General features: G+C 69.4%; 69 protein-coding genes and 1 pseudogene (1 of these 70 cut by a window edge). 23 read left to right on the top strand and 47 right to left on the bottom strand.

Going from position 1 to position 52399, the window contains the following annotated elements:
- Together KTR66_RS12875 and KTR66_RS12870 are read right to left on the bottom strand one after the other, a co-directional pair.
- On the bottom strand, positions 1–544 hold the 5' portion of the coding sequence (locus tag KTR66_RS12875) for a MaoC family dehydratase N-terminal domain-containing protein (RefSeq protein ID WP_213613014.1). It extends 323 nt beyond the left edge of the window; the window shows 544 of its 867 coding nt (coding positions 1–544); it begins with the start codon at positions 542–544; its stop codon lies beyond the left edge, outside the window.
- 8 nt (positions 545–552) lie between these two features.
- Positions 553–1521, bottom strand: a complete 969-nt coding sequence (locus tag KTR66_RS12870) for a tripartite tricarboxylate transporter substrate binding protein (protein WP_213613013.1) — start codon at positions 1519–1521, stop codon at positions 553–555.
- Between the two features lie 85 nt (positions 1522–1606).
- Between KTR66_RS12870 and KTR66_RS12865 the strand changes: the two genes are divergently transcribed.
- On the top strand, positions 1607–2152 hold the full coding sequence (locus KTR66_RS12865) for a carboxymuconolactone decarboxylase family protein (protein WP_213613012.1): 546 nt from the start codon (positions 1607–1609) through the stop codon (positions 2150–2152).
- Positions 2153–2205: 53 nt separating this feature from the next.
- Here KTR66_RS12865 and KTR66_RS12860 read toward each other — a convergent pair whose 3' ends face one another.
- From KTR66_RS12860 to rutB, 4 genes are all read right to left on the bottom strand, one after another.
- Positions 2206–3702 carry an amidohydrolase family protein gene (locus tag KTR66_RS12860; protein WP_213613011.1) on the bottom strand — a complete coding sequence of 499 codons (1497 nt, stop codon included), beginning with the start codon at positions 3700–3702 and terminating at the stop codon, positions 2206–2208.
- An 86-nt stretch (positions 3703–3788) separates the two neighbouring features.
- The gene (gene rutD / locus KTR66_RS12855; protein WP_213613010.1) at positions 3789–4553 is read right to left on the bottom strand and encodes a pyrimidine utilization protein D; all 765 of its coding nucleotides are present in this window, start codon (positions 4551–4553) and stop codon (positions 3789–3791) included.
- Positions 4550–4936: a pyrimidine utilization protein C gene (gene rutC, locus KTR66_RS12850; RefSeq protein WP_213613009.1), complete on the bottom strand. Its 387-nt coding sequence runs from the start codon at positions 4934–4936 to the stop codon at positions 4550–4552. Before rutC ends, rutD begins: the two co-directional genes overlap by 4 nt.
- A 9-nt stretch (positions 4937–4945) precedes the next feature.
- The gene (gene rutB / locus KTR66_RS12845) at positions 4946–5668 is read right to left on the bottom strand and encodes a pyrimidine utilization protein B (RefSeq protein WP_213613008.1); all 723 of its coding nucleotides are present in this window, start codon (positions 5666–5668) and stop codon (positions 4946–4948) included.
- 259 nt (positions 5669–5927) lie between these two features.
- Here rutB and KTR66_RS12840 point away from each other — a divergent pair, with 259 nt between their 5' ends.
- Complete coding sequence (locus KTR66_RS12840; protein ID WP_213613007.1) at positions 5928–6956, top strand: ABC transporter substrate-binding protein; 1029 nt, start codon at positions 5928–5930, stop codon at positions 6954–6956.
- A 122-nt stretch (positions 6957–7078) separates the two neighbouring features.
- On the opposite strand, the gene KTR66_RS12835 is transcribed toward KTR66_RS12840, so the two are convergent.
- Positions 7079–8038, bottom strand: a complete 960-nt coding sequence (locus KTR66_RS12835; RefSeq protein ID WP_213613006.1) for a tripartite tricarboxylate transporter substrate binding protein — start codon at positions 8036–8038, stop codon at positions 7079–7081.
- Here KTR66_RS12835 and KTR66_RS12830 point away from each other — a divergent pair.
- Positions 8025–8792, top strand: a complete 768-nt coding sequence (locus tag KTR66_RS12830; protein WP_213613005.1) for a serine protease — start codon at positions 8025–8027, stop codon at positions 8790–8792. The genes KTR66_RS12835 and KTR66_RS12830 overlap by 14 nt on opposite strands.
- On the opposite strand, the gene KTR66_RS12825 is transcribed toward KTR66_RS12830, so the two are convergent.
- Together KTR66_RS12825 and KTR66_RS12820 are read right to left on the bottom strand one after the other, a co-directional pair.
- Positions 8789–9970, bottom strand: a complete 1182-nt coding sequence (locus KTR66_RS12825; RefSeq protein WP_213613004.1) for a M20 family metallopeptidase — start codon at positions 9968–9970, stop codon at positions 8789–8791. The genes KTR66_RS12830 and KTR66_RS12825 overlap by 4 nt on opposite strands.
- A 67-nt stretch (positions 9971–10037) precedes the next feature.
- On the bottom strand, positions 10038–11000 hold the full coding sequence (locus KTR66_RS12820) for a tripartite tricarboxylate transporter substrate binding protein (protein ID WP_213613003.1): 963 nt from the start codon (positions 10998–11000) through the stop codon (positions 10038–10040).
- 89 nt (positions 11001–11089) lie between these two features.
- On the opposite strand from KTR66_RS12820, the gene KTR66_RS12815 reads away from it, so the two are divergent.
- From KTR66_RS12815 to KTR66_RS12790, 6 genes are read left to right on the top strand one after another with little or no spacing between them, the layout of a single operon-like run.
- A complete protein-coding gene (locus tag KTR66_RS12815) occupies positions 11090–12301 on the top strand; it encodes a CaiB/BaiF CoA-transferase family protein (RefSeq protein WP_213613002.1) in 1212 nt (403 codons plus the stop codon).
- Positions 12302–12982 (top strand): GntR family transcriptional regulator, encoded by a 681-nt coding sequence (locus tag KTR66_RS12810; RefSeq protein WP_213613001.1) that lies wholly within the window; start codon positions 12302–12304, stop codon positions 12980–12982.
- Complete coding sequence (locus KTR66_RS12805; RefSeq protein WP_213613000.1) at positions 12979–13833, top strand: CoA ester lyase; 855 nt, start codon at positions 12979–12981, stop codon at positions 13831–13833. Before KTR66_RS12810 ends, KTR66_RS12805 begins: the two co-directional genes overlap by 4 nt.
- Complete coding sequence (locus KTR66_RS12800; RefSeq protein WP_213612999.1) at positions 13830–14744, top strand: ROK family protein; 915 nt, start codon at positions 13830–13832, stop codon at positions 14742–14744. Before KTR66_RS12805 ends, KTR66_RS12800 begins: the two co-directional genes overlap by 4 nt.
- 45 nt (positions 14745–14789) lie before the next feature.
- Positions 14790–15041 (top strand): FitA-like ribbon-helix-helix domain-containing protein, encoded by a 252-nt coding sequence (locus KTR66_RS12795; protein ID WP_213612998.1) that lies wholly within the window; start codon positions 14790–14792, stop codon positions 15039–15041.
- A complete protein-coding gene (locus KTR66_RS12790; RefSeq protein ID WP_249732090.1) occupies positions 15028–15405 on the top strand; it encodes a type II toxin-antitoxin system VapC family toxin in 378 nt (125 codons plus the stop codon). Before KTR66_RS12795 ends, KTR66_RS12790 begins: the two co-directional genes overlap by 14 nt.
- On the opposite strand, the gene KTR66_RS12785 is transcribed toward KTR66_RS12790, so the two are convergent.
- The gene (locus tag KTR66_RS12785; RefSeq protein ID WP_213612997.1) at positions 15380–17248 is read right to left on the bottom strand and encodes an ABC-F family ATP-binding cassette domain-containing protein; all 1869 of its coding nucleotides are present in this window, start codon (positions 17246–17248) and stop codon (positions 15380–15382) included. The genes KTR66_RS12790 and KTR66_RS12785 overlap by 26 nt on opposite strands.
- Before the next feature lie 138 nt (positions 17249–17386).
- Between KTR66_RS12785 and ndk the strand changes: the two genes are divergently transcribed.
- A complete protein-coding gene (gene ndk / locus KTR66_RS12780) occupies positions 17387–17809 on the top strand; it encodes a nucleoside-diphosphate kinase (protein ID WP_213612996.1) in 423 nt (140 codons plus the stop codon).
- A gap of 52 nt (positions 17810–17861) precedes the next feature.
- Here the strand turns inward: ndk and KTR66_RS25290 are convergent, their stop codons facing one another.
- From KTR66_RS25290 to purM, 4 genes are read right to left on the bottom strand one after another with little or no spacing between them, the layout of a single operon-like run.
- Complete coding sequence (locus tag KTR66_RS25290) at positions 17862–18572, bottom strand: potassium channel family protein (RefSeq protein ID WP_213612995.1); 711 nt, start codon at positions 18570–18572, stop codon at positions 17862–17864.
- 15 nt (positions 18573–18587) lie between these two features.
- Positions 18588–18746 carry an aa3-type cytochrome c oxidase subunit IV gene (locus KTR66_RS12770; RefSeq protein WP_213612994.1) on the bottom strand — a complete coding sequence of 53 codons (159 nt, stop codon included), beginning with the start codon at positions 18744–18746 and terminating at the stop codon, positions 18588–18590.
- 11 nt (positions 18747–18757) lie between these two features.
- On the bottom strand, positions 18758–19438 hold the full coding sequence (gene purN, locus KTR66_RS12765) for a phosphoribosylglycinamide formyltransferase (RefSeq protein WP_371819116.1): 681 nt from the start codon (positions 19436–19438) through the stop codon (positions 18758–18760).
- Positions 19435–20514 (bottom strand): phosphoribosylformylglycinamidine cyclo-ligase, encoded by a 1080-nt coding sequence (gene purM / locus KTR66_RS12760; protein WP_249732100.1) that lies wholly within the window; start codon positions 20512–20514, stop codon positions 19435–19437. Before purM ends, purN begins: the two co-directional genes overlap by 4 nt.
- A gap of 82 nt (positions 20515–20596) precedes the next feature.
- Between purM and KTR66_RS24805 the strand changes: the two genes are divergently transcribed.
- From KTR66_RS24805 to KTR66_RS12720, 8 genes are all read left to right on the top strand, one after another.
- Positions 20597–21244: a hypothetical protein gene (locus tag KTR66_RS24805; RefSeq protein WP_249732089.1), complete on the top strand. Its 648-nt coding sequence runs from the start codon at positions 20597–20599 to the stop codon at positions 21242–21244.
- Positions 21245–21257: 13 nt separating this feature from the next.
- Positions 21258–21818, top strand: coding sequence for a CDP-alcohol phosphatidyltransferase family protein (locus KTR66_RS12750; protein WP_213612991.1), 561 nt, complete (start codon positions 21258–21260; stop codon positions 21816–21818).
- Entirely contained in the window at positions 21815–22939 is a 1125-nt protein-coding gene (locus tag KTR66_RS12745; protein WP_249732088.1) for an AI-2E family transporter, read from the top strand. The genes KTR66_RS12750 and KTR66_RS12745 overlap by 4 nt, the downstream gene beginning before the upstream one ends.
- 136 nt (positions 22940–23075) lie before the next feature.
- Positions 23076–23783, top strand: coding sequence for a chromosomal replication initiator DnaA (locus tag KTR66_RS12740; RefSeq protein ID WP_213612990.1), 708 nt, complete (start codon positions 23076–23078; stop codon positions 23781–23783).
- 9 nt (positions 23784–23792) lie between these two features.
- Complete coding sequence (locus KTR66_RS12735) at positions 23793–25961, top strand: RNA degradosome polyphosphate kinase (RefSeq protein ID WP_213612989.1); 2169 nt, start codon at positions 23793–23795, stop codon at positions 25959–25961.
- A gap of 4 nt (positions 25962–25965) precedes the next feature.
- Entirely contained in the window at positions 25966–27450 is a 1485-nt protein-coding gene (locus KTR66_RS12730) for a Ppx/GppA family phosphatase (protein ID WP_213612988.1), read from the top strand.
- Between the two features lie 138 nt (positions 27451–27588).
- A complete protein-coding gene (locus tag KTR66_RS12725; RefSeq protein ID WP_213612987.1) occupies positions 27589–28266 on the top strand; it encodes a cysteine hydrolase family protein in 678 nt (225 codons plus the stop codon).
- Positions 28263–29888, top strand: coding sequence for a hypothetical protein (locus KTR66_RS12720; RefSeq protein WP_213612986.1), 1626 nt, complete (start codon positions 28263–28265; stop codon positions 29886–29888). Before KTR66_RS12725 ends, KTR66_RS12720 begins: the two co-directional genes overlap by 4 nt.
- Here the strand turns inward: KTR66_RS12720 and KTR66_RS12715 are convergent.
- The 4 genes from KTR66_RS12715 to KTR66_RS12700 are packed head-to-tail and all read right to left on the bottom strand — an operon-like array spanning position 29851 to position 33278.
- Positions 29851–30783 (bottom strand): AEC family transporter, encoded by a 933-nt coding sequence (locus KTR66_RS12715; RefSeq protein WP_213612985.1) that lies wholly within the window; start codon positions 30781–30783, stop codon positions 29851–29853. The genes KTR66_RS12720 and KTR66_RS12715 overlap by 38 nt on opposite strands.
- Entirely contained in the window at positions 30780–31412 is a 633-nt protein-coding gene (gene gmk / locus KTR66_RS12710; RefSeq protein WP_213612984.1) for a guanylate kinase, read from the bottom strand. Before gmk ends, KTR66_RS12715 begins: the two co-directional genes overlap by 4 nt.
- Positions 31402–32301 (bottom strand): YicC/YloC family endoribonuclease, encoded by a 900-nt coding sequence (locus KTR66_RS12705; protein WP_213612983.1) that lies wholly within the window; start codon positions 32299–32301, stop codon positions 31402–31404. Before KTR66_RS12705 ends, gmk begins: the two co-directional genes overlap by 11 nt.
- A 41-nt stretch (positions 32302–32342) precedes the next feature.
- The gene (locus KTR66_RS12700) at positions 32343–33278 is read right to left on the bottom strand and encodes an arginase family protein (protein WP_213612982.1); all 936 of its coding nucleotides are present in this window, start codon (positions 33276–33278) and stop codon (positions 32343–32345) included.
- Between the two features lie 87 nt (positions 33279–33365).
- On the opposite strand from KTR66_RS12700, the gene KTR66_RS12695 reads away from it, so the two are divergent.
- Genes KTR66_RS12695 through KTR66_RS12675 form a run of 5 tightly spaced genes read left to right on the top strand, consistent with a single transcriptional unit; the run spans position 33366 to position 37133 of the window.
- Entirely contained in the window at positions 33366–34163 is a 798-nt protein-coding gene (locus KTR66_RS12695) for an ABC transporter substrate-binding protein (protein WP_213612981.1), read from the top strand.
- 4 nt (positions 34164–34167) lie between these two features.
- Entirely contained in the window at positions 34168–34914 is a 747-nt protein-coding gene (locus KTR66_RS12690) for an amino acid ABC transporter permease (RefSeq protein ID WP_213612980.1), read from the top strand.
- Between the two features lie 18 nt (positions 34915–34932).
- Positions 34933–35694, top strand: a complete 762-nt coding sequence (locus KTR66_RS12685; protein WP_213612979.1) for an SDR family oxidoreductase — start codon at positions 34933–34935, stop codon at positions 35692–35694.
- 52 nt (positions 35695–35746) lie between these two features.
- Positions 35747–36706, top strand: a complete 960-nt coding sequence (locus tag KTR66_RS12680; protein ID WP_213612978.1) for a tripartite tricarboxylate transporter substrate binding protein — start codon at positions 35747–35749, stop codon at positions 36704–36706.
- Positions 36699–37133: a hypothetical protein gene (locus KTR66_RS12675; protein ID WP_213612977.1), complete on the top strand. Its 435-nt coding sequence runs from the start codon at positions 36699–36701 to the stop codon at positions 37131–37133. Before KTR66_RS12680 ends, KTR66_RS12675 begins: the two co-directional genes overlap by 8 nt.
- On the opposite strand, the gene KTR66_RS12670 is transcribed toward KTR66_RS12675, so the two are convergent.
- From KTR66_RS12670 to tuf, 29 genes and pseudogenes are all read right to left on the bottom strand, one after another.
- Positions 37108–37803 (bottom strand): YciI family protein, encoded by a 696-nt coding sequence (locus KTR66_RS12670; protein ID WP_213612976.1) that lies wholly within the window; start codon positions 37801–37803, stop codon positions 37108–37110. The two genes, KTR66_RS12675 and KTR66_RS12670, sit on opposite strands and share 26 nt — an antisense overlap.
- A gap of 144 nt (positions 37804–37947) precedes the next feature.
- Positions 37948–38370, bottom strand: coding sequence for a 50S ribosomal protein L17 (gene rplQ, locus KTR66_RS12665; protein WP_213612975.1), 423 nt, complete (start codon positions 38368–38370; stop codon positions 37948–37950).
- A gap of 185 nt (positions 38371–38555) precedes the next feature.
- Positions 38556–39572, bottom strand: a complete 1017-nt coding sequence (locus tag KTR66_RS12660; RefSeq protein ID WP_213612974.1) for a DNA-directed RNA polymerase subunit alpha — start codon at positions 39570–39572, stop codon at positions 38556–38558.
- A 116-nt stretch (positions 39573–39688) separates the two neighbouring features.
- A complete protein-coding gene (gene rpsK / locus KTR66_RS12655) occupies positions 39689–40084 on the bottom strand; it encodes a 30S ribosomal protein S11 (protein WP_213612973.1) in 396 nt (131 codons plus the stop codon).
- Positions 40084–40461: a 30S ribosomal protein S13 gene (gene rpsM, locus KTR66_RS12650; RefSeq protein WP_213612972.1), complete on the bottom strand. Its 378-nt coding sequence runs from the start codon at positions 40459–40461 to the stop codon at positions 40084–40086. Before rpsM ends, rpsK begins: the two co-directional genes overlap by 1 nt.
- Before the next feature lie 212 nt (positions 40462–40673).
- A complete protein-coding gene (locus KTR66_RS12645; protein ID WP_213612971.1) occupies positions 40674–41327 on the bottom strand; it encodes an adenylate kinase in 654 nt (217 codons plus the stop codon).
- Between the two features lie 10 nt (positions 41328–41337).
- On the bottom strand, positions 41338–42693 hold the full coding sequence (gene secY / locus KTR66_RS12640; RefSeq protein WP_213612970.1) for a preprotein translocase subunit SecY: 1356 nt from the start codon (positions 42691–42693) through the stop codon (positions 41338–41340).
- A 50-nt stretch (positions 42694–42743) separates the two neighbouring features.
- Positions 42744–43238 (bottom strand): 50S ribosomal protein L15, encoded by a 495-nt coding sequence (gene rplO, locus KTR66_RS12635; protein WP_213612969.1) that lies wholly within the window; start codon positions 43236–43238, stop codon positions 42744–42746.
- A gap of 37 nt (positions 43239–43275) precedes the next feature.
- The gene (gene rpmD / locus KTR66_RS12630) at positions 43276–43461 is read right to left on the bottom strand and encodes a 50S ribosomal protein L30 (RefSeq protein ID WP_213612968.1); all 186 of its coding nucleotides are present in this window, start codon (positions 43459–43461) and stop codon (positions 43276–43278) included.
- The gene (gene rpsE / locus KTR66_RS12625) at positions 43454–44086 is read right to left on the bottom strand and encodes a 30S ribosomal protein S5 (protein WP_213612967.1); all 633 of its coding nucleotides are present in this window, start codon (positions 44084–44086) and stop codon (positions 43454–43456) included. Before rpsE ends, rpmD begins: the two co-directional genes overlap by 8 nt.
- Before the next feature lie 18 nt (positions 44087–44104).
- The gene (gene rplR, locus KTR66_RS12620; RefSeq protein ID WP_213612966.1) at positions 44105–44467 is read right to left on the bottom strand and encodes a 50S ribosomal protein L18; all 363 of its coding nucleotides are present in this window, start codon (positions 44465–44467) and stop codon (positions 44105–44107) included.
- Positions 44467–45000 (bottom strand): 50S ribosomal protein L6, encoded by a 534-nt coding sequence (rplF, locus tag KTR66_RS12615; protein ID WP_213612965.1) that lies wholly within the window; start codon positions 44998–45000, stop codon positions 44467–44469. The genes rplR and rplF overlap by 1 nt, the downstream gene beginning before the upstream one ends.
- Positions 45001–45012: 12 nt before the next feature.
- Positions 45013–45411, bottom strand: coding sequence for a 30S ribosomal protein S8 (gene rpsH / locus KTR66_RS12610; protein ID WP_213612964.1), 399 nt, complete (start codon positions 45409–45411; stop codon positions 45013–45015).
- Positions 45412–45423: 12 nt separating this feature from the next.
- Positions 45424–45729: a 30S ribosomal protein S14 gene (rpsN, locus tag KTR66_RS12605; RefSeq protein WP_213612963.1), complete on the bottom strand. Its 306-nt coding sequence runs from the start codon at positions 45727–45729 to the stop codon at positions 45424–45426.
- 55 nt (positions 45730–45784) lie between these two features.
- Positions 45785–46468, bottom strand: coding sequence for a 50S ribosomal protein L5 (rplE, locus tag KTR66_RS12600; protein WP_213612962.1), 684 nt, complete (start codon positions 46466–46468; stop codon positions 45785–45787).
- A complete protein-coding gene (gene rplX / locus KTR66_RS12595) occupies positions 46465–46785 on the bottom strand; it encodes a 50S ribosomal protein L24 (RefSeq protein ID WP_213612961.1) in 321 nt (106 codons plus the stop codon). The genes rplE and rplX overlap by 4 nt, the downstream gene beginning before the upstream one ends.
- Positions 46786–46787: 2 nt before the next feature.
- Positions 46788–47156: a 50S ribosomal protein L14 gene (rplN, locus tag KTR66_RS12590; RefSeq protein WP_213612960.1), complete on the bottom strand. Its 369-nt coding sequence runs from the start codon at positions 47154–47156 to the stop codon at positions 46788–46790.
- Positions 47153–47416 carry a 30S ribosomal protein S17 gene (rpsQ, locus tag KTR66_RS12585; RefSeq protein ID WP_213612959.1) on the bottom strand — a complete coding sequence of 88 codons (264 nt, stop codon included), beginning with the start codon at positions 47414–47416 and terminating at the stop codon, positions 47153–47155. The genes rplN and rpsQ overlap by 4 nt, the downstream gene beginning before the upstream one ends.
- Positions 47417–47432: 16 nt before the next feature.
- The gene (rpmC, locus tag KTR66_RS12580; RefSeq protein ID WP_213612958.1) at positions 47433–47639 is read right to left on the bottom strand and encodes a 50S ribosomal protein L29; all 207 of its coding nucleotides are present in this window, start codon (positions 47637–47639) and stop codon (positions 47433–47435) included.
- 4 nt (positions 47640–47643) lie between these two features.
- Positions 47644–48066, bottom strand: coding sequence for a 50S ribosomal protein L16 (gene rplP / locus KTR66_RS12575; RefSeq protein ID WP_213612957.1), 423 nt, complete (start codon positions 48064–48066; stop codon positions 47644–47646).
- A 15-nt stretch (positions 48067–48081) separates the two neighbouring features.
- Positions 48082–48759 carry a 30S ribosomal protein S3 gene (rpsC, locus tag KTR66_RS12570; protein WP_213612956.1) on the bottom strand — a complete coding sequence of 226 codons (678 nt, stop codon included), beginning with the start codon at positions 48757–48759 and terminating at the stop codon, positions 48082–48084.
- Position 48760: 1 nt separating this feature from the next.
- Positions 48761–49165, bottom strand: coding sequence for a 50S ribosomal protein L22 (gene rplV / locus KTR66_RS12565; protein WP_213612955.1), 405 nt, complete (start codon positions 49163–49165; stop codon positions 48761–48763).
- Positions 49166–49168: 3 nt separating this feature from the next.
- Positions 49169–49447, bottom strand: a complete 279-nt coding sequence (rpsS, locus tag KTR66_RS12560; protein ID WP_213612954.1) for a 30S ribosomal protein S19 — start codon at positions 49445–49447, stop codon at positions 49169–49171.
- Positions 49448–49452: 5 nt separating this feature from the next.
- Positions 49453–50289, bottom strand: coding sequence for a 50S ribosomal protein L2 (rplB, locus tag KTR66_RS12555; RefSeq protein WP_213612953.1), 837 nt, complete (start codon positions 50287–50289; stop codon positions 49453–49455).
- Positions 50290–50292: 3 nt separating this feature from the next.
- The gene (locus KTR66_RS12550; protein WP_213613154.1) at positions 50293–50589 is read right to left on the bottom strand and encodes a 50S ribosomal protein L23; all 297 of its coding nucleotides are present in this window, start codon (positions 50587–50589) and stop codon (positions 50293–50295) included.
- A gap of 35 nt (positions 50590–50624) precedes the next feature.
- Positions 50625–51245: a 50S ribosomal protein L4 gene (rplD, locus tag KTR66_RS12545; RefSeq protein ID WP_213612952.1), complete on the bottom strand. Its 621-nt coding sequence runs from the start codon at positions 51243–51245 to the stop codon at positions 50625–50627.
- A 10-nt stretch (positions 51246–51255) separates the two neighbouring features.
- Positions 51256–51939 carry a 50S ribosomal protein L3 gene (rplC, locus tag KTR66_RS12540; protein WP_213612951.1) on the bottom strand — a complete coding sequence of 228 codons (684 nt, stop codon included), beginning with the start codon at positions 51937–51939 and terminating at the stop codon, positions 51256–51258.
- Positions 51940–51949: 10 nt separating this feature from the next.
- Positions 51950–52258, bottom strand: coding sequence for a 30S ribosomal protein S10 (gene rpsJ, locus KTR66_RS12535; RefSeq protein WP_131550998.1), 309 nt, complete (start codon positions 52256–52258; stop codon positions 51950–51952).
- Positions 52259–52272: 14 nt separating this feature from the next.
- A pseudogene (gene tuf / locus KTR66_RS12530) lies at positions 52273–52399 on the bottom strand (elongation factor Tu); the annotation flags it as partial.

Raw genomic sequence — 52399 nt, 5'->3', positions numbered from 1 at the left:
AGACCTGCGCCTCGCGCGTCCAGGCGGCATCGGTCGGCGCCGGCGTGCCCGGATTGACCGGCGAGGGCGTGCCCGGCGGCACCGCCTCGCGATAGATCGCGTCGAACTCATCCACCGCGATCACCTCGCCACCCACCAGGTAGCTGTGCCGCATGGTCAGCACGCAGATCGTGCCCGTCCGCGCCTTCTTGGGCTCGATCGCCGCCACCTCCGCACGCTTGGTGAGCGCATCCCCCACGCGCAGCTGCCCCGGCAGCGTCACGCGCCGCCCGGCCCCCATGCGGCGCGGCAGCGGGATGGGCGGCAGCGTCACGCCCGGCTCGGGGTGCCCATCCACGCCGATATCCCCCTGCCGCGCGCTTTCCTGCGCAAAGAGCGAAACCCAATGCGGCGGCAGCACCGTGCCGCGCGGATAGGCGTCAGGGTCCAGGTCGAGCATGGCGGCGATCCGCCGCAGCATGCTGGGCGAGACGTCATCCTCGATGATGCGCACGCGCCCCAGCCAATCCTGGCGCACCTTCTCGATGGCGATCACGAAATCCATGGCAAACCCTATTCGGCGACGAGGTTGAGGCGGCGGATCAGCGGCGCCCATTGGTCATGCGCGGCGCGGATGGTCCGCTGGAAATCGGCAGGCGAATTCTGCGGCGCGGGATCGGCGCCGACACGCTCATAGGCGCCACGCACGCGCGGGTCGCGCAGCGCATCGTTCAGCGCCTCGGAAATGCGGGCGATCGCCTCCGGCGGCGTGCCCGCCCGCGCCGTCAGCCCGAAATAGGAGGAGCCGGTGAAGCCCGGCACCGTCTCGCCCATGGTCGGCACGCCCGGCCAATTCTCCCGCCGCGTCGCGCTCGTCACGGCTACCGCGCGGATGCTGTTCTGCCCGCGCACCGTCTCGCCCTCCGGCAGGCCGAGGCAGCGCGCATGCACGCGGCCCGAGAGCAGGTCCGTCATCGCCTGGGTGCTTTGCCGGTAGGGCACATGCACCATGTCGAGGCCGAGCCGCGCGCCCAGATCCTCCATGATGAGATGCGTGATGGCACCCACGCCCGCCGAGGCATAGGTGAAGCGCCCCGGATTGGCGCGGATCCAGGCGATCAGCGCGGGGAAATCCGGCGCGGGGATGGAGTTGTGCACCAGCAGCACATTGCTGGTGGAGCAGAAATGCCCGATCGGCGCGAAGTCCCGCTCCCAGTCATAGCCCAGCGCGCGATACATCAGCGCATTCACGCCGCTGTTGGTGCCCATGGTCGCGACCATGATGGTGTAGCCATCGGCCGGCCCCCGGGCCAGCGTCTCGGCTGCCAGGTTGCCCGCGCCGCCCGGGCGGTTATCCGCCAGCACCACCTGCCCCAGACGCTGCGACAGCGCCTCGGCCGTGACGCGCGAGACGATGTCCGTCTGCCCGCCACCGCCATAGGGCACGAGCAGCCGGATGCTGCGCTCGGGGAAGGCGGCGCGGGCGATGCCGGGTGCCGCGAGCGCGCCGATCAGCGCGGCGCGGCGGGTGGTGATGGGCAAGGGGCTTCCTCGTGCTTCTTTTGCCCCATTCTTTCCACGAACGGCGCTTGGGTCCACCCTCCCGCCACAACCCAGGAGGAAACGCATGGCCCGCCTGCCCTATCTCAGCCCCGAGGATCTCGCCGAGGAGGACCGCCCGCTGCTCAAGCGGATGATCACGCTGCATCGCTGCCTGGTGAACAGCCCCGGCGCCGCCCGCGCCTTCGGCGGATTGGGCCAATACATCCGCTATGACGCGAAGCTCGACCCGCGCCTGCGCGAACTCGCCATCCTCCAGGTCGGCTGGCTCGCGCGCTCGCCCTATGAATGGTCGCACCATGTGAAGATCGGCCACGACTTCGGCGTGACGGATGCCGATATCGAAGCCCTGATCGCCGAGACGGCGGGCCAACCCAACAGCCTGGAGCCGCTGGCGAAGCTCGTGCTGAAGGGCGCGCGAGAGGTCTATGCCGGCGCGATGAGCGAGGCGACCTTCCGCGAACTCCAGGCCCATCTGACCAATGAGCAGATGGTGGACCTGACGGTCACCGCCTCCTTCTACTGCGCCGTCGTCCGCACGCTGGCGAGCCTCGCGATCGACGTGGAGCCGGAATACCAGCCCTATCTCGACCGCTTCCCGCTCCCGGCGTGACGTTGCCGAGAGGCTGATTCACGCCTTTGGCATGCGCCAAAGGCGATCAGACTCTAACCCGCAGCCACATACCCATAGGCGAGGTTGCTCCGCCCCGGCCCGTTCATCGCGTATTCGGCCTTCACCCGCGCCACGCCGTCATTCTCCAGGGCGGCGCGGCGCGTGTAGTTGTACATCCTGGCCGAGGTCTCGCCGAAGATCGCATTCTTCACCGGCCCATCGGGTGCGCCGAGCGGCGCGAAGCCATAGCGCCGCTGCATCTCCTCCGGGATTTCGAGGCGCCGCAGGGATTCGATCTGCCATTGCGGGCTGCCGGTCCAGATCGCATCCGTGCCCCAGACCACGTGATCGGCACCCAGCCCCTTGATGAGGATGCCCATCATCGCCGCGCACAACTGCGGCTCCACCACCGTGCTCTGCGCGAAGATCTGCCCGAGATCGCCATAGACATTGTTCACGCCATACTTCGCCGGAATCTCGGCGAGATCACTCACCCAATCCACGCGCCCGGTCTGCTGGAACTGCGCCCAGCCCTGCTCGGCCCGCCCGCCGCCGGCGAAGCGATAGGCCGAGTGGTAGATGACGAAGTTGATCTGCGGCCAGTCCCGCGCCGCCTTCCCCACATCATCCACGCGGGCAAAGGGCGTGAGGTGCGGAAACTGCTGCTCCACCTGCGGCGGAAACAGCCCCTTATGGACGCAGACGATGTTGTTCCCCGCGCGCAGGATGCGCTCATAGAAGGGATACATCACCCGCTCGTCATCCATCCGCCAGGGATGGATCGCGAGATGCTTGTTGGTGTTGTCGCCGATCGTATAGCCCTTCCAGCTGTCGGGCTTGAGCTGCTCGATGCAGCGCTCCACCTCGTCCATCCAGCCGGGCTTGCCGGGGGTGAAGATCGCATGGCTCAGCACGCGCTTGTTGCCCGCCGCGTCGTTCACGCGCTTGCGGGCATCGAACTTCATGTCATTGGTGAGGAACCAGTCCTGCAGCTCCTCGGACGGCGCGCCCGAGATCAGCGCCACCTTGGTGTCGCTGTCGAGGAAGACCTCCTTGAACCAATTGGCCTCCATCAGGTCCTGGATGGTCTGCTCGCGCCCCACCAGATCCGGGTTCCAGCCGGCCTGGCCGACCGCGCGGCGCTGGTTCACGAAGGTCATGATGCGCGTGTCGGGCCGCAGGAAATGCGTGTGCACATCCATCACGAACTGGTTGCGAAGTGCGGCCGTGCGCATGTCGGCCGCCCCCGCCGTCTGCGCCTCGGCGCGGCTCACGGCATAGAGCGGGCCATAGACCTCGTTCATCGCGAGGAAGGCCGCCGCCATGCCCGCATTGGTCTGCAGGAAGCGGCGCCGATCCATGCCCTGCTTCGGGCCGATCGTATCCGCCATGTCCTTGATCCGCGCCTCGACCTGCTTCTGCCGCTCGGTCTGCGGGATGGGCCAGAATTCGTCGGAGCTCACCACCTGGGTCGGGATGGGCGAGGCGAACATCGCCTCTTCCGCAGGGCGCAGCGCCGCGATGTCGTCATCGGTCAGGAAACCGCCCATGAGTGCCTCCTCTGGGGTCTTGTTCCCGGCGGGGGCATCCTCGCGCCAAAATCCCGGCGCGCGCAAGGACCGTTACATGGGCGGGGTCAGGCGGTGAGGAATTCCATCAGCTTCGGATTGAAGACCTCCGGCTGCTCCACGCTGAAGGCATGCCCGCCCTCCGGCGTCACCCAGAGCTCCGCATGGGGCAGCCCGGCCGCCAGCGCCTCGGACGCCGTCCAGGGCACCAGCAGGTCATCGCGCGAGGCCGCCACCAGCGTCGGCGCCGTGATCTGCGCCAGATCCGCGCGCGCGTCGAAGGCCCGCAGCGCGCCGATGCGCTTCAGCAGGTTCTCGGCGCCCTGGAAATGCGCCGTCCCATGCGCGACCTCGGCGCTGATCTTTTCGTGGTTGGCGGACATGTACGGCGCCGTGTGCAGGAACAACGGCTGCGCCGCCACGTAAGCCGCCGGCCCCTGGCTGTGCAGGATGCCGATGCGGATGTCGAAGCACCGCTCAGAATGCCGGTCCACCTTCGCCCAGGCATTCACCAGCACCAGCTTGCCGACGCGATCGGGAAACCGCCGCGCGAGATCGAGGCCCACCAGACCGCCCAGCGCATGGCCCAGGACATGCACGCGCGACACGCCCGCCGCATCCATCACGGCGATCACGTCATCGGCCATATGCCCGATCGTGTAGCCGTCCGGCAGCGGCTCCGCATTGCGTCCCGTCCCGCGTTGGTCGAAGCCCAGCACGCGGAACTTCGCCTCCAGCGCCGCGCGCTGCGGCGCCCAGAAGGCCGCAGCGCCACCCAGCCCCGCGGAGAGGAGAACCACCTCCTCACCCGCGCCCGTCAGATCGAACTTCACTTGCCGATATGCGCCACGGTCGCGATCTCGACCAGCGCGCCCGGCTTCACCAGGCCGCACTGGATGCAATAGCGCGCCGGCTTGTCGCCCGGGAAATACTCGGCATAGACGGCGTTCAGCGCGGCGTAGTTCGCCCAGTCGGTCAGGAAGATGTGGTTCATCACCACATCCGCCATCGTCCCGCCCGCCGCCTCGATCACGCCCTTGATCGTCTCCAGCACGAGCCGCGTCTGCGCCGCCGCATCGCCCAGATGCATCACATTGTTGTCGCGGTCGAAGGGCAGCGTGCCCGAGACATAGAGCACGCCATCCGCCAGCGCGCCGGGCGAATAGGGTGCCAACGGCTTGCCGGAACCGGCGGGGATCACGGGGCTGAAGGGCATGGCTTTCTCCTATTCAGGCGATTGACCGATCGCGCCGCAGAAATCCGCGACGGTGGAGACCCATCCGAAGAAGGTCTCGATGTTGTAGAGTGCCGCCTTCTGCGCGAAATCCGGCCCCGCCGCATGCGTCGCATCCTCCAGCACGATGCCGAAATACTCGAGATGGAACGCATCGCGCAGCGAGCTCTCGACGCAGACATTCGTCGCGACACCGGTGAAGACGATGTTGCGGATGCCCCGCGCGCGCAAAAGGCTATCGATGTTCGTGTTGAAGAAGCCGGAATAGCGCGGCTTGGGCACCACCAGGTCGCCCGGCTTGGGCGCCAGCGCCTCCACCAGCGCATAATCCCAGCCGCCCTTGGCGAGCAGCGTCCCCGCCAGCTCCGGCCGCTTGCGCATGGTCTTCAGCGCATTGGACTTGTGCCAATTGGGGGAAGCGGGCGTGCCTGCCTCCTTGTAGTCGGGGTCCCAGCCATTCTGGAAATAGATCACCTGGATGCCCGCGCGCCGCGCCGCCTCCGCCGCCACCGCCGCGCGCTGGATCACGGCCTCACACCCCGCGATGTCGAAGCCCGCAATGTCGAGATAGCCGCCCGGCGAGGCATAGGCGTTCTGCATGTCCACGATGATCATGGCCGTCTCGGCCGGGTTCAGCCGGATCGGCTCGGGCCGCGCCGGCAGCGTGACCGCCTCGCGCGTGATCACGGGCACAAATCCGGCAGGCTCTGACATCGGGCAAACTCCTCGGCTGGCGCGCATCATGCAAAAGCGCGCCCCGGCGAGCCAGCCCGGCCAACCCACACACGCCAAATCGTTCCGCCCGCGCTGCCTTACGAAAAGGCAATCCAAGACGCAGTTGCCAGCGCCACAGGCGGAACCCGTCCAGCCCCTCCCCGCCGCGCGCCCTTCGCGCTGGACGCGCCCCCCGCGCATGCGGAGATTTCATGCATCCGGGCGGGCCGCTTCGCCCCCCGCGCAAAGGAGCCTCCGCATGGCGTTTCACCCCTCCCGCCGCCTCCTGCTCGGCGCCTCCGCGCTGCTCGCGGCACCCCATGTCGCCAACGCCCAGGCGCGCCCCACCGTGCGCTTCGCCTTCGACTGGATCCTGAACGGCCCCTACGCCTTCGGCATCGCGGGCGAGCGCCAGGGCTTCTTCCGCGAGGCCGGCGTGGACATCACCATCAGCCGCGGCTTCGGCTCCGCCCGCATCCCGCTCGACATGGCGGCCGGCACCTTCGACATCGCGATGTGCGACCCCACGCCCACGCTGCGCTTCATGTCGCAGAACCCGAACAATGACCTGATCGCCGTCGGCCTGCTGTGGGACCAGGCGCCCACCGCCGTCACCGTGCGCGCCGATGGCCCCATCACCAACATCTCCATGCTCGCCGGCAAGACACTGGCCGCCCCCGAATTCGACGGCGGCCGCCAGGTCTTCCCGGCCTTCGCGGCCGTGAACAACATCCCCGTCAGCTCCATCAATTGGATGTCCGTGGCGCCCGAGCTGCGCGAGCCCATGCTGGTGCAGCGCCGCGCCGACGGCATCACGGGCTTCGTCACCTCCACCGCGCTCTCGCTCCGTGCGCTCGGCATGGACCTGCCGGCGCAGCGCATCTTCCGCTACCGCGAGCACGGGCTCGACTTCTTCTACGGCTCCGTCCTGCTCACCACCCGCACCTATATGGAGCGCAACCCCGACGCCGTGCGCGCCGTGACCCACGGCATGATCCGCTCGCTGCGCTGGGCCTTCGCCAACCGCGCCGCCGCCATCGAGGCGCTCCGCGCCCGCGAACCGCTGACCGACGTCGCGATCGAAACCGTCCGCCAGAACATGGCGATGACCGAACTCGTGGACAGCCCCAATGTCCGCCGCCTCGGCCTCGGCGTCATGGAAGCGCCGCGCTTCGCGCGCCAGATCGAAGCGGTGAAGGCGGCCTTCAACCTGGGCGACATGCCCTCGCCGGATCGGTTCTATACGGATCGGTTCCTGCCGCCCGCCGCCGAGCGGCAGCTGACTTAGTCTCCGCCCTCAGGCGCCGGGCGGCGGCTCCGCCGCCTTGGCTTCGCCGCGCCACGGGATCGCCCGGCGGCGCGGTCACTTGGGCGGCGCCGGCCGCTGTGCGGCCGGATGGTTCTGTCGGCTCAGTCCGCGCGGATGCCCGCCGCGCGGACCAGATCACCCAAACGGCGCACCTCCTCCGCGATGAAAGCCGCGAAATCGGCGCCGGGCATCGCGCGGGGAATGCTCCCACTGCCGGTGATGCGCGCCGCCACCGCCTCATCCCGCACGGACGCCAGCAACTCCGCCTCCAGCCGCGCCACGCGATCCGCCGCGACACCCCGCGGCAGGAACAAGCCGAACCAGCCCACCGAGACCAGATCCACCCCCGCCTCGCGCAGCGTCGGCACCTCGGCGAAGCCCGGCGCACGCTCCGCACTCGTCACCGCCAGGGCCTTCATCCGCCCGCCCCGCACCAGCTCCGCCGCGGCCGAGATGGTCTGGAACATCACCTCCACACGCCCCGCCATCAGGTCATTATTCGCCGCACTCGTCTCCCGATACGGGACATGCGTGAGGTTCAGCCCCGTCGCCAGGCTGAACTGCGCGCCCGCCAGATGCAGCGAGGTGCCATTGCCGATGGAGGCGTAATTCATCGGCCGCGTCCGCGCCAAAGCCACGAACTCCGCCACGCTGTTCACCGGCAGCGAGACCGGCACCACCATGATGTTCGGCACGACCGCGATCATGCCGAGCGGCGTGAAATCCCGCTCCGCATCGAAGGGCAGCGTGGCAAACAGGAACCGGTTCACCGCGATGGGCACGCCGTTCAGCAGCAGCGTCTGCCCATCGCGCTCCGCCTGCGCCGCCGCGGCCGTGCCGATATTCCCGCCCGCGCCACTGCGATTCTCGATGGTCACCGGCTGGCCCAAGCCGCGGGACATCCGCTCGCCCACCACGCGGCCCAGGAAATCGGCTGCACCTCCCGGTGGAAACGGCACGATCATCCGCACGGGACGATCCGGAAAGCCCTGCGCGGAGGCCGCCATGGGCAGCAGCGCGGGCGTGGCAAGGAGGAGACGGCGGGGGATGGAATGGGTCATGCTGCGCGCGATGCAAACCTTGCGCCACAAGGGAAGCCTAGGCTGGCTCGCCTGGCTCCTGCTCGTCCCGATCGCCTCTCACGCGCAGGAACGCCCCATCCCGCGCGACATCCTGCCCGGCATCGGCCCGCAGGATCCCCGCCGCCCCGTGGATGCGCGCGTGATGCCCTTCCAGGCACTCGCCCGCGTGCAGCATGGCCTGGGCGGGCGCTGCACCGGCGCGCTGATCGCCCCCAACCAGGTGCTGACCGCCGCGCATTGCCTCATCGCCCGCCGCACCGAGAACCTGGTCCAGCCCGGGAGCGTGCATGTCCTGCTCGGCTATGAGCGCGGCGCTCAGGCCGCGCAGGCGCAGGTGGTGAGCTTCCGCACCGGCCCCGGCTATCGCCCCGGCCCCGGCGCACCGGCCGATTCCGACTGGGCGATCCTGACGCTGGCGCGCGACATCGCCCCGCGCGCGGCGACGCTGCCGCTGCTGAATGCCCTGCCCGCCCCGCGCACGCCGCTCACCCTCGCCGGCTACCAGCAGGACCGGCCGGAGGTGCTGCTGGCGGACACGGCCTGCCGCGTGCTCGGCGTCACCAGTGCCGGCATGCTGCTGCATGACTGCGCCGGCACGCGCGGCGTCAGCGGCGCGCCCCTGCTGATCGCCGCGCCCGGCGGCTGGGCCGTCGCGGGTGTCGCGTCCCGCGCGGCGGTCGAGACGGCGACCGGCCTCGCCGTCCCCGCCGCGACGATCGCAGCTTCGCGTTAAAGCCCCGCCTGCTCCAGCCGGAACACCGACCGCGCCAGCGCCTGCGCGCGCGGCACGAAGGAGGCGATCTCCAGATACTCCTCCGGGCTATGTGCGAGGCCACCCACCGGCCCCACCGAGCAGAGGGTCGGCGCGCCCTGCGCGGCGGTGAAGCCGCTATCCGCGCAACCGCCCGAGAATTCGCCCGTCACCGAAAGCCCCGCATCGGCCGCGGCACCCTTGTAGAGATCGAACAGCTTCGCGGCGGCGGCATCCTGCGTCAGCGGCAGGAATTCGCCCTTGATCGTGAGCTTCGCCTTGGTGCCGGGCACGTAGCTATGCGCCACGATCTCATGCAGCTTCGCCACGATCTCGTCGCGATCGGCCGGGTTCACATAGCGCAGGTCAATCTGCCCCACGGCCGAGGGCGCCACCGTATTCACGCTCTGCCCGCCCGAGACCAGGCCGACATTCAGCGTGATCCCGCGCTCCAGATCCGTCAGCGCATGGATGGCGACGATCTTGTGCGCGAGCTCGCCGATCGCCGAGATGCCGGCGGTGAAATTGCCACCCGAATGCGCCGCCTTGCCCTCGATCTCGAAGATCGAGAACACGCCGCCCTTGCGCCCGGTGACGACGCCACCCGAAGGCCGCCCCGGCTCGGAATTGAACACGACGCGCGCGCCGCGCGCCTCCTCCTCGATCACCGCGCGGCCCTCGGGGCTGCCGATCTCCTCATCGCCGGTGAAGAGCCCCACCATCGGCCCCGGCGCGCCGCCGAACTTCTTGAAGGCGGCGAGGACGAACATGTTCATCACCAGGCCCCCCTTCATGTCCGCGACACCGGGCCCATAAGCGCGGCCATCCTTGATGGTGAAGGGCCGGCGCGTCGGCTCGCCCTTGGGGAAGACGGTGTCCCGGTGCCCCATCAGCACGATGTTCTGCGCATGATTGCCGCGCGCGCGGGCCGTGCCTTCATGCGGCAGGATGGCGCGGATGCAGTCGCCGAATTTCTCGCCGCGCACGGTTTCCACGGTCAGCCCATGGCCCTCGCAGAATTCCTTCACGATGGCGCCCACGGCATCCACGCCGGCCTTGTCGTAGCTGCCGCCATCGGTGTTCACCATGGCCTGCAGCGCATCCAGCATCGCCTGCTGCTGGGTGGCGAGCCAGTTGGTGATCTCGGTTTCGGTGCTCATCTGCGGCGCTCCTGGGCGGTTGTTTCACCCCAGGCCAGCATGCGACGCGGCATGAGGCAACCGGGCCTCAGGAAGCCCTGCGCAACAGCCCTTCCTGCGCCGCCCGCGCCCAGCGCGCCGCATCCTCGCGCATCAGCGCCTGCACGCCCGCCACATCCAGCGCGCCAGGCTCCACCGCCAGGGTGCGGAAGCGTGCCTGCACCGCCTCGGTCGCGGCGGCCGCATTCGCCTCGGCATTGATGCGCTCCACCACATCGGGCGCCATCCGCGCCGGCCCCCAGAGCCCGAACCAGCCCTCATAACTGGCCGATGCGAGCCCGAGCGAGGCGAAGTTCGGCACCTCCGGCAGGAAGGGCGAGGGGCGCGGCGAGGTCACGGCGATGATGCGGATGCGGTCGCTCTGCATCAGCGGCATCGCCGTCGCCGTGCTCACCCAGGCGAGCGGCAGATGCCCGCCCATCAGGTCGCGCGTCGAGGCGCCGCCGCCCGCATAGCGGATCTCGTTCAGCTCGATCCCCGCGGCCTTGGCGAATTGCGCGGCGACGACACCGGAGGCCACATCCGCCGTGCCATGCGCAATCGCACCCGGCCGCGCGCGGGCGGCGGCGATCAGCCCCGGCACGTCGCGGAAGGGCGCATCGGCGGCCGCCAGCAGCACGAAGGAATAAAGCGCGAAGACGGCGATCGGCGTGAAATCCGCCGTGGGGTCATAGGGCAGGCTCGCCGCCGTGTGGCGCAGCAGGAGATGCGTCGGGTTGATGCCGGTCAGCGTGTGGCCATCCGGCGCGCTGCGCGCCACCACCTCGCTGCCGATGGCGCCATCCGCCCCCGGCCGGTTCTCGATGATGATGGGCCGGTTCAGCCGCTGGCCCACCGCCTCCATCACCGCGCGCGTCGTGAGGTCCGTCCCGCCGCCCGCGGCATAGGGGACGATGATGCGCACCGGCCGCTGCGGCCAGTTGGAACCCTGCGCCAAGGCAGGTGTCGCCAGCGCGCCGAGCAGCGCCGTCCGTCGGGTGATCTGGATCATCTTCGTCCTCCCAGGATTTTCCCCATCCTGGCTTGACCGGACAAATTTGGCCAGTGCAAACTGTCAACAGAATTCAACCCGAGGAAACCATGTCCGAAACCCCCAAGGTCATGCCGCTCGACGGCATTCGTGTCATTGACGTCTCGAGCTTCCTGGCCGGCCCCTTCTGCTCCACGCAGCTCGCCGAATTCGGCGCCGACGTCATCAAGCTGGAGCTGCCCATCGTCGGCGACCCGCTGCGGAAATTCGGCACCGTCACCGAATGCGGCGAGACGCTCCCCTGGCTCTCCGAATGCCGGAACAAGCGCTCGGCCACGCTCGACCTGCGCAAGCCCGATGGCGCGGCGCTGCTGAAGCGCATGGTCTCCGAGGCGGATATCCTCGTGGAAAACTTCCAGCCCGGCACGCTGGAGAAATGGGGCCTGGGCTGGGATGTGATGAAGGAGGTGAACCCCCGCCTCATCATGGTCCGCATCTCGGGCTATGGGCAGACCGGCCCCTATAGCGGCCGCCCCGGCTTCGGCCGCATCGGCAATGCCTTTGGCGGCCTCTCCTACCTCGCGGGCTATCCGGATCGCCCGCCGGTCACGCCCGGCTCCGCCACCATCCCCGACTATCTGGCCGGCCTCTATGGCGCGCTCGGCGCGCTGCTGGCGATCCAGGCGCGCGAGAAGACGGGCCGCGGCCAGGTCGTGGATATCGGCCTCTATGAGCCGATCTTCCGCATCCTGGATGAGCTCGCCCCCTCCTTCCAGCTCAACGGCTATGTGCGCGAGCGCATGGGGCCGGGCACCGTCAATGTCGTGCCGCACAGCCATTATCCCACCAAGGACAAGCGCTGGATCGCCATCGCCTGCACCTCGGACAAGATCTTCGCGCGCCTGGCCGATGCCATGGGCGTTCCCGAATGGGCCAATGAGGGCAAGTGGGGGAAGATCAAGCAGCGCGAGGCCGCGCGCGCCGAGGTGGATGAATATGTCGGCAACTGGACCAGCCAGTACACGCGCGACGAACTCATGGCGATCTGCGAGCGCGAGCAGGTGCCCTGCGGCCCGGTCTATTCGGTGGATGAGATCTTCCAGGACCCGCAATACGCCCATCGCGGCAATATCCTGCGCATGCAGGACCCCCGCGTCGGCGAACTCGCCATCCCCAACCTCGTCCCGCGCCTGACCGACACGCCCGGCCAGGTGAAGTGGCTCGGCCCCTCCATGGGCGAGCACAATGACGAGGTCTACAAGGATTGGCTGAAGCTGGACGAGGCCGAGATCGAGCGCCTCACCAAGCTGCAGGTCATCTGAATGGCCGATGGCGCCTGGACCTTGCCGCCCCGCGCCTCCCTCCCGGAGACGCTGGCCGCGCGCATGGTCGAGGCGATGCGCGCGGGCGAATTGGCGCCGGGCGAGCGGATCATCGAAGCGAGCCTCGCCGCCCGCTTCGGCGTGAGCCGCGGGCCTTTGCGGGAGGCGCTGAAGGCGCTGGAGGGCGAGGGCCTGGTGGAACGCCAGCCCGGCCGCTCGCCCCGCGTGGCCCAGGTCTCGCCCGAGCAGGCGGCGCAGATGGTGGTGATGCGGGCCACGCTGGAAGGCATGGCCGCCCGCCTGCTCGCCGCCCGCGCCACACCGGCGCAACTGAAGGAGCTGGAGGCGCAGCACGCGCGCATCCTGAAGGCCGCCCGCGCCGGCCGCGTCGCCGAATGGCGCGACGCCGACTGGCATTTCCACGAGCTGGTCTGCCGCCAATCGGGCAATGAATTCCTGCTGCGCGCCTGGCTGTCCATGTCGCATCTGGTGCGCCTGTTTCTGCACCGTCACCCGGATTTCGAGGGAGGCGGCGCCGGCGTGCTGCAGAACCACGACCACCTCCTCGCCGCGCTGCGCTCGGGCGACCCCGACCGCGCGGAAGCCGAGTTCCGCCGCGTCATCCTGGACAGCGGCTTCCGCCGCCTCGGCCTCACCCCACCCGCTGGAATCCCCGCATGACCAAGCCCTGGCGCCTGCGCCGCTCCATGATGATCACCCCCGGCCACCGCCGCGAGCGCCTGGAAAAGGCCGCGACCCTGCAAGCCGACAGCCTCGCCTTCGACCTCGAGGATGGCGTGCCCCCCAGCCGCAAGGAGGAGGCCCGCGCCACCATCGCCGCCGTGCTGCGCGAGGTGCATTTCGGCCGGCGCGAGCGCGCGGTGCGCATCAATGGCATCGGCACCGAGGATTTCGCGCGTGACCTCGCCGCCCTGCCGCTCGATCACCTCGACGCGCTGCTGGTGCCCAAGGTGGAGAGTGCGGCGCAGCTCCAGCAGCTCGACGCCGCGCTGGCGGGCCGCGACATCGGCATCATCGCGACGCTGGAGACGCCGCGCGGCGTGCTGAACGCGCTGGCCATCGCCGATGCCTCGCCCAACCTCGTCGGCATGTTCTTCGGCCCGGGCGACTACACGCTGCAGACCGGCGGCGCGCTCACCGCCCGCGCGCTGGAATTCCCCCGCGCCACCATCGCCGCCGCCTGCGGCGCGGTCGGCATCCAGGCGATCGACGCGCCCTATCTGCTCGGCCTGCGCGACGTGGAAGCGACGCATGCCGATGCGCTGGCCGCCAAGGAGCTCGGCTTCTCCGGCAAGGTGGTCTTCCATCCCGACCAGATCGCCCCCATCAACGCCGCCTTCACCCCCGATGCGGCCGAGGTGGAAAAGGCCCGCCGCTTCGTCGCCGCCTACGCGCAGGCCGCCGCGCGCGGTGAGGCGGTGGCGCTGGTGGATGGCGAATTCATCGCCATGGACCTGGTGCCGCGCATGGAGCGCATCATCGCCCTCAGCGAGGAAGCCGCCGCCGCGTGAGCACGCTGATCGGCGATATCGGCGGCACCCAGGCCCGCTTCGCGCTGGCCAGCGGCGGCCGCTATGGCGTGGTCGTGGCCCAGCGCGTGGCGGAGCACGCCACACCGCTCGCCGCCATCCAGGCCGCGCTGGCGGTGCTTGGCCCGGCCACGCGCGCGATCCTTGCCATCGCCGGCCCCATCGAGGGCGATCGCGCAAGCCTGACCAACGCTGCCTGGCATTTCGACGCGCCCGCGCTGGCCGCCGCCCTCGGCCTGACCAGCCTGCGCCTCGTGAACGACCTCGAAGCCATGGCCTGGGCGCTGCCGGCCCTCACCCCGGATGATCTTGAAACCTGGCAGGCGGGCGAAGCCGTCCCAGGCGCGCCCCAGGCCATCATCGCCCCCGGCACCGGCCTCGGCGTCGCCGGCTTCCTCCCCGGCCATGGCGCGCTGGCGACCGAGGCCGGCCATATGGGCTTCGCCCCGCGCGATGCGACCGAAGCCGCCCTGCTGGCCTGGCTCAGCGCCCGCCAAGGCGCCGTCTGCGCGGAAGACTTCCTCTCCGGCCTCGGCCTCGCCACGCTGCATGAAGGCATCGCCGAACTGCGCGGCATCGCCGTCCCGCCCCGCGATGGCCCCGAGATCAGCGCCGCCGCCGAAGCCGGCTGCCCCGTGGCGCAGGAGGCGCTGGCCATCTTCTGGCGCGGCCTCGCGGGTTTCTGCGGCGATGTGGCCCTGCTGCTCGGTGCGCGCGGCGGCGTATCTCTCGCCGGCGGTGTCGCCCGTGTCCCCACCGACCGCGCCGCCTTCCTGGAACGCTTCCAGGATCGCCCCCGCATGCGGAGCTACCTCGCCCGCGTGCCGGTGCGGCGCATCACCCACCCGCAGCCCGGCCTGCTGGGCCTCGCGCAATTGGCGTTGAAAGCCTGAACCCTTGGCTCCATAATGGCGCCACTCTGGAGCCAAAGTGGAACCATGCCCGTCACCCTCTCCATCAAGAACGCCCCCGACGAGGTGGTCGAGCGCCTCCGCGAACGCGCCTCCCGCAACCACCGCTCCCTTCAGGGCGAACTCCTAGCCATCATCGAGAAGGCCGCGATGGAGAAGCCGGGCGTGGACACCGCTGCCTTGCTGGCGGAGATCCGCGCCCTCGGCATCAAGACGCCGAGCGACAGTGTGGAGATCATCCGCGCCGACCGCGACCGGGACAATCTTGCGGATCGTTGACGCCTCCGCCATCGCCGCGCTGGTCTTCGACGAAGCCGAAGGGCCGGAGGTCCTGGCGCGGATCGAGGGCCATCGCCTCGCCGCCCCCACCCTCTTTGGCTATGAGTTGGCGAATGTCTGCCAGATCAAGTGTCGGCGGCAGCCGACGCTGCGCGAAGCCTTCCTGGCCGGCTACGCGCTGCACACGCGCCTCGCCATCGAGGAATATCCCGTGGACCACGCCGAGGTCCTCGCCCTCGCCGAGGCCACACGCCTCACCCACTTCGACGCGAGCTATCTCTGGCTCGCCCGCCGCCTGGATGCACCCCTGATCACGCTGGACAAGGCGCTGCTCGCCCTCACGCCGCCTCCAGCTTCTCCGTGATCTCCAGCCACTCCATCTCCAGCCGCTCGACTTCCTTGGCGATGGCGGCGCGCCGCGCCGTGGCGCGGGCGATCAGGTCGGTCTTGTTGCGCTCATAGAGGCGCGGATCGGCCAGCGCCGTCTCGATCACCTTGGCCTCGTCGTTCAGCTTCTCGAGCGTGACCTCGATGCCCTTCAGCCGCGCCCGCAGCGGCGCATGCGCCGCCCGCGCCTCGACGCCGGCGACCCGCCCCTGCTTGCGCTCATCCTTGCGCTCCTCGCGCCGCGCCGCCGCCGCCGTGCGGCCGCCCAGCTGCGCGCGATAGTCATCCAGGTCGCCATCGAAGGGCGTGACCTTCCCGCCGCCCACCAGCCAGAGCCGGTCCGCCACCAGCTCCACCAGATGCGGGTCGTGGCTGATCAGCACCACCGCCCCCTCGTAATCCGCCAGCGCCTTCACCAGCGCCTCGCGCGCATCGATGTCCAGGTGGTTGGTGGGCTCGTCCAGGATGAGCATGTGCGGCGCGTCGCGCGTCGTCAGCGCCATCAGCAGCCGCGCCTTCTCGCCGCCCGAAAGCCCCTTCACCGGCGTCTCCGCCCGCTCGGAATCGAGGCCGAAGCGCGCGAGCTGCGAGCGGCATTGCCCTGGCGTGGCCTTCGGCAGCGCGTCCATCATGTGACTGAGCGGCGTGCCCTCCAGATCCAGGTCATCCTCCTGATGCTGCGCGAAATACCCTACGCGCATCCGCCGGTCCCGATGCACCTCGCCCGAGAGCGGGCTGAGCCGCCCCGCCAGCACCTTGGCCAGCGTGGACTTGCCATTGCCGTTGGCGCCCAAGAGCGCGATCCGGTCCTCCTGGTCAATGCGGATATCCAGGTCGCGCAGCACCACATGATTGCCATAGCCCGCCCGCCCGCGGCTGACGGTCAGGATGGGCGGCGGCAATGGCTCGGGCTGCGGGAATTCGAAGCGGGTCGCCACATCCTCGATCACGCTCTCGATCGCCGGCAGGCGTTCCAGCGCCTTGAGGCGGGACTGCGCCTGGCGGGCCTTGGTGGCCTTGGCGCGGAAGCGGTCCACGAAGGCCTGCATATGCGCCCGCTGCGCCGCGATCCGCGCATTCTGCGCCACCACCTGCGCCGCGCGCTCGGTCCGCACCCGCACGAAATTGTCGAAATTGCCCGGGTAGAGCGTGATCTTCTGCCGATCCAGATGCGCGATGGAATCCACGCAGCGCTCCAAGAGCCCCCGGTCATGGCTGATGATGATGGCCGCCCCCGAAAAGCGCTGGATCCAGCCCTCCAGCCACATGGCCGCCTCGAGGTCGAGGTGGTTGGTCGGCTCATCCAGCAGCAGCAGATCGGGCTCCAGGAACAGCGCGCGGGCCAGGCTGACGCGCATGCGCCAGCCGCCCGAGAATTCCGAGCTCGGCCGCTGCTGCGCCTCGGCGTCGAAACCGAGGCCGGCCAGGATGGTCGCGGCGCGGGCCGGCGCCGCATCGGCCTGGATCGCCAGCAGCCGCTCATGGATCTCGCCCGCCCGCACCGGCTCGGGATGGGCCTCCAGCTCGGCCAGCAGGGCGGCGCGCTCCGTATCCGCCTCCAGCACGATGTCGAGCAGCGCCGTCTCGCCCGCCGGCGTCTCCTGCGCCACATGGCCGAGCCGCGCGCGCTGGGCGATGCGGATCTCGCCGCCATCGGGCTGCAACTCGCCCAGGATCGCCTTGATCAGCGTGGATTTCCCGGCGCCATTGCGCCCGACAAGCCCGATCTTCCGGCCGGTGTCCACCTGCAGCGAGGCGCCCTCCATCAGCGGGCGGCCGGCCATGCGGATGGTCAGGTCTTGAATGGTGAGCACGGTCATGCGCGCGGTTTACCCAGAATCACGGCGCCGGGACATGCCCGATATGCGGCCCCAGCCCCGCGAATCTGCCGCCCGGGGCTTGCGTCCCAGCGCGGGCTTGGGCAATTGCCCCCCACATCACGTCAAGGGACGCCCTCCATGGCCATCGAACGCACCTTCAGCATCATCAAGCCGGACGCCACGCGCCGCAACCTGACCGGCGCCATCAACGCCGTCTACGAGAAGGCCGGCCTGCGCATCATCGCGCAGAAGCGCATCTGGATGAGCCGCCAGCACGCCAAGAAGTTCTACGAGGTGCACGCCGCCCGCCCCTTCTACAATGACCTGGTGGACTTCATGGTCTCCGGTCCCGTGGTCGTGCAGGTGCTGGAAGGCGAGAACGCCGTGCAGGCCCATCGCGACCTGATGGGCGCCACCAACCCCGCCAACGCTGCCGAGGGCACCATCCGCAAGATGTTCGCCGAGAGCATCGAGGCGAACAGCGTGCATGGCAGCGACAGCCTGGAGAATGCCGCGATCGAGATCGCCTATTTCTTCGCGGGCTGCGAACTGGTCGGCTGAGCGGCCACACCGCGCCGATCATGAAAGGCCGGGCGGAAACGCCCGGCCTTTTTCATTTGGGGTCGGGCTTCCCGCCATCCCGACGGCTTTCCCCCGCGCCGTCCCGGCGATGCGCGATCTCCAGCGAAACCAGCCGCGCCAGCAGGATCGCGAGGTAGAGCTGCCCGATCAGCGCCTCGAGGATGGCGAGCGCCCGCGCCACCGGATGCACCGGCACCACATCGCCATAGCCCGTGGTGGTCAGCGTGACGAAGCTGAAGAAGAGGTGCCCCACCACCTGCCGGGCCTCCGGCGCCGGGCCGTTGTATTGGAAAGCGCCGGGGTCGAGCCCCTGCACCAGGTCAAACAGGCACGCGAAGATCAGGCCGATCAAGAGATAGGCCGCGATCGCCCCTTCGATGCGGCGCATGGTGACGGGCCCCGCGGCGAAGACCTGCACGAGGATCGCCACCATCAGCACGGCGAGCGAAAGCGCCGCCGCCCCGGCCGCGACCAGCCCCGGCGGGCCGCCCGGCAGGCCCAGCGCCAGCCCCTGCAGGCCCGCCCCGGTCAGCAGCGCGGCGATGACAAGGTGCCGGCGGCGGTTGCGCGCCGAATCGAGGCAGAACAGCCCCGCCAGGATCACGGCCTGCAGCCCCAGCGCGAGGGAGAAGCGCGGCAGCCAGCCCATCTCGACCAGCGGCTTCACGCCCAGCATGAGCAGAAGGAGCGCCAGCAGAAGCGGGTGGAGCGCATGCTCGCCCCGCGGCAGCGCCCGCTTCACCGGCGGGCGCCCGGATCAGCCGAAGAAGAGGTAGATGGCGACCAGCAAGACGACCGTGGCGCCGATGCCCCACTTGGTGGCGGTGATGAAGCCATCGAACATGTCACGGCGCTCGCCCATGATGTCCTCGGCCTTCACTTCGACCATCTCGATGCTCATCGGCTGTTCGGCCATGCCCTTGTTCCTCAATCGCGTGGGGCTTGTGTAGAAACTGCCGCGCCGGCCGGCAAGGGGTTCACGAGGCGCCCGCGCGCATCCGCCGCCGCCACATAGGCGCGGCCCGCCTGCACCCGCACCCGCCCCGCCGCGAGCCAGGCGAGTGCCGCCGGATACAGCCGGTGCTCCTGCTCCAGCACACGGGCGGCCAACGTCTCCTCCGTATCATGCATCTGCACGGGCACGGCCGCCTGCGCCAGGATCGGCCCCTCATCCACGCCGGCACTCACGAGATGCACCGTGCAGCCATGCAGGCGGACCCCGGCGGCCAGCGCGCGCGCATGGGTGTCGAGGCCCGGGAAGCTCGGCAGCAGCGAGGGATGGATGTTGATCATCCGCCCCTCCCAGGCGGAGACGAAGCCCGCCGTGAGCACGCGCATGAAGCCCGCCAGCGCCAGGATCTCGATTCCCTCCCGCGCCAGCACGGCGCCGAGCTCGGCCTCGAAATCCTCGCGCGTGCGGCCGCGGCTCGGCACCACCAGCGCCGGCACCCCCATGTCCCTGGCACGGTCGAGCCCGCCCGCATCGGCGCGGTTGGAGATGACGAGAGCAATGTCGGCCGGGTAGTCGGGATGCGCCGCCGCTTCCAGCAGGGCCACCATATTGGAGCCGCGGCCGGAGATCAGGATCGCGACGCGCGGCCGGTTCACAGGCCGAGCGTACCTTGCATGGTCACTTCCGCCTCGCCCGTCGCGGCGACGAGGCGCCCCACCCGGAACGCCGCCTCGCCCGAAGCCGTGAGATGCGACAGCACGGCCTCCGCATCCGCCTCGGCCACCACGCAGACCATGCCGAGCCCGCAATTGAAGACGCGCAGCATCTCGGCCTCGGCCACGCCGCCCGCCTTCGCCAGCCAGGAAAACACCGGCGGCACCGGCCAGGAACCGGCCACGACCTCCGCCCCCACGCCCTCGGGCAGCACGCGCGGCAGGTTGCCCGGCAGCCCGCCGCCCGTGATATGCGCGGCCGCCTTGAGCAGCCCCGCGCGATGCAGCGCCAGCAGCGGCTTCACATAGATGCGCGTCGGCGCCAGCAGCGCCTCGCCCAGGCTCATCCCCGGCGCGAAGGGCGCCTCATCCGTCAGCGCCAGCCCCGCCGCCGCGATCACCCGCCGCACCAGCGAAAACCCGTTGGAATGCACGCCGGAGGAGCCGAGCCCGATCAGCACATCGCCCGGCCCGACCTCCTTCGGCAGCAGCGCGCCGCGCTCGGCCGCGCCCACCGAGAAGCCAGCCAGGTCATAATCGCCGCCGTGATACATGCCGGGCATCTCGGCCGTCTCGCCACCCACCAGCGCGCAGCCCGCCTGGCGGCAGCCCTCGGCGATGCCCGAGACGACCTCGGCCGCCTGCGCGACATCGAGTTTCCCGGTGGCGAAATAGTCCAGGAAGAAAAGCGGCTCACCCCCCTGCACGATCAGGTCGTTCACGCACATGGCGACGAGGTCGATGCCGACCTTGCCATGGATGCCCGCCTTGATCGCCAGGCGCAGCTTGGTGCCCACGCCATCGGTGGAGGAGATCAGCACCGGGTCGGTGAAGCCCGCCGCCTTCAGGTCGAACAGAGCGCCGAAGCCGCCCAGGCCCCCCATGCTGCCCGCGCGATTGGTGCTGCGAGCGAGCGGCTTGATCCGCTCGACCAGCGCATCGCCCGCCTCGATATCCACCCCGGCGGCGGCATAGGTCAGGCCCTGCGCGGGGGCTTCGGGCTTCTCGGAACTGTTCAGGGCCGCCTCCGATGGGCTACACGGACATGGAATGAAGAGGATGGGATAGATGGTCAGGGGCGGCGCGACAATCCGACAATCGATGGCCCGACATCTGCTGGCGGCGGCCGCGCTGCTCCTCCTGTATTGCGCCCCCCTGGCCGCCCAGGACAACCCCCTGGTCCAGCGCGGCGTCCCGGCCGAGGCCACGGCCGAGAACGCCGTCCTCGCCCGTGACCGCGCCCATGCCAGTGCGCGGCGCATCGCCTGGCAGCGCCTGCTGGAACAGACGGGCGCCACGGGCGGCCCCATCCCGCCGGATTCGCAACTCGAAAACATGGTCGCCGCCCTCATCGTGGAGGAGGAGCGCACCACCCCCACGCGCTATTCCGGGCGGCTCACCGTGCAGTTCAACCCGGGCCTCGTCGCCTCCACAACCGGGCGCAGCTTCACGCCGCCGGCCGGGGGCGGCGGCGGCCTCGCGCTCAACATCCCCATGGCGGCGCAGTCCTTCATGGAAGCCAGCAGCCGGCACAGCTCCCTCTCCGAATGGCTGGAGCTGCGGCGCCGGCTGCGCGCCTCGGGCAGCGTGGCGAGCATGGAGATCATCTCGCTCAGCATGGATGCGGCGCGCTTCCGGCTCGGCCTGCGGCAACCGGCGGGCGAGGCCGCGGCGGCGCTCGGCGGCGCGGGCCTGATCGTCACCGAGAATGGCGCCAGCTGGCAGGTCGCGCTGGGTTCCGGGGGCTGAGCCCGCACCCGCGATGAGCGACAGCCCGCCCCCACAGGTCCTGCTGACGCTGCCCAACGTCATCACGCTGGCGCGGCTCTTCGCCGTGCCGGGCACCATCTGGCTCATCCTGCAGCACCGGCTGGACCATGCCTTCCTGCTCTTCCTCGCCGCCGGAATCTCGGACGCGCTGGACGGATGGCTGGCCCGCGTGCGCAACGCGCGCTCGGCCATCGGCGCGCTGCTCGACCCGGTGGCGGACAAGGCGCTGCTCGTCTCGGTCTATGTCACGCTCGCCGCCATCGGCGTGCTGCCCGACTGGCTCGCCATCCTCGTCGTCTTCCGTGACCTCGTGATCGTGGGCGGCCTCACCCTGCTCTGGATGGTGGGCAACCGGCCACCCATCAAGCCGCTCTGGATCAGCAAGCTGAACACGCTGCTGCAGATCGCGCTCGCCGCGCTGGCCCTCTTCGTCCATGGCTTCGCCGTGCCGATGGAAACCGCGGTCACGCTGCTCATCTGGCTGGTCGCGGCCAGCACGGCCGCCTCGGGCATCGCCTATGTCGTGCAGGCCGCGCGCCGCATGCCCGCATGAGCGACCTGATCCCCGCCCCCGGCCGCGGCCGCCCGGGCCCGATGGTCGCCACCCGCCGCCAGCGCACCATGCTGACGCTGGGCGTGCTGGCCGTACTGGTCTCCGCCTTCTGGCTCTTCGCGGGGATCCTCACCCCCTTCGTGCTGGCCATCTGCATCGCCTATTTCCTTGACCCGCTGGCCACGCGCCTCGCCCGCCTCGGCGTGCCGCGCGGCGTCGCCGCCATGGGGCTGGTCTTCCTGCTGCTGCTGCTCGGCCTGCTGGCCCTGCTGCTGCTCTACCCGCTCATCATCGCGCAGATCGGCATCCTGCTGGCGCGCCTGCCCGGCTACATCGCCACCATCAACGCCAATCTGCGGGACTTCCTGCTCTCGCTCGAGGAAGCGGCCGGCCCCGAGATGGTGGATGCCCGCCTGCGCGAACTCATCATCGGCCAGGCGGGCGCCATGGTCAGCTGGCTCGGCACCGCCGCCACGCGCCTCATCGGCGGTGGCTTCGCGCTGTTCAACGTCTTCACGCTGGCCATCGTCACCCCCGTCGTCAGCTTCTACCTGCTGCGCGACTGGCCGGGCATCATGGCGCGGATGGAGAGCTGGCTGCCCCGCCGCTCCGCCGCCTCGCTCCGGCAATTGGCGCGCGACATGGACCGCGTGCTCTCGGCCTGGCTGCGCGGGCAATTGCTCTGCTGCCTGGCACTCGGCGTCTTCTATGCCAGCGCGCTCTCGCTGATCGGGCTCGAACTCGGGCTGATGATCGGGCTGATCTCGGGCTTCCTCTCCTTCATCCCCTATGTCGGCTCCTTCACCGGCTTCGCGCTCGCCGTGCTGCTCGCCATCGGCCAATGGGGCGACTGGAACGGCGTGCTGATGGTCGTCGCCGTCTTCGTCGTGGGCCAGGTGCTGGAGGCCTATATCATCTACCCCCGGCTGATCGGGGACCGGGTGGAGCTGCACGCGGTCTGGGTCATCTTCGCGCTCTTCGCGGGCGGTGTGGCCTTCGGCTTCCTGGGCGTGCTGCTGGCCGTGCCCATCGCGGCCGCGATCGGCGTCCTCGCCCGCCACTGGCTGCGGCGCTACCTGGAAAGCCCCCTCTACCTCGACCCGCCGAGGACAGGATTGTGACCCAACCCGCGATGCGCATGGAAAATCCGGCCGCACCGCGGCCGGCGCGCCCAGACCGCGCTTCCCACCCGCGCACCCGGCACGGCGCGAAGGCAAGCCGGCGGAGCCGGCGCCCGCCGTCTGAGGGCCGAAAACAATGACCCAGCTGCTCTTGCAGCTGGAGGCCCAGCCCTCCTACGCCGCCGCGGATTTCGTGCCCGACGCCAGCAATGACGAGGCGCTGCGCTGGCTCTCGGCGCCGGATCGCTGGCCCGATGGCCGCCTGCTGCTCGCCGGCCCGCCCGGCACCGGCAAGACGCATCTGCTGCACGCCACGGCCGAGGCCGAGGGCTGGACCCTGCTGCGCGGCCCCAGCCTGACCGGCCTGCCCGAGGCGCCGACCCGCGGCGTGGCGCTGGACGAGGCCGACCTCCCCGGCGAGGAAGCCGCCCTCTTCCACCTCATCAACGCCTGCGCCGAGGCCCGGCTGCCTCTGCTGATGGCCGCCGCCCGCCCGCCATCCCGCTGGCGCGTGGCGCTGCCCGATCTCCGCTCGCGCCTCGCCGCCACCGCCGTCGCCCTGCTCGATGAACCCTCGGACGCGCTGCTCGACGCGCTCCTCGCCAAGCATCTGGCCGATCGGCAGATCGCGCTCGACCCGGCGCTCCTCACCACGCTCCGCCGCCGCCTGCCTCGCCGCGCCGCGGTGATGGCGGAAGCCGTGGCGCGCCTCGACCGCGCCTCGCTCGCCGCCGGCCGCCGCCTGACGCGCGCCGCCTCGCTGGCCGTGCTCGCCCCCCTGATGGATGACGGTTCGGAGACATCCGACGCGGAAGCGGTGCCCCCCGGCGCGGCCTTGCTATAGGCTCGCCGCATGTCCACCGCCGAAGCCATCCCCTTTCCCCAGCCGCTCACCGATCCGGGCCGCTTCTTCAACCGGGAGCTCTCCTGGCTCGACTTCAACACGCGCGTGCTGGAGGAGGCAGCGAACCCCCAGCACCCGCTGCTCGAACGCCTCAGATTCGTCGCCATCTCCGGCTCCAACCTCGACGAATTCTACTCGGTGCGCGTCGCCGGCCTGGTCGGGCAGGAACGCGAGGGCGTGCAGGCGCTGACGCCGGATGGCCTCTCGCCCACCCAGCAGCTCGCCGCCATCCAGGCGCGGGGTGCGACGCTGATCGAGGGTCAGCAGGAGGCCTGGCGGACGCTGCGCCATCTGCTCCGCCCCGCCGGCTTCGCCGTGCTGGACGCCGATGAGCTGCAGCCGGTGGATGTCGCCTGGCTGGAGCACTACTTCCTCGAGCGCATCTTCCCGCTCATCACGCCGCTCGCGGTTGACCCCGCCCACCCCTTCCCCTTCATCTCCAACCTCGCCCTCTGCATGGTGCTGAAGCTGGTGCGCGAGGAGGATGGCGGCACCATGCGGGCGCTGATCAACCTGCCGCCCCAGGTGGACCGCTTCATCCGCATGCCGGCGAGCATGGAGGGCGGCATCCGCTTCGTCGTGCTGGAGGATGTGGTGGCGCTGAACCTGCACCACCTCTTCCCTGGCTTCATCCCGGCCGAGCGCGGCCTGTTCCGCCTGATCCGCGACACCGACGTGGAATTCGAGGAAGAGGCCGAGGATCTGGTCCGCAGCTACGAAACGGCGCTGAAGCGCCGCCGTCGCGGGCGTGCCATCCGCCTCGCGGTCGATGCGCGCATGCCGTCCGACATGATCGACTTCGTAGCCGAGGAGCTGGACGCCGACCGCAACGCCGTCTTCACCGTGGACGGGCTGCTGGGTGTGGCGGACCTCAAGGCGCTGATCGTGGATGACCGGCCGGACCTGCTGTTCACGCCCTACACGCCGCGCTTCCCCGAACGCATCCTGGATTTCGGCGGCGATTGCTTCGCCGCGATCCGCGCCAAGGACATCGTGGTCCACCACCCCTATGAGAGCTTCGACGTGGTGGTGCAGTTCCTGCGCCAGGCGGCGCGCGACCCCAATGTGGTCGGCATCAAGCAGACGCTCTACCGCACGAGCCGCGACAGCCCCATCGCCCGCGCCCTGATCGAGGCGGCCGAGGCCGGCAAATCCGTCACCGCCATGGTGGAGCTGAAGGCGCGCTTCGACGAGGAGCGCAACATCTCCATCGCGCGCGAGCTGGAGGCGGCCGGCGTGCAGGTCGTCTATGGCTTCGTCGAGCTCAAGACCCACGCCAAGATCAGCCTCGTCATCCGGCGCGAGGGGCAGAGCCTGCGCAGCTACGCGCATTTCGGCACGGGCAACTACCATCCCATCACGGCGCGCATCTACACCGACCTCAGCTTCTTCACGGCCGACCCGGTGCTGACGCGCGATGCCTCCAAGCTGTTCAACTACATGACCGGCTATGCCCGGCCCGAGGCGATGGAACGGCTCGCTTTCGCACCGCTCACCATCCGCCCCTCGCTGATGGGCCTGATCGAGCAGGAGATCGCCTTCGCCATGGCCGGCAAGCCCGGCGGCATCTGGCTCAAGATGAACAGCCTGGTGGATAATGAGCTGATCGACGCGCTGTATCGCGCGAGCCAGGCGGGCGTGCGCGTCGAATGCGTCGTGCGCGGCATCTGCTGCCTGCGCCCCGGCGTGCCCGGCCTCTCCGAAAACATCCGCGTGAAGAGCATCGTGGGCCGCTTCCTGGAGCATTCCCGCATCTACTGCTTCGGCAATGGCCACCGCCTGCCCAGCCGCCGCGCCCGCGTCTACATCTCCTCGGCCGACTGGATGGCGCGCAACATGGATTGGCGCGTGGAGACCATGGTGCCGGTCGAGAACGCCACCGTGCATGCCCAGGTGCTGGACCAGATCATGGTGGTCAACCTGCGCGACGCCGCACAGAGCTGGGACCTGGAGCCGGATGGCACCTGGCGCCGCCGCACGCCCGATCCGCGCCAATTCTCGGCGCATGAGTATTTCATGACCAACCCCTCCCTCTCCGGCCGGGGCAGCGCGCTCCACGCGCCCAAGCCCCGCCCGCCGGCGCGCCGCCCCAAGACGGACCGACTGCATCAGGATTGATTTGATGGCGACTTCGCCCCAGCACCCGCCCCGTTTCGGCGTGGTGGATCTCGGCTCCAACTCCGTGCGCCTCGTCGTCTATGAGGGCCTGTTGCGCAACCCGCATGCGATCTTCAACGAGAAGGCGGTGCTGGGCCTCGGCCGCGGCCTGCACAGCACCGGCCTGCTGAACGAGGAAGCCGCCGCGCAGACGCTGACCGTGCTCGGCCGCTACCACGCGCTGGCCCAGGGCATGGGCGCCGATCCGGTGGAGGTGCTGGCGACGGCCGCGGTGCGCGATGCGACCAACGGCGCCGCCTTCATGGCGGGCCTGGAGCAGGTGATGCCCGGCGCGCGCATCACCATCCTCTCGGGCGATGAGGAGGCGCGCTTCTCGGCCGAGGGCCTGCTGCTCGGCGTACCCCAGGCCGATGGCGTGCTGGGCGATCTGGGCGGCGGCTCGCTCGAACTCGTCCGCCTCGTGCAGGGCCGCATCATGGAGACGGCGTCGCTGCCGCTCGGCACCATCCGCCTCGCCGACCGCGCGGAGGGCGACATCGCGCGCGCGCGCAGCATCGCCGAGGCCGAATTGAAGCGTGTGCCCTGGCTCGGCGCCACGCCGGTGAAGGACCTCTTCCTCGTCGGCGGCACCTTCCGCGCGCTGGCCCGCATCCATATCGCGCAGACGGGCTATCCGCTCTCCATCGTGCATCACTACGCGATCCGCCGTGAGGAAGCGCGCGACCTCGCGGGCGTGGTCATGAACGCGCCGCGCAAATCGCTGGAGCGCATGCCCGCCGCACCCACCAAGCGCGTGGGCGATCTGCCCTTCGCCGCCGTGGTGATGCGCCGCGTGCTACGGGCCTCCGGCGCCGCGCGCGTCGTCTTCTCGGCCAATGGGCTGCGGGAGGGCTGGTATGGCCGCCGCCTGCACGCGGCCGAGCGCGCGCGCGACCCGCTGCTGGCCGCCGCGCAGGAGATCGGCCTCCGCCTCGGCCGCGATCCCGGCCTGCCGCCCGCGCTTCTGCGCTGGACGGAGCCGCTGATCGAGGAGGGCGATGCCGAGCCCGGCCTGCGCATCGCCGCCTGCTGGATCAGTGACAGCGGCGCGCTGGACCACCCGGAATATCGCGCCGAACAGGCCTTCTTCCGCCTGCTGCGCCTGCATGGCGTGGGCCTCGACCACCACGCCCGCGCCTTCCTGGCGCTGGTGGCCGCCCTGCGCTACGAGGCCGACCCGCAGGCGCCCTGGCTCGCCCCCGCGCGGCTGCTGCTCTCCGCCGCCTCGGTGCGGCGGGCGGAGATTCTCGGCGCTGCTTTGCGCCTCGCCTATACCCTCTCGGGCGGCGTGCCCTCCCTGCTCGATGCCACGCAGCTTGAACGGCGCGGGCGGCGGCTGGTGCTGCGCCTCGAACAGGGCGCCGGCGTCTTCGCGGGCGAAAGCGTGCTGCGCCGGCTGGAGGTGCTGGCACTCGCCCTCGGCCTGGACCCGGCGCTGGACGTCGCCTGACCAATTTCGCGGCATGACGCCGTGATTCAGGGCGATTCCACCCGTCACCCCGGCGGAATCGCCCCATTCGCACGCATTTTATCGCACCAGACCCTGCGGCGCCCGGGCTAACTCCCTCCGACACCCGGAGGGTTGTGCATGCTGCGTCGGATCGAGGCCCTGCCTGGCCCCTTCACCTTCGAGCCCGCCCGCACGGCCACGATCATCATCGACATGCAGCGCGACTTCCTGGAGCCCGGCGGCTTCGGCGCGGCGCTGGGCAATGACGTGTCACAGCTCCACTCGGCCATCGCCCCCTGCGCCGCACTGCTCGCCGCCAGCCGCGCCGCCGGACTGCTCGTGATCCACACGCGCGAGGGCCACCGCCCCGACCTGACCGATTGCCCGCCCGCCAAGCTCACCCGCAGCCCGCCCGGCATGCGCATCGGCGACCCCGGCCCCATGGGCCGCATCCTGGTGCGCGGCGAGGCCGGGCACGACATCATCCCCGAACTGGCGCCGCTCCCCGGCGAGGTGGTGCTGGACAAGCCCGGCAAGGGCGCCTTCTGGGCGACGGACCTCGAGAACATCCTGCGCAACCGCGGTATCGAGGCGCTGCTGGTCGCCGGCGTCACCACCGAGGTCTGCGTCAGCACGACCGTCAGAGAGGCCAATGACCGCGGCTTCCGCTGCGCCGTCATCAGCGATGCCTGCGCCTCCTACTTCCCCGCATTCCACACCGCCGCCCTCGCCATGATCCATGCCCAAGGCGGGATCTTCGGCTGGGTCGCGTCTTCCGCCGCCGCCACCACCGCCCTCAGGGAGAGCCCCGCATGATGCGCACGCAACTCTGGACGCCGGGCGACTGGAACGCCCTGTTCGGCTTCGGCACCAATATCCTGGTCAACCTGCTGGTGCTGACCGGCCTGCTGCGCTTCGTCGTCGGCATGCCGGATGAGATCGTCTTCGGCCGCATCCTGCCCGCGGCCGGCCTCATGATGTTCCTCTCCACCGGCTACTACGCCTGGCTCGGCTGGCGCCTGATGAAGGAGACGGGGCGCTCGGATGTCTGCGCCCTGCCCTCCGGCATTTCAGTGCCGCACATGTTCGTCGTCTGCCTCGTCATCATGATGCCCATCGCGCGGATGACGGGCGATCCGATCAAGGGGTGGGAGGCCGGGCTCACCTGGGTCTTCATCCAGAGCTTCGTGCTCATCTTCGGCGCGCATGCCGCCCCCTGGATCCGCCGCATCACGCCGCGCGCCGCCCTGCTCGGCACGCTGGCCGGCGTCTCCGTCACCTTCATCGCCATGCGCCCGGCGCTGGAGATGTTCATGACGCCGATCCTCGGCCTCATCTGCTTCGCGGTGATCCTCGTCGCCTGGTTCGGCGGCTTCCGCTATCCGCGCAACATTCCGGCGGGGCTGGTGGCCATCGCCTTCGGCCTGGTCATCGCCTGGGGGGCGGCGGCCATCGGCCTCGGCTTCGGCGGCGTGGGGCTGACGGCACTCGGCGCCTCCTTCAGCCAATTGGGGCTGCACATTCCCATCCCCGCCATCGGGCATGTCTTCGGCGGTTTCCAGTTCATCGGCATCATCCTGGTCACCGCCATTCCCTTCGGCATCTATGACCTCGTGGAAGCGCTGGACAATGTGGAGAGCGCCGAAGCCGCCGGCGACCACTACCCCACCACGCGCGTGCTGACGGCGGATGGCGTGGTGAGCCTGATCGGCTGCTGCATGGGCAACCCCTTCATCAACGCCGTCTATATCGGCCACCCGGGCTGGAAATCCATGGGCGGGCGCATCGGCTATTCGGCGGCGACGGGTGTGGCGGTGCTGGTCTTCACCTGGCTCGGCATCGCCTCGGTGCTGCTGGCGCTGGTGCCCGTCGTCGCGATCGCGCCCATCCTGCTCTACATCGGCATGCTGATTGGCGCGCAGGCCTTCCAGGAGGTGCCGAAGGGCCATGCGCCGGCCGTCGTCCTCTCACTCACGCCGCATCTCGCGCATTGGGCGAAGACGCTGATCGATGGCGCGCTGGGGGCCGCCGGCACCAATGCGGCCGCCGTCGGCATGGACAAGCTGATCGGCATGGGCGTGCTCTATCCGGGCCTGGCCGTGATGGGCGAGGGCGCGATCCTGGGTGGCCTCGTGCTCGGCGCCATCGCCGTCTTCATCATCGAGCGCGACTATGTGAAGGCCTCGGGCTTCGCGGCGGCCGGCGCGGTGATGACCTTCTTCGGCCTGATGCATGGCCCGGCGGTGGGCTTCGCGGTGACGCCGGCACTCGCCTTCGCCTACCTCATGGTGGCGGTGTTCCTCATGGCCTGCGCCCGGCAGGAGGGGCAGGCGCCGGCCTGGGTGGAGGATCTGGTGGCGAAGGCCAAGGCGAAGCTGAAGCCCGCGCCCAAGGCCGAAGCTACGGCCGGAACACCGCCAGCAGCACCGTCAGCGTGAGCAGCGAGAGCAGCGTGGAGACCAGGACGGAGGCGCCCGAGGCTTCCGTCCCCACCGCATAGCGCCGCGCCAGCAGGAAGGCATTGGCGCCGGTTGGCAGCGCCGCCGTCACCACCGCCACCGCGATCTCCAGCTCCGAAAGCCCCATCGCCGCCGTGATGGCCCAGACCAGCAGCGGCAGCGCCACCAGCTTGAGCGAGACGGTCACCGACATCTGCTTCCAGGCATGCCGCGCATCGAAGCCGCGCAGGCTGCCGCCCAGGCAGAAGAGCGCCACGGGCGGCGAAGCGGCCCCCAGCAATTCCAGCGTGCGCCGCGCGGCACCCGGCACCGGCAGATGCAGCGTGCTCCAGAGCATGGCGAGGATCACCGCCATCACCACCGGATTGCGCGCCACACCCAGCGCCGTGGTCTTCAGCAGCTTGAGGGGTGCGGCGCGGTCATTCTGCCCGATCTCGGCCACCACCGTCGCAGCCCCCAGCAGCACCATGGAATGCAGGGCCAGGATGGTCAGCAGGATGGAAAGCCCCGGCGTGCCGAAGGCGGCGAGGATGAGCGGAATGCCCATCATCACCGTGTTGCCGTAGCTGACATCGAGCGCCAGCATCCCGCCCGCCGCCAGCCCCATGCCGGCCCGCCGCGCGCCCCAGAGCACCACGGCATAGAGCAGACCCGCCGCAAGGAAATACGCGAAGGCCGCCGCCCCTCCGCCCTGGTGCCCCGCCGTGCCGCTGGCGAAGAGCAGCGCGGGCGCCGCCAGCGAGAAGGCGAAGACGTTCAGCCCCTTGAACCCCGCCGCATCCACGATGTTGCGCGCCGCGCAGAAATACCCGGCGGCGATGATGGCGAAGATCGGCGCCACCACCTCGATCAGGACGAGGAAGGCCTCCCTCACGCGCCGAGCAATCGGGCCGCGAAGCCCGGCAGCCAGGGCTGTCGGCTGCGATGCGTGCGCGCCGCATGCAGCACGGCGCGCACCGCCGCCACGGTCGCCGAGAAATCCTCATTCACCAGCACATGGTCGAACTCGTCCCAATGGGCGAGCTCGGTGCGGGCGGCCTTCATGCGCTTCGCGATCTCCTCGTCGCTGTCCTGGTTGCGGCCGCGCAGGCGGCGCTCCAGCTCCTCGATCGAGGGTGGCAGCAGGAAGATGCCCACCACATCCGCCGGCATCTTCTCGCGCAGCTGCCGGTGCCCCTGCCATTCGATGTCGAACAGCACGTCGCGCCCCGCCGACAGCGCCGCCTCCACCGCCGCGCGCGGCGTGCCGTAGGAGCGGCCGAGGAAGGTCGCATGCTCCAGCAGCTCGTCGGCCGCGACCATGGCCGCGAATTGCTCCTGCGTGCGGAAGAAGTAGTGCACGCCCTCCTCCTCGCCCGGGCGCGGCGCGCGGGTGGTGGCGCTGACGGAAAGCGAGAGCTCCGGCTCGGTCTTCAGCAATTCGCGCGAGACGCTGGTCTTGCCGCCGCCCGGCGCGGAGGCGAGGACCAAGCAAACGCCTCTGCGTGGGGCATCACTCAACATTGGCCGCCTGCTCCCGCAGCCGCTCGATGGCGGCCTTCAACTCCAGCCCGATCCGCGTCAGCGCCACGCTCGCCGATTTGCTGCACAGCGTATTCGCCTCGCGCACGAATTCCTGCACCAGGAAATCGAGCTTCCGCCCCGCCCCCTCGCCTTCCGCCACCAAGGCGCGGGCGGCGGCGAGATGCGCGCCCAGCCGGTCCAGCTCCTCCCGCACATCGGATTTCGCGGCGAGCAGCGCCACCTCCTGCACGAGACGATCCTCGGAGAAGCGCGCGCGTCCACTCTCGCCCAGCAGCGCGTCCAGGCTTTCCATCAGCTTCGCGCGCTGCGCGGCCGGCTGCGTCGCGGCCTCCGTCGCAGCCGCCGCGCACAGCGCCTCGATCTCATCCAAAAGCGCGGTGAGGATGCCCGAAAGCCGCGCCCCCTCCGCCGCGCGCGAATCCCACAGCGCCGCCAGCGCGCGCTGGAAGGCGGCCAGCAGCGCCGCACGGCGCGCCTCCTCCTCCGCCTCGCTCGGCTCGGGCTGTTCGGCGCGGAAAATCCCGGGCAAGCCCAGCAGCGCCTCGGCCCGCGGCTTCTCCGCGCCGAGCCGCGCAGCCAAGGCCTCCGCCAGCTCCACCATCCGGTCGAGGGCCGCCATGTCGGGCGAGAGCGGCGCGCGGCCCTCCTGCTTCAAGGTCAGGCCGATCTGCACATTGCCGCGCTTGAAGCGCTTGGCCGCCGCCTCGCGCGCCGGGCCTTCCAGCGCATCGAGCCCCGGCGGCAGGCGGAAGCGCAGCTCCAGCCCGCGCCCATTCACCGATTTCATCTCCCAGGCGAAGGCGGTGCCATCGGGGAGAAGTCCGGCCTCACGCGCGAAGCCCGTCATGCTGCAGAGACGTTGGGTCATCCCCGCTTGTCCTCCGCGCCGCGCAGCCTGTCCAGGGAGTGTCACCCCTCCGGCAGCAGCCCCCAGCGCCCGGCCAGCAGGATCATCGCCTCCATCATCATGTGCCCGCAAAGCGAGGCCGCCATCCCCTGCACATCATGCCCCGGGCTCACCGTGTTGAAATCCATCGCCACGATGTTCAGCCCGGAGAGGCTGCGCATCAGCTCGATCCCCTCCCGCGCCGTCAGCCCGCCCCAGGAGGGCGTCGCGACACCGGGCGCCACCGACGGGTCGAACACATCCATGTCCCAGCACAGATAGAGCGGCCGGTCCGCCACCACCTCGCGGAACTCGGTCATCGCCTGCGCCGTGCCGCGGCGGATCAGATCCTCCGTCGTCAGCACGCGAAAGCCGAGCTTGTCCGCATGCTTCAGCACGCCGCGCACGCCGGTGAAGCCGCGGATGCCGACATGCCAGGTGGAATTCGGGTCCACCAGGCCTTCCTCGGCGGCATGGGTGAACTGGTTCGACGCATCGAAGGGGTCATCCGGATTGTACGGATAGGCATCCGTGTGGCTGTCCACATGCAGCGCCACCAGCCCCGGATGATGCCGCGCCGCCGCGCGCATGAGCGGCAGCGAGACCGAGCCATCGCCACCGATGCCGATCGGCACCGCGCCCGCCGTCAGGATCGCATCCGCCGCCGCCTCGATCAGCGGATGCGCCTCGGCGATCTTCCCCGGCGTGATGCCCGCGACATCGCCGGCATCCACCGCGCCCAGCAGCGTCGGGATATCCACATCCGCCAGCGTGGGATGATGCCGCCGCGTCAGCCCCGATTGCGCGCGCACGCTGGCCGGCCCCTCGCGGCTGCCGATGCGGAAGGGGTGGATGCCGCAATCAAACGGCACGCCCAGAATGGCCACGCGATTGCCCGGCCCCGGCGCACCCGCGGGCATGCCCATGAAGGTCAGCGGCGGCGTGAAGGGGGAGGCCATGGATCGCAGCTCCAGCAGAGTTCCGGACAAGTCTTGTGCATCGCGGGAGGCTCGGTCAATCTCACGCCAGACAGCAGGAGATGCGCCGTGAGTGTCGAGACCAGCCGCCGTTCCCTCCTTCTCGCCGCGGGCCTCGGCCTGCCCGCCGGCCTTGCCAGCGCCCAGTCGCTGGATGCGATCCGCCAGCGCGGCACGCTGCGCATCGTCACCACCTCCGCCTCGCCGCCGCATGGCTTTCTGGACCCGACGACGAACACGCTGCGCGGCATCATGTTCGAGGTGGGCGAATCCGTCGCGCGGCGGATCGGCGTGCGCGCCACCTTCTCCGAAGTGCCCTTCGGCAGCCTGATCGGCGAGATCACGAGCGGCCGCGCCGACCTCATGTCGGCCCCCCTCTTCATCACGCCCGCCCGCGCCGAGGTGCTGGATTTCTCGATCCCCATCTATGGCTGGGGCGAGGGCTTCGTGACGCGCGGCAACAACAACCGCGCCTACCCCGACCTCAACGCCCTCTCCGGCCAGAATGTCGGCGCCCAGGTCGGCACCGTGCAGCTCGAGATGCTGCGCGCCGTCCCCGGCATCCGCGAGGTGCGGACCTATCCCGACGCGCCCACCATGCTGCTGGACCTGCGCGCCGGCCGCATTGACGTGGCCCTCATCGACCCGCCCAGCATCGCCTATCAGCTCCGCGCGCGGCGCCTCACCGACCTCAAGCTCGTCCAGGGCTATACGCCCGTGAATCGCTGGCAGATCGGCATGGCGGTCGCCAAGGGCAACGCGACGCTGCTCGCCGCCGTGAACACGGCGGTGGCAGCGATCAAGGCCGAGGGCGAGCTGCTGCGCATCCTCACCAGCTGGGACATCCCCGACACGCTGATCCCTTGAGCTGATGGCCGAGCTCTGGGCTGAAATCCTGCTCTACATGCCCGCGCTGCTGCGCGGCGCGGTCTGGACGCTGGCGCTCGCCGCCTGCTCGGCCGTGGGTGCCGTCACCGTCGGCCTGCTCGTCTGCGGCGCGCGCATGTCCGGCGTCACGCTGCTCTCGGCGCCCGCACGCGGCTTCATCTCGCTCATCCGCGGCACGCCGCTGCTGCTGCAGATCTTCTACATCTATTACGGCCTGCCCGAGCTCGGCATCGTCATGCCCGCCTTCGTGGCGGGCGTCCTCGCGCTCAGCCTCAATTTCGGCGCCTATCTGGCCGAGCTCTTCCGCGGCGGCATCCAGGCGGTGGATCGCGGCCAGCGCCAGGCGGCCCTCGCGCTGGGCCTCAGCCCGCTGCAATCCTTCGCGCTCGTGGTCGCCCCCCAGGCCTTCCGCACCATCCTGCCCGCGCTCGGCAATTACGCGACGGTGCTGGTGAAGGAGACCTCGCTGGTTGCCACCATCTCGGTGCTGGAGCTCATGCGCTCGGGCGAATTGCTGGCGAGCGCCACCTTCCGCGTGCTGCTGATCTACAGCCTAGTGGCGCTGATCTACTACACGATCTGCACGCTCATCGCCCGCCTCTTCGTCACCGCCGAGCGCCGCGCCGCCATCCCCGGCTCGCTCGCCGCCGAGGTGATGGGCGGCAGCAAGGACGCGATCCTCTCGCGCAGCCTCTCGACACGGAGCGAGGCGCCCGCCAAATCCGCCTGAACCTCAGCGGGACTGGATATGGGCATCCTCATCACCGGCGCCTCGGCCGGGCTTGGCGCGGCGCTGGCGCGCGAATGCGCCGCCCCCGGTGTCACCCTGCATCTCTCGGCGCGCGACGTGACGCGCCTGGCCGCCACCACCACCGCCTGCGCGGCGAAGGGCGCCACGGTGCACCCGGTCGGCCTCGATGTCCGGGACGCCGCGGGCATGCGGGCCTGGATCGCAGGCGCCGGGCGGCTCGATCTCGTCATCGCCAATGCCGGCATCAGCGCCGGCACGGGCACCGGCATGGAAGCGCCCGAGGTGGTGCGCGACATCTTCGACACCAATGTGACCGGCGTGCTGAACACCTGCCTGCCCGCCATCGAGGCCATGGTCGAACAGCCGCCGGGTGCCGATGGGCTGCGCGGCCGCGTCGCCGTCATCGCCTCCATCGCCGCCTTCGTGGCCGGCCCCACCGCGCCCGCCTATTGCGCCAGCAAATCCGCCGTGCAGCGCTGGGCCGAGGCGCGCGATGCCACGGAGCGCCAGCGCGGCATCCGCCTGCACGCCATCTGCCCCGGCTTCATCCGCACCGCCATCACCGACCGCAACGCCTTCCCCATGCCCGGCCTGATGGAGCCGGAGGAGGCCGCGCAGCGCACGCTCGCCGGCATCCGCGCCGGCAGGCTGCGCGTGGTCTATCCCTGGGGCCTCTATGCGATGAGCCGCGTGACCGGCGCGCTGCCCCCCACCTGGCGCAACGCGCTGCTGATGCGCTTCGAGCCGAAGGCGGCTTGACGCACCCGCCCGCCCGGCCGATCTCCTCGCCACCAGCATCCGGGAGACCCGCATGACCACGCCGCGCCGCCTCGCCCTCGCCTTGCCCGCGCTCGCCCTCGCCGCGCCACGCCTCGCGCGCGCCCAGCAGGCCCGCCCCATCCGCATCGTCGTGCCCTTCGCCGCGGGCGGCGCTGCCGACAGCGCGACGCGCAGCATCACCCCCCGCATGAGCGAGCGCCTTGGCACCTCCATCGTCGTCGAGAACCGCACCGGTGCCAGCGGCTCGGTCGGCGGCGGCGAGGTCGCCCGCAGCGCGCCCGATGGCACCACGCTGCTGATGGACGCCTCCAGCCACATCGTGAACCCGAGCCTGCTGCGCGGCCTGCCCTTCGACTACGCCACTGCCTTCACCCCCATCTCGCTGGTCTGCACCTTCCCGCAGGTGCTGGCCGTGAAGGCCGACCTGCCGGCCCGAAACCTGGCCGAGTTCATCGCCCTGGCCCGCCGCCAGCCGCTCAACATCGGCACCCAGGGGAACGCCACAGCCGGCCATCTCGGCCTCGCCCAGCTCAACCGCGCGGCCGGCATCGAGACGACGCACGTCCCCTATCGCGGCGGTGCCGATGCGGCGCGCGATCTCGCGGCCGGCACGCTGGATGGCTGCTTCATCACCATGCTCTCGGCCGGGCCCATCGTGGATAGCGGCCGCGCGCGCTTCATCGCCGTCTCCGCCGCGCAGCGCGTGCCGCTCCGCCCCGAGATCCCGACCTTCGCCGAGCTCGGCACGCCGGGCATCGAGATCAGCGAATGGGCCGCCCTCTTCGCCCCCGCCGGCACGCCCGCCGCCCCCATCGCCGCCATCCATGCGGCGCTGGTGGCGACGCTGGCCGAGGCGCCGGTCCAGGCGCGCCTCGCCCAGCTTGCCGCCGTGCCGGTCGGCAACAGCCCCGAGGATTTCGCCCGCTTCGTGACGCAGGGCCGCGCCAGCATGGCCGAGCTGGTGCGCGTGGCGAATATCCGCATTGAATAGGCGCGCACTCCTGGCCTTCGCGCTGCTGCCGGGGGTCGCCCGCGCCGAGGCGCCCGAGGTACTGGAACTCGCCGGCCAGCCCGTGCTGGAGCTGGCTCGCCACCCCGCCGTCGGCCCCCGCCTGCGCTCCATGGCGGCCGGCCGGCAGCGCCTCGTCAGCGACACGCTGCGCGGCGCCGGCCCGCCACTCGCCGTCACCGCCCCCTGGATCCACGGCTACGGCGTGACAGCCGAGGCGCGCGTCTTCCTGGGCTTCGACACCCAGACGGAATCCGTGGTGATCCTGCTGCTGGAGGGGGACCGGCCCTCCCTCTTCATCCCGCCCCGCGTGGCGCCCTGGCCCGCCGCCTTGCGCCCCGCCCTGATGGAGTTCGCCCCCGAGATGGCGGCGCAGATGCGCTTCAACGAGCCAGCAGCCAGGCCCTGACCGCCGGGTCCTCCGTCACCCCGGCCGCCCGGCGCCGCGCCTCCCGCGCCGCATCGCCGTCCCCCAGACGGTCCAGCACATGGGCGCGCGTCGCCCACCAGGGCTGGTAGCCAACAAGCGCCTCCGCCATCCCGTCCAGCTCGCGCAGGGCCGCATGCGCCTGGCCCGCCTCGGCCAGTGCCGCCGCCCGCGCCACCAGCACGCCCGCCATGGGCGAAAGCCGCGCCGGCACGTCATAGAGGCCCAGCAAGGCCCCGCTGCGATCGGCCCCGGTCAGCCGCATTTCCACATGCACGGACTGGATCGCAGCCTCGATCTGGAACCGCCCGAGTGTCGCCGCCCGCGACGCCTCACGCAGCAGCGCCTCCGCCTCGGCCAGCAGCCGACGGGACCAGGCAAAGGGGCTCTGCTCCAAGAGCGGCACGAAGCCGCCCAGCTGCTCCTTGCTGTCGGCATAGGGCCCGTCCTGCACATGGCGCTGTCCGTCACGCAGGCGCAGCGTCGTGGCGAGCATGGCCGGCTCCAGCCCCTGCCCGCCGCGCATGATCCCGGCCTGGCCGAGCGCCCCCATGTAGCTGGCCCAGGCCCCCCAATAAGCGGGCGCGGCGGCGGGGTCCTGGCGCTTGGCCACCTCGCGGGGCGGCTCGGCGACGAGCAGGGCGTATTGCATGGCGTGGTCTCCTGGGTTGTGAGGGATCATCCCCTCGACGCCATGAGCCGCGAGCCTCCCGGATTTCGACAGCGCCCGCAAAAGAAAAAGGGGCGAGAGGTTGCCCCCTCGCCCCTTGTTCGGGACGCGCCGTGGAAGGCCGGCTTACGCCGCCTCCTGCTCCTCGGTCGCTTCCGGCTTCGGGCCGCTGTCCAGGCCCTTGGCGGCCACGTCGCGGTCCACCAGCTCGATCACGGCCATGGCGGCGGCATCGCCGTAGCGGAAGCCGGCCTTGAGCACGCGGCAATAGCCGCCATTGCGCGTCTTGTAGCGCTCGGCGATCGTGGTGAAGAGCTTCTCGACCACCGCGTCATCCATGACGATCGCATGCGCCTGGCGGCGGGCATGCAGGCCACCGCGCTTGGCGAGCGTGATGAGGCGCTCCGTATAGGGGCGCAGCTCCTTCGCCTTGGGCAGCGTGGTGGTGATCTGCTCGTGCTTCAGCAGGCTGGTCGCCATGTTGCGGAACATCGCCGCGCGATGGGTCGAGGTGACGCCCAGCTTCCGATTGGCCATACCGTGACGCATAACAAGTCTCCATCAGCGGCCAGGGCCGCAATCACCAATTCAAACCGCGCCTGCCAGCGACAAGCGCCCAACCCAGAGGATCCGGCCGCACCGCGGCCGGCGCCGCCCAACCACCCTAGCCACCCGCGAGACCGCGGCGCGGCGAAGCCAAGGCGGCGGAGCCGCCGCCCGGCGCTTGAGGGCCGTTAAAACGGATCCTCGATCCGCTTCGCCAGATCCTCGATGTTCTCCGGCGGCCAGCCCATAACGGGCATGCCCAGCGAAAGCCCCATCGAGGCCAGCACTTCCTTGATCTCGTTCAGCGACTTGCGGCCGAAATTCGGCGTCCGCAGCATTTCCTGCTCGGACTTCTGCACCAGGTCGCCGATATAGACGATGTTGTCGTTCTTCAGGCAGTTCGCCGAACGGACCGACAGCTCCAGCTCGTCCACCTTGCGCAGCAGGTTGCGGTTGAAGGGGAGGTCGTCCTCCACCTCGTCGCGGGCCTTCTCGCGCGGCTCTTCGAAGGTCACGAAGAGTGCGAGCTGGTCCTGGAGGATGCGGGCGGCGAGCGCCACGGCGTCCTCGGGGACGATCGTGCCATTGGTCTCGAGCGAGAGCACCAGGCGGTCATAGTCGGTCACCTGGCCCACGCGGGTCGGCTCGACCTTGTAGGAGACCTTGCGGACCGGTGAGTAGATCGCATCCACCGGGATCATGCCGATCGGCGCATCCTCGGGGCGGTTCATCGCGGCCGGCACATAGCCACGGCCGACCTGCACCGTGAGCTCCATGGAGAGCTTCGCGCCGTCATCCAGCGTGCAGATCACCAGCTCGGGGTTCGCGATCTCGATGTCGCCCGTGGTCTGGATCATCGCGGCGGTGACTTCGCCGGGGCCGGTCGCCGTGAGCATCAGGCGCTTGGCGCCCTCGCCATTGTAGCGGATGGCCAGCTGCTTCAGGTTCAGGATGATGTCGGTGACATCCTCGCGCGCGCCGGTCAGGCTGCTGAATTCATGCAGCACGCCGTCGATCTTCACGCCCGTGACCGCCGCGCCCTGCAGCGAAGAGAGCAGGATGCGGCGCAGCGCATTGCCCAGCGTCTGGCCGAAGCCACGCTCCAGCGGCTCGGCCACCAGGGTCGCCTGACGCAGATCGGTGCTGCCCGACTCGACCTGGAGCTTCTCGGGCTTGATCAGGGATTGCCAGTTGCGTTCGAGCAAGGGTGTCTCTCCTTGAGCGGATCGGCTCCCGGCCAGGGCCGGGCGGGATGCTCACAAAACCAAAAATCCGCGGGCGCGGCCGTCACCGGCGCACCCGCGGTCTCAAAGCGCGAAGCTCAGACGCGCCGGCGCTTGCGCGGGCGGCAGCCATTGTGCGGGATGGGCGTCACATCGCGGATCGCCGTCACGTGGAAGCCCACCGACTGCAGCGCGCGCAGCGCCGACTCGCGGCCCGAACCGGGGCCCGAGACCATCACCTCGACGGTCTCCATGCCATGCTCGCGGGCCTTCATGCCGGCATCCTCGGCGGCCATCTGGGCGGCATAGGGCGTGCTCTTGCGGCTGCCCTTGAAGCCCTTCGAGCCCGAGGAGGACCAGGCGATGGAATTGCCCTGGGCGTCCGTGATGGTCACGATGGTGTTGTTGAAGGTCGCCAGAACATGCGCCACGCCGGAGCTGATGTTCTTGCGCTCTTTCTTCTTCGGGCGGGAACCGCCGGGGCTGCGAGCCATTACTTCGTCACCTTCTTCTTACCGGCAATGGCCACGGCCTTGCCCTTGCGCGTGCGCGCATTCGTGTGCGTGCGCTGGCCGCGCACCGGCAGACCACGGCGATGCCGCAGGCCGCGGTAGCAGGCCATGTCCATGAGGCGCTTGATGTTCATCGCCACTTCGCGGCGGAGGTCACCCTCCACGCGGTAGTCGCGGTCGATCACCTCGCGCAGCTTCACGATCTCTTCATCGGTCAGCTGGTTCACGCGGCGCTCGGCCGGAATCCCCACCTGCTCACAGATCGCCACCGCGTTCTGCGGGCCGATGCCGTAGATATAGCGCAGCGAAATCACCACGCGCTTGTTGGTGGGGATGTTCACGCCAGCGATACGCGCCACGTTCTAGCTCCTGTGGCCCCCGGGAGGGCCCGTCTTATGGTTACCGCGGTTCCGGTTGCCCGGCCTTACGGCGAAATTTTCAAACCCCGAACGCCTGCCCGGGCGACTCGTGCCCTAGAGTGGACAGGCAAAACAAAACGCGGCCGAAGAGTGCCCTGGAGACACGCCGCGCCCGTGGAAGGCGCGCACATAGAACCAAGGCTGTCCCCGCGTCAAGCCGTCGGCGAAAGAATCCTCGTCAAAGCGATGGTCACGTCGGACATGTCCGCCATGCCATCCACGCTGCGCAGCTTGCCCTGCGCGGCATAATAGGGAAGCAGCGGCGCCGTCTGGCTGTGATAGGCGGCCAGGCGCGCCCCCACCGTCTCCGCCTTGTCGTCGGCGCGGCGGGTGAACTCGGTGCCGCCGCACACGTCGCACACGCCGGCCACCTTCGGCTGCTTGAAATGGTCGTGGTAGCCCTCGCCGCACTTGCCGCAGGTGAAGCGACCCGAGATGCGCTCCACCAGCGCCGCGTCATCCACCTTGAGCTCGATGACATGGTCGAGGACCATGCCGTTCTCGCGCAGCATCTCATCCAGCGCGGCCGCCTGAGGCGCCGTGCGCGGAAAACCGTCCAGGATGAAGCCCTTGGCCGCATCCGGCTGCTTCACGCGCGAGGCGATCATCGCGGTGATGATCGAATCGGGCACCAGCGCACCGCGCTCCATGATGGCCTTGGCCTCAAGCCCGATGGCCGAGCCCGACTTCACCTCGGCCCGCAGCATGTCGCCGGTCGAGACCTGCACCAGGCCGAAGCGCTGCTCCAGGATCTTCGCCTGGGTGCCTTTGCCGGCGCCCGGGGGCCCCAGAAGGATCAGGTTCATGCGTCTCTCCCTAGCGCGGCCTGGGGCCGCGACCGCCCAGACGGGCTTTCTTGATCAGGCCCTCATATTGGTGGGCGAAGAGATGTGACTGCACCTGCGCCACCGTGTCCATCGTGACGGTCACGATGATCAGGAGGGACGTGCCGCCGAAGTAGAAGGGGACGCCGTAGTTCGAGATCAGGATCTCGGGGATGATGCAGACGATGCAGAGGTAGATGGCGCCCACCACCGTCAGTCGCGTCAGCACCCGGTCGAGGTAGTCGGCGGTGTGCTGCCCGGGCCGGATGCCGGGCACGAAGCCGCCATACTTCTTCAGGTTGTCCGCCGTCTCGGTCGGGTTGAACACCACGGCCGTGTAGAAGAAGGCGAAGAACACGATGAGCGCCATGTAGAGCCCCATATAGAGGGGCTGACCATGGGCCAGCATGTTCGCCATGCTCTGCAGCCAGGTATCCGCCGTGCGATCCGTGCTGAAGCCCGCGATGGTGGCCGGCAGCAGCAGCAGCGAGGAGGCGAAGATCGGCGGAATGACGCCCGCCGTGTTCAGCTTCAGCGGCAGATGCGTATTCTCGCCGCCGAACATCCGATTGCCCACCTGGCGCTTCGGATACTGCACGGGGATCCGCCGCTGGGCGCGCTCCATGAAGACCACGAGGGCGATGGTGCCGAGCGCGGCCAGCAGGAAGAAGATGATGAAGAAGGTGGAGAGCGCGCCCGTCCGGCCCAGCTCCAGCGTGGAGACCAGCGCCGAGGGCAGATTCGCGACGATGCCCGCGAAGATGATGAGCGAGATGCCGTTGCCCACGCCGCGCGCGGTGATCTGCTCGCCCAGCCACATCAGGAACATGGTGCCGCCCACCAGCGTGATCACGCAGGAGATGCGGAAGGCCATGCCCGGATCGGCCACCGCCGAACCGGTCGTGCCGCGAATCCCTTCGAGCCCGACGGAAATGCCGTAGGCCTGCACGATGGCGATCACCAGCGTCAGGTAGCGCGTGTATTGGTTGAGCTTCTTGCGCCCGCTCTCGCCTTCCTTCTTCAGCGCCTCCCAGGAGGGAATCGCCGCCGTCATCAACTGGACGATGATCGAGGCCGAGATATAGGGCATGATGTTCAGGGCGAAGACCGTCATGCGGCCCAGCGCGCCACCCGTGAACATGTCGAACATGCCGAGGATGCCGCCGCCATGCTGGCGCAGCATCTCACCCATCACGGCCGCATCCACCCCTGGCACCGGGATATAGGTGCCAAGGCGATAGACGATCAGGGCGCCGAGCGTGAACCAGATGCGGTTCTTCAGCTCGGTCGCCTTCGAAAGCACGCCGAAATTCAGGCTGTTCGCGAGCTGATCCGTGGCCGACGCCATGCCCTAAACCTCCTGAGACCTGTCCATGCCGCCTGGCGAAGTCCCGCGGATCACTCCGCGGCGGCTTCCGCCGCCGGCGCAGCGGCCAGCACAGTGACCGTGCCGCCCGCCGCCTCGACCGCCGCGATGGCGGCCGCCGAAGCGCCGGAGACGGAGATCTTCACCGCGCGCTTGATCTCGCCCTGGCCGAGCAGACGCACGCCGGCAAACTTCTTGCCCTGGCGGACGATGCCGGCCTCGCGCAGCGCGGCCTCGGTGATCTCGGCATCGGCGGAGAGCTTGCCGGCCTCGATCGCCTTGTCCAGCGTGCCGATGTTCAGCGCCGTGTATTCCAGGCGGAAGATGTTCTTGAACCCGCGCTTCGGCAGACGCCGATAAATCGGGAGCTGACCACCCTCGAAGCCGTTCAGCGAGACGCCGGTGCGGGCCTTCTGGCCCTTCACGCCACGGCCGGAGGTCTTGCCCTTGCCGGAGCCGATGCCGCGACCGACGCGCTTGAACTTCGGCCGCGCGCCCTCGTTGTCACGCAATTCGTTGAGCTTCATGACCATGTCCTTTGAAGGAATGACCGCGTTGCCGCGATCAGCCCTCCACCTTGATGAGATGCGCCACCTTGCGGATCATGCCGCGCACCGCGGGCGTATCCTCCAGCTCGCGCGAGCGGTTGATCTTGTTCAGGCCGAGGCCGATCAGCGTCTCCTGCTGACCGGGCTTCTTCCCGTTGCCCGACGCGACCTGCGTCACCCGGACCGTCTTCTTCTCAGACATTGGCCACAGCCTCCGGCGCCGCCTCGGCGGCCCCATCCTTGCGCGGACCCATCAGGTCAGCGACCTTCTTGCCACGGCGGTTCGCCACGCTGCGCGGGCTGGTCGCCTGCGAGAGAGCGGCGAAGGTCGCCTTCACCATGTTGTGCGGGTTGGTCGAGCCGGTGCACTTCGCCACCACGTCGCCCATGCCCAGCGTCTCGAAGACGGCGCGCATCGGGCCGCCCGCGATGATGCCCGTACCGGCCGGGGCCGAACGCAGCACCACCTTGCCGGCGCCGAAGACGCCGACCACGTCGTGGTGGAGCGTGCGGCTCTCGCGCATCGGAACGCGGATCATGCCCTTCTTGGCGCGCTCGGTGGCCTTGCGGATCGCCTCCGGCACTTCACGCGCCTTGCCCGAACCCCAGCCCACGCGGCCCTTCTGGTCACCCACGACGACGAGGGCTGCAAAGCTGAAGCGACGGCCACCCTTCACCACCTTCGCGACGCGGTTGATCGTGACCAGCTTGTCCTGCAGCTCGTCACCCTGCTCCCGCTCGGGCTGGTTGCGGTTCTGGTCGCGGTCGCGGCCACGGCCACGCCCCCGGTTCTCGCCATCGCCGCCACTGCGCGGTTCACGTGCCATATTCGATCTCCCCGCGGCTCAGAAGGACAGGCCGCCCTCGCGGGCGGCCTCCGCCAGCGCCTTGACGCGGCCATGATAGAGGAAGGGCCCACGGTCAAAGACCACCGCGGAAACCCCGGCGGCGAGCGCACGCTCGGCCACCAGCTTGCCCACCGTGACGGCGGCGTCCTTGTCGGCGCCCGTCTTCAGGCTCGAACGAAGGTCCTTCTCCAGCGTCGAGGCGGCGGCGACGGTCCGGCCAGCGGCGTCGTCGATCACCTGGGCGTAGATGTGACGGCCCGAGCGGAAGACCGACAGGCGAGGACGGCCACCGCCCTTCACCTTGATCTGGTAGCGCAGGCGCGCCCGACGGCGATCCCGCAATGCGAGTTTGTCGGCCATTACTTCTTCTTCCCCTCCTTCCGGAGGATGGTTTCATTGTCGTACTTCACGCCCTTGCCCTTATAGGGCTCGGGGCCGCGATAGGCACGGATCTCGGCAGCCACCTGGCCGACCTTCTGCTTGTCCACGCCCTCGACCTTGATCGCGGTCGGGCGCTCGCAGCTGATCTTGATGCCGGCGGGAACCGGGTAGCGGATCTCATGGCTGTAGCCGAGGTTCAGCACCAGATCGTTGCCGACCACGGCCGCCTTGTAACCGGTGCCGGTGATTTCCATGGACTTCGAGAAGCCCGTGGAGACGCCCTGCACCATGCCCTCGACCAGGCTGCGCGTCGTGCCCCAGAGGGTGCGCTCACGCACGCTCTTGCCACGCGGCAGCACGGCCACTTCGTTCGCGCGGATGTCGAGATCCACCGCGTCCGTCAGGTCGAGCTTCAGCTCACCGAGCTTGCCCTTGGCCACCAGCGTGCGGCCGGCCAGCGAGAGCTGGACGCCGGCAGGCACGGGGACCGGATATTTACCAACGCGAGACATGCTGGCCCCCGATCAGAACACGCGGCAGAGGACTTCGCCGCCAACATTGGCAGCGCGGGCCTCGGCATCGCTCATCACGCCACGCGGCGTGGACAGAATGGAGATCCCGAGGCCGCTGTAGAACTTCGGCAGCTCCTTGATCTTGGAGTAGACGCGGCGGCCCGGCTTCGAGACGCGCTTGATCTCCTTGATGGCGGGCTCGCCCTCGGAATATTTCAGCTCGATCTCGATCTGGCTGACGCCGGCGCGCAGCTCCTCCACGCGCCAGGCGCGGATGTAGCCCTCGCGCTTCAGCACGTCGAGCACGTCGGTCTTCAGGCGCGAGGCCGGGGCGACGCAACGGGTCTGGCGGGCGCCATGGGCGTTGCGGATGCGGGTGAGCAGGTCACCCAAGGGGTCGGACATGGACATGGGCCAGGCTCCTTACCAGCTCGCCTTGACCACACCGGGGAGCTGGCCCTTGTTGGCCAGGTCCCGCAGCTGGTTGCGGCTGAGCTTGAACTTCCGGTAGTTGCCACGCGGGCGCCCGGTCAATTCGCAGCGCAGGCGGATGCGGTTCTTCGCACCGTTGCGCGGCATCTGCGCGAGCTTCAAGGTCGCCTCGAAGCGGTCCTCGATCGGCGTCTCGCGGTTCATCACGATCGCCTTCAGCGCGGCGCGCTTCTTGGCGTGCGCCGCGGTCAGCTTCTCGCGGCGCTTGTTCTTCTCGACAGAAGAGGTCTTGGCCATTTGGTCTGTGGTCCTCCGGAACCTGCCAGCCTCAAGCTGGCGGTTTTCCAATGATTCAGTTGACGAAGGGGAGATCGAAAGCCTTCAGCAGCGCCTTGGCTTCCTTGTCCGTCTTCGCCGTCGTGACGAACACGATGTCCATGCCGCGCACCTGATCAACCTTGTCGTAGTTGATCTCGGGGAACACGATCTGCTCCTTCAGGCCGAGCGCATAATTGCCACGACCGTCGAAGCCACGATTGCCGGGGATGCCGCGGAAGTCACGGACGCGCGGCAGCGCGATCGTGACCAGGCGGTCCAGGAACTCGTACATGCGGGCCTTGCGCAGCGTGACCTTGCAGCCGATCGCCTGGCCCTCGCGGATCTTGAAGCCCGCGATCGCCTTCTTGGCCCGCGTGCGCACCGGCTTCTGGCCGGCGATCATCGTCAGGTCCGCGACCGCGGCGTCGAGCTTCTTCTGGTCGCCGGCGGCTTCGCCCACGCCCATGTTGATCACGATCTTCTCGAGTTTCGGCACTTCCATCGGGTTCGTGTAGCCGAACTCGTCCTGCAGCTTCTTGCGGACGACCTCGTTGTACACGACCTGCAGGCGCGTCGGCTCGGACCAGGAGGCGGCAGCCGGGCCGGGGGCGGCCGGCACGGCCTCCACGCGGCGGTTGCTGACCTCGCCGGCCTCGGGCTTCTTCGCCGCGGGCTTGTTCTTGTTGCCGGGCGCGTTGCCCTTCTTCGTCCCGCTCATGCGTCGAGCACCTCACCAGAGCCCTTGGCCACGCGAACCTTCTTCCCATCCTCCAGGACGCGGAAGCCGACGCGGGTGGGCTTGTCCGTCTTCGGGTCAATCAGCGCCAGGTTGGACAGGTCGATCGTCGCCTCCTTGGAGACGATGCCACCGGTCTCGCCCACGCGCGTCTGCTTCGTGTGCTTCTTGACCAGGTTCACGCCCTGCACCACGGCGCGGTTTTCGGTCGGGATCACGCGCAGCACCTCGCCGCGCTTGCCCTTGTCGCGGCCCGAGAGCACGTGCACCCGGTCGCCCTTCTTGATCTTGGCGGCCATGATTACAGCACCTCCGGCGCCAGCGAGATGATCTTCATGAACTTGCGCGCGCGCAGCTCACGAACGACCGGCCCAAAGATACGGGTGCCGATCGGCTCGTTCGACTTGTTGATCAGCACGGCCGCATTGCGGTCGAAGCGGATCGCCGAGCCGTCCGGGCGGCGGACGGGATAGGAGGTGCGCACGATGACCGCGCGCTCGACCGAGCCCTTCTTCACCTTGCCGCGGGGAATGGCTTCCTGCACGGCGACGACGATGATGTCACCGACGGACGCCGTGCGGCGCTTCGAGCCACCCAGCACCTTGATGCACTGCACCCGGCGCGCGCCGCTGTTGTCAGCGACGTCGAGGTTGGATTCGACCGAGATCATGCCGCCGCTCCTTCACCGATCGGCGCGCCGTTGCGGGCGACGACCATCCAGGTCTTGCGCTTGCTGATCGGCGGGCACTCCTCGATGGAAACGAGGTCGCCCTCCTTGCAGAGGTTGGTTTCGTCATGCGCCGCGTACTTCTTCGAGCGGCGAATGAACTTCTTGTAGAGCGGATGCATCACGCGACGCTCGACCAAGACGGTGATCGTCTTGTCCATCTTGTCGCTGACAACCCGCCCGGTGAGGACTCGCTTCGGCATGGCCGGGGTCTCCTCTTCAGGCCTTGGCGGCCGCGCGCGAACGCTCGGCCAGGACGGTTTTCACACGGGCGATATCACGACGAACCGCCTGGATGCGGCCCGTCGCTTCCAGCTGCCCGGTGGCACGCTGGAAACGCAGGTTGAACTGCTCCTTCCGAAGGTCGAGCAGCAGGCCGCCCAACTCATCTTCCGTCTTGGTGCGGATGTCCACGATCTTGGTCATGACCTCAGGCCTCCGTCGCGCCGAGACGCGCGACAATCTTCGTGCGGATCGGCAGCTTCGCCGCACCGAGGGACAGCGCCTCACGCGCCGTGTCCACGGGGACGCCGTCGATCTCGAACATGATCCGGCCCGGCTTCACGCGGGACACCCAGAATTCCGGCGCGCCCTTGCCCGAACCCATGCGGACTTCCGCGGGCTTGGAGGAGACGGGCACATCCGGGAAGATGCGGATCCACACGCGGCCCTGGCGCTTCATCGCACGGGTGATCGCGCGGCGGGCCGCCTCGATCTGCCGCGCCGTCACGCGCTCAGGCTCCAGCGCCTTCAGGCCATAGCCGCCGAAGGACAGCGTGAAGCCGCCCTTGGCCACGCCCTTGATGCGGCCCTTATGGGCCTTCCGATACTTGGTTCGCTTCGGCTGCAACATGTCAGTTCACCTGTGTTACCGCTGGGGCGCTTGTTCTTGCGCGCGCTTGTCCTGCGCGCTCGGATCATGGGCCATGATCTCGCCCTTGAAGATCCAGACCTTCACACCGCAGGTGCCATAGGTCGTCTTCGCGGTCGCAACACCATAGTCGATGTCGGCGCGCAGCGTGTGCAGGGGCACGCGGCCCTCGCGATACCACTCCATGCGCGCGATCTCGGCGCCACCCAGGCGGCCGGAGCAGTTGATCCGGATGCCCAGCGCGCCCAGGCGCATGGCGGACTGCACGGCGCGCTTCATCGCGCGGCGGAAGGCCACGCGGCGCTCCAGCTGCTGCGCGATGCTTTCGGCCACCAGCACGCTGTCGAGCTCGGGCTTGCGGATTTCGAGGATGTTCAGCGACACCTCGGCGCCCGCCTTGACCGAAAGGTCCTTGCGCAGCGTGTCGATGTCCGCACCCTTCTTGCCGATGACGACACCGGGGCGGGCGGCGTGGATCGTCACGCGCGGCTTCTTCGCCGGGCGCTCGATCACCACCTTCGACACGCCGGCGGACTTCAGCTTGTCCTTCAGCGTCTCGCGCAGCTTCAGGTCGTCATGCAGCAGGCGCGCATAGTCGCGGCCGGCATACCAGCGGCTGTCCCAGGTGCGGTTGATGCCCAGGCGCAGGCCGATCGGATTGACTTTGTGACCCATGTTAAGCTGCCTTCGCTTCGCTGGACGCCGCCGGCGCCTGCTGTTCCGCGACCACGATCTTCAGGTGGCTGAACCACTTCTCGATGCGCGACGACTTGCCACGCCCGCGGGCCGCGAAGCGCTTCATCACGATCGAACGGCCCACCTCGGCGCGGGCCACCACAAGGCGGTCCACATCGAGCTGGTGGTTGTTCTCCGCATTGGCGATCGCGCTCTCGAGCGTCTTCTTCACCGTCTGCGCGATGCGGCGCTTGCTGAAGGTCAGCGTCGCGACGGCGTCCTGCGCCTTCGCGCCGCGGATCATCGCAGCCACCAGGTTGAGCTTCAGCGGGCTCACGCGGATGTTGTGCGTGATGGCCTGCGCTTCCGTGTCCGCGAGACCGCGGGCGTGTTTCGGCTTGCTCATGGGTTAGCCCCGCTTCGCCTTCTTGTCGGCCGAGTGACCCCCGAAGGTCCGCGTCGGCGAGAATTCGCCGAGCTTGTGGCCAACCATGTTCTCCGTGACCTGCACGGGCAGGAACTTCTTGCCGTTGTAGACCCCGAAGGTGAGGCCCACGAACTGCGGCAGGATCGTGCTCCGGCGCGACCAGGTCTTGATCAGCTCATTGCGGGTGGAGCCGCGAGCGGCCTCCGCCTTGGTGAGCAGGTAGCCGTCCACGAACGGCCCTTTCCATACACTGCGCGGCATCGCGATCAGCCCTTCGTCGCGTTGCGGCGGCGCACGATATTGCGATCCGTCCGCTTGTTGTTGCGCGTCTTCGCACCCTTGGTCGGCTTGCCCCACGGCGTCACCGGATGGCGACCACCGGAGGTCCGGCCCTCACCACCACCATGCGGGTGGTCGACGGGGTTCATGGTCACGCCGCGGTTATGCGGCTTGCGACCCAGCCAGCGGCTGCGACCCGCCTTGCCCAGATCCTGGTTGCTGTTGTCCGGGTTGGACACGGCACCGATGCTGGCCACGCACTCGCTGCGCACGGTGCGCAGCTCGCCCGACATGAGCTTGACCTGCGCGAGGCCGGCATCCTTGCCGACCAGCTGCGCGAAGGTGCCGGCGGAACGCGCCACCTTGGCGCCCGCGCCCGGCTTCAGCTCGATGTTGTGGATCACCGTGCCGACCGGGATCGCACCCAGCGGCATGGCGTTGCCCGGCTTGATGTCGGCCTTGTCGGACGCGATCACCGTGTCGCCCACCTTCAGGCGCTGCGGCGCCAGGATGTAGGCGATCTCGTTGTTCGTGTACTTGATCAGCGCGATGAAGGCGGTGCGGTTCGGATCATACTCGATCCGCTCCACCGTCGCCGGCACGCCCCAATTGGCGCGGCGCTTGAAGTCCACGATGCGGTAGGACTGCTTGTGGCCGCCCCCACGGAACCGCACGGTGATGCGCCCATGGTTGTTGCGGCCGCCGGAGTGGCTCTTGCCCTCCGTCAGCCCCTTGACCGGCTTGCCCTTCCACAGGGCGGAGCGGTCGATCAGAACCGTGCCGCGGAGGCTCGGCGTCGTCGGGTTGAAGTTCTTGAGCGACATCGCTTAGCTGAGCCCCGTGGTCAGATCGATGCTCTGGCCATCGGCCAGGCGCACCATCGCCTTCTTCCAATCCGAGCGCTGGCCAGGACGGCCCTTGAAGCGCTTGGCCTTGCCCTTCATGACCAGCGTGTTCACCGCGAGCACGCTCACGCCGAACAGCCCCTCGACCGCCTGCTTGATCTCAGGCTTGGAGGCATCCATCGCGACGCGGAAGGCATACTGGCCCTTCTCGCTCATCACGGTCGCCTTCTCGGTCACGAGCGGCGAGAGGATGCACTGGTACATCCGCTCGGCGCTGATCTTCGGCGCAGCCTTCGGCTTGCTGATGGAAGCACTCATGCCAGGCGCTCCTTCAGGGCTTCGACGCCGGCGCGGGTGACCACGAGAACGTCATGGTTGAGGATGTCGTACACATTCGCACCCGCCGTCGGCAGGGCGTCCATGCCCGGGATGTTGCGCAGCACGCGCGCGAAGTGATCATTCACCTCGGCGTCGATCACCAGCGCCTTCGTCCAGCCCAGCGCCTTGACCTGCTTGGCCATGGCGGCGGTCTTGGCCGTCTGGTCGGCCGTCGCGGCGTCGAGCACCACGAGCTTGCCGTCCTTGGCCTTCTGGCTGAGGGCGGAGATCAGGCCCAGGCGACGGACCTTCTTGTTCAGGCTGTAGCCATGGTCGCGCACGACCGGGCCATGCACCACGCCGCCCTTGCGGAACTGCGGGGCGCGCAGCGAGCCCTGGCGGGCCGAGCCCGTGCCCTTCTGGCGATAGGGCTTCTTGGTCGTACCCGAAACCTCGCCCATGCCCTTGGCCTTGTGGGTGCCGGCGCGGCGCTTGGCCAGCTGCCAGTGAACCACGCGGGCCATGATGTCGGCCCGGGGAGCGGCGGCGAAGATCTCGTCCGGCAGCTCGGCCTGGCCGGCCGGCGCATTGTCCAGAGTGATGACGGAAACTTGCATGGACCTGACCTCAGACCGTCGCAGTGGGGAACGGCGCATCGGCCGGCCGCGCGCGCTTCACGGCGTCACGCACCAGCACATAGCCGCCGGCGGAGCCCGGGATGGAGCCCTTGATGAGCAGCAGGCCGCGCTCCGCATCGTGACCGGCGATCACGAGGTTCTGCGTGGTGATGCGCTCGACGCCGAGATGGCCCGCCATCTTCTTGTTCTTGAAGGTCTTGCCCGGATCCTGGCGGTTGCCGGTGGAGCCGTGCGAGCGGTGGCTGATGGACACGCCGTGCGAGGCCTCGAGGCCCGCGAAGTTCCAGCGCTTCATCGCGCCCGCGAAGCCCTTGCCCTTCGAGGTGCCCGTGACATCGACCTTCTGGCCTGCCACGAAATGGGCGACCGTCAGCGCCGTGCCAGGCTCGACGAGGGCGGCCGGGTCCACGCGGAACTCCGTCACCTTCAGCGGCGCTTCGACGCCAGCCTTGGCGAAGTGGCCGCGATTGGCCTTGGAGACGTTCTTGGCCTTCGCCTTGCCGATGCCGACCTGGAGGGCGGTGTAGCCATCCTTCTCGGCCGTGCGCTGCGCCACGACGCGGACGGCGTCGAGGTGGAGCACGGTCACCGGCGTGGTGGTGCCATCATCATTGAAAAGACGGGTCATGCCGAGCTTGCGCGCGATCAACCCGGTACGGACCTGGGTGGCCATGATTCCGTCCTCAGATCTTGATCTCGACGTCCACGCCGGAGGCGAGGTCGAGCTTCATCAGCGCGTCCACGGTCTGCGGGGTGGGGTCGACGATGTCGAGAAGCCGGCGATGCGTCCGAATCTCGAACTGCTCGCGGCTCTTCTTGTCCACGTGAGGCGAGCGGTTCACCGTGAAACGCTCGATCTGCGTCGGCAGCGGGATCGGACCCCGCACGCGCGCACCGGTCCGCTTCGCGGTCTGCACGATCTCCCGCGTGCTGCCATCCAGCACGCGGTGATCGAACGCCTTGAGGCGGATGCGGATATTTTGGCTGTCCATGGTGGGTGGCCCGCTTACTTCGCGATGCTGGCGACGACGCCGGCGCCGACGGTGCGGCCACCTTCGCGGATCGCGAAGCGCAGGCCCTCATCCATCGCGATCGGCGCGATCAGCTCGACATCCATCGAGACATTGTCGCCC

It is taken from the genome of Roseococcus sp. SDR (assembly GCF_019083995.1).
Lineage (GTDB): Bacteria > Pseudomonadota > Alphaproteobacteria > Acetobacterales > Acetobacteraceae > Roseococcus.
This window is presented reverse-complemented; position numbering and strand designations above follow the sequence as displayed.

Coding starts and splice junctions, on each gene's coding strand:
- KTR66_RS12865 (WP_213613012.1), top strand. CDS start 1,607: ATGGCCCGCCTGCCCTATCTCAGCCCCGAGGATCTCGCCGAGGAGGAC.
- KTR66_RS12860 (WP_213613011.1), bottom strand. CDS start 3,702: ATGGGCGGTTTCCTGACCGATGACGACATCGCGGCGCTGCGCCCTGCG.
- rutC (WP_213613009.1), bottom strand. CDS start 4,936: ATGCCCTTCAGCCCCGTGATCCCCGCCGGTTCCGGCAAGCCGTTGGCA.
- rutB (WP_213613008.1), bottom strand. CDS start 5,668: ATGTCAGAGCCTGCCGGATTTGTGCCCGTGATCACGCGCGAGGCGGTC.
- KTR66_RS12840 (WP_213613007.1), top strand. CDS start 5,928: ATGGCGTTTCACCCCTCCCGCCGCCTCCTGCTCGGCGCCTCCGCGCTG.
- KTR66_RS12830 (WP_213613005.1), top strand. CDS start 8,025: ATGGAATGGGTCATGCTGCGCGCGATGCAAACCTTGCGCCACAAGGGA.
- KTR66_RS12835 (WP_213613006.1), bottom strand. CDS start 8,038: ATGACCCATTCCATCCCCCGCCGTCTCCTCCTTGCCACGCCCGCGCTG.
- KTR66_RS12825 (WP_213613004.1), bottom strand. CDS start 9,970: ATGAGCACCGAAACCGAGATCACCAACTGGCTCGCCACCCAGCAGCAG.
- KTR66_RS12820 (WP_213613003.1), bottom strand. CDS start 11,000: ATGATCCAGATCACCCGACGGACGGCGCTGCTCGGCGCGCTGGCGACA.
- KTR66_RS12815 (WP_213613002.1), top strand. CDS start 11,090: ATGTCCGAAACCCCCAAGGTCATGCCGCTCGACGGCATTCGTGTCATT.
- KTR66_RS12810 (WP_213613001.1), top strand. CDS start 12,302: ATGGCCGATGGCGCCTGGACCTTGCCGCCCCGCGCCTCCCTCCCGGAG.
- KTR66_RS12805 (WP_213613000.1), top strand. CDS start 12,979: ATGACCAAGCCCTGGCGCCTGCGCCGCTCCATGATGATCACCCCCGGC.
- KTR66_RS12795 (WP_213612998.1), top strand. CDS start 14,790: ATGCCCGTCACCCTCTCCATCAAGAACGCCCCCGACGAGGTGGTCGAG.
- KTR66_RS12785 (WP_213612997.1), bottom strand. CDS start 17,248: ATGACCGTGCTCACCATTCAAGACCTGACCATCCGCATGGCCGGCCGC.
- ndk (WP_213612996.1), top strand. CDS start 17,387: ATGGCCATCGAACGCACCTTCAGCATCATCAAGCCGGACGCCACGCGC.
- KTR66_RS12770 (WP_213612994.1), bottom strand. CDS start 18,746: ATGGCCGAACAGCCGATGAGCATCGAGATGGTCGAAGTGAAGGCCGAG.
- KTR66_RS24805 (WP_249732089.1), top strand. CDS start 20,597: ATGGCCCGACATCTGCTGGCGGCGGCCGCGCTGCTCCTCCTGTATTGC.
- KTR66_RS12750 (WP_213612991.1), top strand. CDS start 21,258: ATGAGCGACAGCCCGCCCCCACAGGTCCTGCTGACGCTGCCCAACGTC.
- KTR66_RS12745 (WP_249732088.1), top strand. CDS start 21,815: ATGAGCGACCTGATCCCCGCCCCCGGCCGCGGCCGCCCGGGCCCGATG.
- KTR66_RS12740 (WP_213612990.1), top strand. CDS start 23,076: ATGACCCAGCTGCTCTTGCAGCTGGAGGCCCAGCCCTCCTACGCCGCC.
- KTR66_RS12735 (WP_213612989.1), top strand. CDS start 23,793: ATGTCCACCGCCGAAGCCATCCCCTTTCCCCAGCCGCTCACCGATCCG.
- KTR66_RS12730 (WP_213612988.1), top strand. CDS start 25,966: ATGGCGACTTCGCCCCAGCACCCGCCCCGTTTCGGCGTGGTGGATCTC.
- KTR66_RS12725 (WP_213612987.1), top strand. CDS start 27,589: ATGCTGCGTCGGATCGAGGCCCTGCCTGGCCCCTTCACCTTCGAGCCC.
- KTR66_RS12720 (WP_213612986.1), top strand. CDS start 28,263: ATGATGCGCACGCAACTCTGGACGCCGGGCGACTGGAACGCCCTGTTC.
- gmk (WP_213612984.1), bottom strand. CDS start 31,412: ATGTTGAGTGATGCCCCACGCAGAGGCGTTTGCTTGGTCCTCGCCTCC.
- KTR66_RS12705 (WP_213612983.1), bottom strand. CDS start 32,301: ATGACCCAACGTCTCTGCAGCATGACGGGCTTCGCGCGTGAGGCCGGA.
- KTR66_RS12700 (WP_213612982.1), bottom strand. CDS start 33,278: ATGGCCTCCCCCTTCACGCCGCCGCTGACCTTCATGGGCATGCCCGCG.
- KTR66_RS12690 (WP_213612980.1), top strand. CDS start 34,168: ATGGCCGAGCTCTGGGCTGAAATCCTGCTCTACATGCCCGCGCTGCTG.
- KTR66_RS12685 (WP_213612979.1), top strand. CDS start 34,933: ATGGGCATCCTCATCACCGGCGCCTCGGCCGGGCTTGGCGCGGCGCTG.
- KTR66_RS12680 (WP_213612978.1), top strand. CDS start 35,747: ATGACCACGCCGCGCCGCCTCGCCCTCGCCTTGCCCGCGCTCGCCCTC.
- KTR66_RS12670 (WP_213612976.1), bottom strand. CDS start 37,803: ATGCAATACGCCCTGCTCGTCGCCGAGCCGCCCCGCGAGGTGGCCAAG.
- rplQ (WP_213612975.1), bottom strand. CDS start 38,370: ATGCGTCACGGTATGGCCAATCGGAAGCTGGGCGTCACCTCGACCCAT.
- rpsK (WP_213612973.1), bottom strand. CDS start 40,084: ATGGCTCGCAGCCCCGGCGGTTCCCGCCCGAAGAAGAAAGAGCGCAAG.
- KTR66_RS12645 (WP_213612971.1), bottom strand. CDS start 41,327: ATGAACCTGATCCTTCTGGGGCCCCCGGGCGCCGGCAAAGGCACCCAG.
- secY (WP_213612970.1), bottom strand. CDS start 42,693: ATGGCGTCGGCCACGGATCAGCTCGCGAACAGCCTGAATTTCGGCGTG.
- rplO (WP_213612969.1), bottom strand. CDS start 43,238: ATGAAGCTCAACGAATTGCGTGACAACGAGGGCGCGCGGCCGAAGTTC.
- rpmD (WP_213612968.1), bottom strand. CDS start 43,461: ATGTCTGAGAAGAAGACGGTCCGGGTGACGCAGGTCGCGTCGGGCAAC.
- rpsE (WP_213612967.1), bottom strand. CDS start 44,086: ATGGCACGTGAACCGCGCAGTGGCGGCGATGGCGAGAACCGGGGGCGT.
- rplR (WP_213612966.1), bottom strand. CDS start 44,467: ATGGCCGACAAACTCGCATTGCGGGATCGCCGTCGGGCGCGCCTGCGC.
- rplF (WP_213612965.1), bottom strand. CDS start 45,000: ATGTCTCGCGTTGGTAAATATCCGGTCCCCGTGCCTGCCGGCGTCCAG.
- rpsH (WP_213612964.1), bottom strand. CDS start 45,411: ATGTCCATGTCCGACCCCTTGGGTGACCTGCTCACCCGCATCCGCAAC.
- rpsN (WP_213612963.1), bottom strand. CDS start 45,729: ATGGCCAAGACCTCTTCTGTCGAGAAGAACAAGCGCCGCGAGAAGCTG.
- rplE (WP_213612962.1), bottom strand. CDS start 46,468: ATGAGCGGGACGAAGAAGGGCAACGCGCCCGGCAACAAGAACAAGCCC.
- rplX (WP_213612961.1), bottom strand. CDS start 46,785: ATGGCCGCCAAGATCAAGAAGGGCGACCGGGTGCACGTGCTCTCGGGC.
- rplN (WP_213612960.1), bottom strand. CDS start 47,156: ATGATCTCGGTCGAATCCAACCTCGACGTCGCTGACAACAGCGGCGCG.
- rpsQ (WP_213612959.1), bottom strand. CDS start 47,416: ATGCCGAAGCGAGTCCTCACCGGGCGGGTTGTCAGCGACAAGATGGAC.
- rpmC (WP_213612958.1), bottom strand. CDS start 47,639: ATGACCAAGATCGTGGACATCCGCACCAAGACGGAAGATGAGTTGGGC.
- rplP (WP_213612957.1), bottom strand. CDS start 48,066: ATGTTGCAGCCGAAGCGAACCAAGTATCGGAAGGCCCATAAGGGCCGC.
- rpsC (WP_213612956.1), bottom strand. CDS start 48,759: ATGGGTCACAAAGTCAATCCGATCGGCCTGCGCCTGGGCATCAACCGC.
- rplV (WP_213612955.1), bottom strand. CDS start 49,165: ATGAGCAAGCCGAAACACGCCCGCGGTCTCGCGGACACGGAAGCGCAG.
- rpsS (WP_213612954.1), bottom strand. CDS start 49,447: ATGCCGCGCAGTGTATGGAAAGGGCCGTTCGTGGACGGCTACCTGCTC.
- rplB (WP_213612953.1), bottom strand. CDS start 50,289: ATGTCGCTCAAGAACTTCAACCCGACGACGCCGAGCCTCCGCGGCACG.
- rplD (WP_213612952.1), bottom strand. CDS start 51,245: ATGCAAGTTTCCGTCATCACTCTGGACAATGCGCCGGCCGGCCAGGCC.
- rplC (WP_213612951.1), bottom strand. CDS start 51,939: ATGGCCACCCAGGTCCGTACCGGGTTGATCGCGCGCAAGCTCGGCATG.
- rpsJ (WP_131550998.1), bottom strand. CDS start 52,258: ATGGACAGCCAAAATATCCGCATCCGCCTCAAGGCGTTCGATCACCGC.